This is a genomic window from Streptomyces spinoverrucosus (assembly GCF_006539505.1).
GTDB classification, from domain to species: Bacteria; Actinomycetota; Actinomycetes; order Streptomycetales; family Streptomycetaceae; genus Streptomyces; species Streptomyces spinoverrucosus.
Genome location: NZ_BJND01000004.1, coordinates 1 through 55,622, shown reverse-complemented (window position 1 = coordinate 55,622; position 55,622 = coordinate 1). Strand labels below are relative to the sequence as shown.

Genomic DNA, 55,622 nt, shown 5'->3' with positions numbered 1-55,622 from the left:
GTGAAAACCGCCATCAGGCAGGCCACCGGGAACGGCACGGCGATCAGCGTGAGCGGCATCGCCCGGCAGGCCGGGGTCGACCGCACCTTCCTCTACCGCCACCGCGACCTGCTCGCCCTCATCCACGCCGCCGAACGGCAACCCTCTGCCGCGGAGCCCGGGGCCGGGCCCCCGGTCAGCCTCGCCTCGCTCCAGGCCGACCTCGCCAACGCACACGCCCGCAACACCCGGATCGTCATCCAGACCCAGCGCCTGGAGCGCCGGCTGGCCGAGCTGATGGGCGTGCAGGCGTGGCGGGAGTCGGGCCTCGGTGCCCCCGCCGACCAGGAAGAGCTTCAGCGCCAGGTCTCCCGCCTGGAACAGGAGAACACCGAGCTGTTGGCGCGGCTGGAGGAGAGGGACGCCAAGCTGGAGGCTGCCCGGGCAGCCAACCGCGAGCTGACCCGGGCCCTGAACCAGAAGGGAACCGCGGACCGCTAGGGTTCGGCCGGCCCGGTCGTCCCGCTTCCGGTCGAGGTAGCCCTTGGCCGCGCAGGGCGTGCTTCGGCGGGGCGTCTCCGGCTTCGACGGCCGCCCCGAGGAGACCGACGAGGGCGCTACCGATCTTGCGCAGCCCGAGCGACAGCAAATACTTGGCTAGCCACATGTTCGCTGTTACGGTAATTATGTGTCCAGCCACCTAAATGGGTGGGTGCACGAGGGGAGTCGTCATGAAAGCCATCCTGTTCGACCGTTTCGGAGGCACGGAAGTGCTGCACGAAGCGGACATCAAGGTCCCGCAGCCCGGCCCCGGCCAAGTGCGCGTCCGCGTCAAGGCAGCCGGGCTGAACGCGCTGGACGGCAAGATCCGCTCCGGGGCACTGGAGGCCGTGTTCCCCACGCCGCTCCCCTCTGTCCCCGGTCACGAACTTGCCGGCGTGGTGGACGCCCTGGGTGAGGGCGTGCAGGACGTGCAGGTGGGTGACGAGGTGCTGGGCTGGTCGGACACCGGCTCGTACGCCGAGTACGCACTGGCCACCATCGTGGCCCCCAAGCCCGCCGGCCTCGACTGGCAGCACGCGGTCGCGCTGCCGGTGGCGGGCGAGACGGCCGAGCGGGTCCTGAACCTGCTGGGCGTCGCCGCCGGGGAGACGGTGCTGATGCACGGCGCGGCCGGAGCGGTCGGGACCCTGGCGGTCCAGCTCGCCACTGCCCGCGGAGCGCGTGTCATCGGCACCGCCGGCCCCGCCAACCAGGAATACCTCGCCGCGCTCGGCGCCACCACGACCGTTTACGGCGAGGGCCTGGTCGAGCGGGTCCGGGCGCTCGCCCCCGACGGCGTGGACGCGGTGTTCGACCTGGCCGGGAAGGGAGCCCTTGAGGACTCCATCGCCCTGCGCGGCGGCACCGAGCGCATCGTCACCATCGCCGACTTCCGCGCGCACGAGCTCGGCATCACCTTCGCCAACGGTCCCCAGGAACGCTCGGCCGCCCGCCTGGCCGCCCTGGCGCAGGATGCCGCGACCGGCAAGGTCGTCACCACCGTCACCGCCTACCCGCTCGACCAGGCCGCCACGGCCCAGCAGGTCAGCGACGCCGGGCATGTCCGGGGCAAGCTCGTCCTCACCCTCGACTGATCATGCCCGCCACTCCTTCCGCCACGCCCTCCCGATTTACCGATCATCACCTGTTCATCACCGCACCGAAGGACCATTCATGCTGAACGCCCTGTGGACGCCGACCACCGTCGGTGACATCTCCCTCCCGCACCGCCTGGTCATGGCCCCCATGACCCGTGACCGCTCCACACCCGAAGGCGTACCGACCGAGCTGAACGCCGAGTACTACGTCCAGCGGGCCTCGCACGCGCTCATCATCACCGAGGGCACCCAGCCCTCCGCCGACGGCCAGGGCTACCTCCTCACCCCCGGCATCCACAATGACGAGCAGATCGCCGGGTGGCGCAAGGTCACCGACGCCGTACACGCCGCCGACGGCCGCATCGTCATCCAGCTGATGCACACCGGACGCATCGCCCACCCCGACAACACCCCCCACGGGCGCCGGCCGGTCGCCCCTTCGGCGATCCGGCCGCAGGGCGCGATGTTCACCGCGTCCGGGCCCCAGGAGATGCCGACACCCCGTGCGCTGTCGACGCAGGAGGTCGCGGCGACCGTCGAGGACTTCCGCCGCGCCGCAGCGGCTGCCGTCGCGGCAGGCGCCGACGGCGTGGAGATCCACGGCGCCAACGGCTACCTGGTGCACCAGTTCCTGTCCGGCAACACCAACCAGCGCACCGACCGCTACGGCGGCTCGCTCGAGGGCCGCATCCGCTTCGCCGTCGAGGTCGCCGCTGCCGTGGCCGACGAGATCGGCGCCGACCGCACCGGTATCCGTATCTCTCCCGGCAACCCCTACAACGACATCGCCGAGTCGGACACCGCCGAGTTGTATCCGGCTCTCCTGCGCGCCCTCAGCCCGCTCGGTCTGGCCTACCTCCACGTGATGCACGCGGGCGACGAGGAACTGCTGGACACCCTGCGCGCGCTGTGGCCGACCACGCTGATCCTCAACCGGGCCGGCACCGACCTGCCCACCCGCGCCAAGGACATCGACCACGGCACGGCCGACCTCGTCTCCGTCGGTGCCCTCGCGCTCGCCAACCCGGACCTGGTCGAGCGGCTACGCTCGGACGCGCCGCTGAACACCCCCGACCCGGCGACCTTCTACGGCGGCGGAGTGGCCGGCTATACCGACTACCCCACCTACACCGTCTGAGGAACCGCATGTCCGTCCCCACACCCCGCATCCCCAGCACGGCCAGCGAGGGGCCGATGAGCTACGCGATCTTCCAGCTCGCCCGCGCTCACCGCGCCCGCGCCGCCGCCATGCTCCGCGAGATGGACCTGCATCCCGGACAGGAACTGCTGCTGATGCAACTGCTGGACCGGGACGGCCAGACTCAGTCCGAGCTGCTCGAAAGCGTCGGCCTGGACCACTCAACGGTCTCGAAGTCCCTGCGACGCATGCAGGACGCCGGCCTGCTCGTCCGCGAGCCGGCCGAACACGACCGACGCGTCATGGTCGTCCACCTCACCGACAAGGGCCGTGCCATGCGCGAGCCCCTGGCAGCCATGTGGCGGGCCCTGGAGGAGACTTCCGCGCTGAACCTGTCGGCGCAGCAGGTGGAGTCCTTCGTCCGCACCGCCTACGCCATCGCCGACGCGATCAACACCCGCGCTCTTCCGCGGGAAGAGTCCGAGTAACTCACCTCGGCGTGCACCCCGGTTCCGGCCTGGAGTCGAATCGTTTCCGGCGTTCCTGCGAAGTGGACAGAGCTGCAGCGCACTCGGCTCACGAAGGCCCGTGCTGAACGGAGCCAGGCTCCCCAACTGTCGGAAGCCCGGTGAGCCGAGCCAGCCGATGTGGCGGGACCCCTGCTCACCCCCGTACGTCAGGAATAACGGGCTGAGCGGGGCCTCAGCGTCAGGGGCAAGCGCGAGCCGTCCCGGTGCAGGCAGCAACACCTCTCCCACGGGGATGTCGAGCCCTTCCCCGTCGTCGGCCGGCCGCACATCGAGGACGGCCGCATCACCCGCGTCCGGGTCACCGTCGACCTCCGCAAGCTCCTGCGGTCCGGCGACGACCCGCGCCGCGGATCCACCCATCACAGGCCCGCCCCTTGAGCAACCGGGCCGACGGCGCCCACGTCCGCAGCCACCTAATCCCCCACACCTGACCTGATGGAAAGTGAGACCCCCCGTGACCACCACCCTCCCCGTCCTCGTCGTCGGCGCGACCGGCTCCCTCGGCGGCAAGGTCGTCGACGAACTGCTGGGGCGCGGTAAGAACGTCCGCGCCCTGGTCCGGCCGACCACCGACGCGAGCAGGCTCGAAAGCCGGGGTGTCGAGATCGCCCGCGGCGACATGCTCGACCTCGACTCGCTCGTCGCCGCCATGAACGGCGCCGATGCCGTCATCACTACCGCTGCCGGCTACACCCGCGGCGGCAAGAACGCGTACGACATCGACACCGTCGGCAACGCCAACCTCGCCGAGGCCGCCCACCGCGCCGGCATCCGGAGGTTCGTCCTGACCAGCATCCTCACCAGCGACCAGACCCCCCAAGTCCCGCACTTCTGGCACAAGAAGATCGCCGAGGACAAGCTCGAACAGCTCGGCGTCCCGTTCATCGCACTGCGCCCGGGGGCATTCCTCGACCAGATCGCGACCATGGCGGGCGACCCGCTCGACAAGGGCCGCCTGATGTGGATCGGCAAGACCACCGTCCCGCTGACCTTCGTCCACACCTCCGATCTCGCGGCATACCTGGCGGCCGCCGTCGACGCCGAGGCCGACAACGGTGAGCGCATCGACATCGGCTGGGACCGTCCGGTCAGCATGCGCGAGATGGCCGACCTGATGGGCCACCGGGCCGGAAAGAAGATCAAGGTGTGGTCCGTCCCTTCCACCGTCGCCCGCGCCGCAGGAGCCGTCGCCGGCCGCTTCATGCCTCTGGTCAAGGACATGGCCGCGATGTTTGGCTGGTTCGACAGCGGCCGCTACGTCGCCGACCCCCGCCGCCAGGAGCAGCTGTTCGGCCCCGTCCCCGCGGCCGAGGACGCCCTCGGCCGGTACACCGACGAGCTGGGCACGGCGCAGCACCGGTGACGGGCCCGCATCCCGGTCCCGCCACCCGGGCGGGGGCCAACCGATGGGTGGAGACCGCTGTGACAGATCACCACACGTTCCCACCGCCCCCCGGATTGGGACCTGCCCGGCCCGGCTGCAGCCGGGCTTCACCTGAACTGGCGATACCACGACACCTGTTGCACCTGTTGGCGTCAACGGAACCGGCGCTGAGCTGCATGGAGCCCTCTCGGCTAGCCTCGCGCCACAGTCGCTCCCCTAGAGAAGTCCTGTTGTACGGGCAGGGTCGTACGGATCGAGGACGCACCCTGCTCACCCGCGTCCCGCACCTGGAACTGGCGGTTCCTGCCTACTCCCTCGCCTGGTTCCCGTCCGGCATGGTGCGCGGTGTGCTGTACCTGCCGGTGCGCTACCGCACCGCGGACGCACTCCGTCAAGGCTCTGCTGTCAGGTCGCGGTAGGCGGGGCCGTACACGATGTACAGCGCCGCGAGGAAGCCGTCCTTCTCTTCAGGAGTGGCCAGCCGTACAAGTCACACATGTCAATGCGTCACCGCCTTGACTGGTGACGGAGCTGGGTGCAAGATGAGGGCAGTCCCGTCGACCGACAGGACCCGGCCACGACACGAAGTGGAGGCTGGTCGTGAACCAGGAAGCCACGATGGACACCGCCGCGGCGGCACGGCGTGTGCGCTTCGGCAAGCTGCCCGAGCGCATCAGCTACGAGGACATGACCGAAGTGGTGGAGCCCGGGCTGAATGGCGGGGCGAAAACCTCTCCCCAGGACACGGGCGCGTGGCGCACCTTCTCGTGCCTGGCCCTCGACCTGGGGCTGTAGCACTCAGGTACAGGTCCGTACCGCAGCCGTCGCTACAGGGCTGGATCGACCGCAGCCCCGATCCCGCGGACGGCGCTCGCGCATCCTGCGCCTGACACTCAAGGGCCGGACCCGGCTCGCCGAACTGTGCGAACGCACCATCCAGTTGCTCGACCGGCGGCTGAGCGACTGGAGCGACGCTGCCGAAGATCACCAGCGACCTCGGCGGCGAGTAGCCGGCCCGGCGTCGTGTGCCGCAGTGGATGGCGGTCCGTCAGGACGGACAGCTCCGCAGCGGCTTCGCGGTGCGCATAGGAGGACACACCTCCAGGGCCGCCAGCCGCAGTTCCTACAGTCCCCGGCCCCGACCTTCGACATGTGTGCACACGTATTCAGGTTGGCCGACTCACGCTCTTGTGTGTCTACTGAGACACATGGTTGTTTTGTGTTGGAAGAACTTTCTGCCTGCCTGGTCGGCTTTGATGCCTACCGATCGAAAGGACCTCTGGTGATCGCTCGCCGCTCTCTTCTCCGTACCAGCGGTGCCGCAGCGGCCGGCGCGCTCGGCGTAGCCGCTCTGTCGTCGACCGCCGCAGCTGCGGACTCCGATCCGACTGCAGGCGTCACACGCACCCTGCTTCAGGAACACCCCTCGCCCGCCGAGGGCTGGGAGGCCGTGCAGACGCTCGTGCAGATTCCTCGGCACAAAGAGTCGGGCCGTCACAGCCATCCCGGTGTCGAGGTCGGATACATCGTCCGCGGCGACGTCCTGATGGAGTTCGACGACCGGCCGCCGCTCCGGCTGCGCACGGGTGACCCGTTCTTCATCCCGAACGGTGTCATCCACAACGCTCGCAACGTCGGCACGGTGACCACGATGATGCTCTCCACGTACGTGGTCGACGAGACGAAGCCCCTGGTGACCAACTACTAGGACTCCTCCTTTCCTCCAACGGCGAGCCGGGCCCGACCCACGCGCTGCCTCAGGTCCGCGCGGTCGACCTCACCTGCTCGACCGTGCTGCCGTGGGCGGCGCGCTCTGTCGTCGCGTTGACCAGCAGACAGCCGCGTTCAGGGTCCGACACGTCGGCCAGGGCCAGCGCGAGCAGCACACTGGGCAGCGTCGTGCGAATGTCGGGGGGTGAGTCGACTGTCTGCCGACTGCAGTGGTCGGAGAGAGAAACATGTCCTGGCCCGATCGCACGCTATCCCCCGGCGCGGACGACGGGAATTTGACGACAGGACCTATCCTGCGAGGTTGCCGACCGGGAACTGCGGCACGACCGCGACCGGGCAGGCGACGTGCCGCAGCGCGGCGTGGGTGACCGGGCCGAGTTTCCACACGCCCCGGGGCGGGTGCGGTCGGCGGCCCACGATCAGAAGTCGGCTGTGCGTGCAGGAGGACGGCAGCACCTCGGCGGCCGGTCCGGCCGTGACGTGTTGCACGACGGCGACCTCGGGGAACTTCTCCTGCCAGGGCGTCAGAGTGGCCTCGAGCCGGGCGCGTTGGTCCTTGCCGTTGCACGGCCCGGAGCGCGGGGGTACGGCTGTGATCGCGCGGACGAGAAGACCGTGGGCGTCGGCGGTGGTGAAGGCGAACTCCAGCAGGGGGTCGGCGGCCGGTCCCGGCTCCCGCACCCCTACCACGATCTCGTTGCGCCCCGCCGTCCCCAGGTGGTCCCAGTCGGCCTCGACCGTTGCGTCGTCCGCCCGGACGACGACGGCGGGGCACCGCGTGAGACCCAGGACGTGCAGGGCGGTGGAGCCGAGCAGGAAGCTCGCCACCGAGCCGTGTCCGCGGGACCCGAGCACGAGCAGGTCCGCGTCCGTGCTGCGGTCGAGCAGGGCCTGTGCGGCTGTTGCCGACACGAGTTCCGTGGTCAGCGTGAGATGGCCGTGGTGGTGCCGCAGGTCGGACGCTGTTCGCAGCAGGACCTCCTGGCCGTACCGCCGCTTGCTCCGGGCCTGGTCAGCCACGGGCACATTGGGCGGCTGGGTGGTCCAGGAGTGGAGCAGGTGGACCGGCACGTGCCGGACCTCGGCCTCGTGCGCGGCCCACCGGGCAGCCGTCGTACCGGCGGGGGAGCCGTCGACGCCGACGACGAGTCCGGTCATGGCGCACCTCCGGTGGGGCGGGGGACATACGGCGCCATGCCGCCCCGCATTTTCCTCCGCTTCCAGGCTCGTGCGCCTTCACCTGCCAGGCCAGGGCCGGACGGTGTTCCTCCGGGGACCGTACGGCCCAGCGCGGCACGGCGGCGGTCACGCACCCCGTGCCCCTGCGCGGCGACCGTCGGCCGCCCGCCGGTCAAGCGGCGTCGGTGCTCGACGTCACGGCCGCAGACCCCGGCGGGACCGCGCAGAGTTCGAACGCACCGGACAGGCGGGTGAGCCGGAGGATGCGCCGGAAGCGCGGGTTGTCGGTGACGAGCCGCAGTCGGCCCTGCCGGGCGCGGACGTGGTTGGAGACCCGGCACAGCACGCCCAGCCCGCTGCAGTCGATGAAGGAAACCGAGCGCAGGTCCACCACCAGGTCGGGGAGCGGACGCGCGGACAGCACGTCCAGACGGGCGCCGATGCACGGCGCCGTGAGTATGTCGATCTCGCCGCTCAGCTCCACGATCGTCGTATCGCCGACGACACGTGCCGTGGGGCGGGGCGTGGCCCTGATCTGAGTCTCGGACACAGTGGAAGACAAACCCCATCGCCGCGGTGGGCGATAGGGCCGGTCGGGCCCCTTGTGGCAGAGCCGGTCGGGTCCCTAGTGGCAGAAGTCATGGGGGCCGTTGGGCCCCGCCTCGACGCCGCCCTGCCCGTCCGGCCGCCCACCAGGGCCGACCGGCCCATGCGCATCCGGGCGGACCCTGTGACGCTGGACCTGTGGGGCCTTTACGGCACCGCTCCTCGCCCAGAGGAGGCAATCGTCATGAAGGGCTACGTCTTCCACGGCCCCGGACAGTCCGCCTGGGAAGAGGTCCAGGACCCCGGCATCGAGGACGCCACCGACGCGATCGTGCGGGTGGACGCCGTCACCATCTGCGGGACGGACCTGCACATCCTCAAGGGCGACGTGCCCGAGGTGCGGCCCGGCACGGTGCTGGGGCACGAGGCGGTCGGCGAGATCGTCGAGGTGGGCGGCGATGTACGCACCGTAAGGCCGGGCGACCGGGTACTGGTTTCCTGCATCAGCGCCTGCGGCCGCTGCCGCTACTGCCGGGAGAGCAGGTACGGCCAGTGCCGGGGCGGCGGAGGCTGGATCCTCGGCCATCTGATCGACGGCACCCAGGCCGAGTACGTCCGCGTCCCGCACGCCGATCTGTCCGTGCACGCGCTGCCCGGCCCGTTGGACAGCAAGGACGCCGTGCTGCTCGCGGACATCTTCCCGACCTCGTACGAGGTGGGCGTGCTCAACGGGCGGGTACGGCCCGGAGACACCGTCGCCGTGGTCGGGGCCGGTCCCATCGGGCTGGCGGCGATCGCCACGGCACGGCTGTTCACCCCCGAACGGATCATCGCCGTGGACCTGGCCGCCGCCCGCCTGGACGCCGCCAAGCGGCTCGGCGCGGACGCCGTGGCCGACGCCCGCGAGATGCCCGAGCAACTGGTCGCCGACCTCACCGACGGGCTGGGTGCCGACGTGGTCATCGAGGCCGTCGGTGCACCGGAGAGCTTCGAGCTGTGCACCCGCATGGTGCGCCCCGGCGGGCACGTGGCCAACGTCGGTGTGCACGGCACGCCCGCGACCCTGCACCTCGAAGACCTCTGGATCAAGAACGTGACGATCACGACCGGGCTGGTCGACACGTACTCCACGCCCACCCTGCTGCGGATGGCGGCCGCGGGCCGGCTGCCCACCTCCCAGCTGGTCACCCACACGTTCCCGCTGGACCACATGGAGGAGGCGTACGACGTCTTCGCCCGGGCCGCCGAGACCGGCGCGCTCAAGGTGGTGCTCGGCGAGCCGCAGCACGACGTCGTCGCCGTGCGGCCGACCTGACGGAGAGGAAGTGAGGGACATGACCGAGCAGGCGATGTGGAGGAGGACGGAAGGGTCTCCGCGCGGCGACCTCGGCAGGCGGATCGCCCAGCGGCGCGCCGAACTGGGCCTCACCCGGCGGAAAACGGCCGCGCGTGCGGGGACGTCCGCCGGTTACCTGAGGCACCTTGAGGAGAACCCGGCCGCCGCACCGGACGCCGGTGTCCTGCTCAGGGTGGCCGGAGCCCTGGGAACCACCGTGACCGAGCTGTCCGGCGGCAACGTCGAGCTGCCGCCCGGTCTCGGCCGGGCCGCACGGCACCGCCGGTTCACCGAGCTGAGCGCGGTGGAGTGCCGGGCGCTGCTCGGCACGCACGGCGTGGGGAGGGTGGCGGTGGCCACCGCCTCCGGTCCGGCCGTCGTCCCCGTCAACTACAGCGTCGTCGACGACCGGATCGTCTACCGGACCGCGCCCGGCACGACGCCCTGGCAGGCCCGGGGGAACCTGGTCGCCTTCGAGGTCGACCGCATCGACGAGGCGCTCAGCCAGGGGTGGAGCGTGCTGGTGCGGGGCAACGCCCGGGCCGTGACAGAGCCGGACGAGGTGCGCCGGCTGGAGGAACGGACGTACAGCAGGCCCTGGGTGGGAGGCCGGCGGGTGGCGTGGGTGCGCATCGACCCCGTCGCCGTCACCGGCCGCCGGATCGAGTCCCGCTGAGTACGCCGTACTCGGACAGGACACCCACCGACATCACACAGTCCCCCGCCGTCGTCCGGCTGAACGGGTGCCATCTCGCGCGGATGGACCGGTCGGCCCTGTCGGGTGCCCGGGCATCGGGCGGAAGGTGGGAGGGCACTCGCCTCAACCCGCCACCTCCGTCCGAACCGGGAAGGGAACCCCATGTCCGTCGACACGCGACCGGTGTCCGCCGAGCTCACCGACGAGGAGCTCCAGGCGCTGGACGCCCACTGGCGCGCCGCGAACTACCTGTCCGTCGGCCAGATCTACCTCATGGCCAACCCGCTGCTCACCGAGCCCCTCCGCCCGGAACACATCAAACCCCGCCTGCTGGGCCACTGGGGCACCTCACCGGGCCTGAACCTGGTGCACACCCACCTCAACCGGGTGATCAAGGCCCGCGGGCTCGACGCCCTGTGCGTCTGGGGGCCCGGGCACGGCGGGCCCGCCGTCCTCGCCAACAGCTGGCTGGAGGGCTCGTACACCGAGACCTACCCGGACATCACGCGGGACGCGGCGGGGATGGCGCGGCTGTTCCGCCAGTTCTCGTTCCCCGGCGGCGTGCCCAGCCATGTCGCACCCGAGACCCCGGGCTCCATCCACGAGGGCGGCGAACTGGGCTATGCGCTGTCGCACGCCTACGGGGCCGCCCTGGACAACCCCGGCCTGCTGGTGGCCTGTGTCGTCGGGGACGGCGAGGCGGAGACCGGGCCGCTGGCGACCTCCTGGCATTCCAACAAGTTCCTCGACCCCGTCCACGACGGTGCCGTCCTGCCGATCCTGCACCTCAACGGCTACAAGATCGCCAACCCGGCCGTGCTCGCCCGCCTGCCGCAGCCCGAGCTCGACGACCTGCTCCGGGGATACGGCCACGACCCGATCCACGTCACCGGCGACGACCCGGCCGCCGTACACCGTGCCCTGGCGGGAGCCATGGACACCGCGCTGGACCGCATCGCCGCCATCCAGCGCGCCGCCCGCGAGGAGGGTGCCGCCGAGCGCCCCCACTGGCCGTTGATCGTGCTGCGCACACCGAAGGGCTGGACCGGCCCGGCGGAGGTCGACGGCCTGCCGGTGGAGGGCACCTGGCGCTCCCATCAGGTCCCGCTGGCCGGGGTGCGCGACAACCCCGAGCACCTGCGCGCGCTGGAGACGTGGCTGCGCTCGTACCGGCCGGAGCAACTGTTCGACGAGCAGGGCAGCCCCCGACCGCAGGTCCTCGCCTGCGTCCCGGCCGGGCCACGCAGGCTCGGCGCCACCGCGTACGCCAACGGCGGCCTGCTGCGGCGCGAACTGCCGCTGCCGCCGCTGGAGCGATACGCCGTCCCCGTCGACAAGCCCGGCGTGACCCTGCACGAACCCACCAAGGTGCTGGGCCAGTTGCTCGAACACGTCATGTGGGAGACGGCCCAGCGCCGTGACTTCCGCCTCGTGGGCCCCGACGAGACCGCGTCGAACCGACTGGACGCCGTCTACGCCGCCACCGGCAAGGCCTGGCAGGCCGGGACGCTGGAGGTGGACGAACACCTCGACCGGCACGGCCGGGTGATGGAGATCCTCTCCGAACACACCTGCCAGGGCTGGCTGGAGGGCTACCTCCTGACCGGCCGGCACGGGCTCTTCTCCTGCTACGAGGCCTTCGCCCACATCGTCGACTCGATGGTCAACCAGCACATCAAGTGGCTGCGCGTGACCCGCCGCCTGCCCTGGCGCGCCCCCATCTCCTCCCTCAACTACCTCCTCACGTCCCACGTGTGGCGCCAGGACCACAACGGCTTCTCCCACCAGGACCCCGGCTTCGTCGACCACATCCTCAACAAGAGCCCCGAGGTCGTACGGGTCTACCTCCCGCCGGACGCCAACACGCTGCTCTCCGTGGCCGACCACGTGCTGCGCAGCCGCGACTACGTGAACGTGATCGTCGCGGGTAAACAACCCTGCTTCGACTGGCTGTCCATGGACCAGGCGCGGGTGCACTGCGCCCGAGGCGCGGGCATCTGGGACTGGGCCGGCACCGAGGACCACACCCGGGAGCCGGACGTCGTGCTGGCCTGCGCGGGGGACGTGCCCACCCAGGAGGTGCTGGCCGCGTCCCAGCTCCTGCGCGCCCACCTGCCCCAGCTCGCCGTCCGCGTCGTGAACGTCGTCGACATCGCGCGCCTGCTGCCGAGCGAGGAACACCCGCACGGGATGACCGACTTCGAGTACGACGGCCTGTTCACCCACGACAAGCCGGTCATCTTCGCGTACCACGGCTACCCGTGGCTGATCCACCGCCTGGCCTACCGGCGCACCGGCCACAAGCACCTGCATGTCCGGGGCTACAAGGAGATCGGCACCACGACCACGCCGTTCGACATGGTGGTCCGCAACGACCTCGACCGCTACCGCCTGGTCATGGACGTCATCGACCGCGTCCCCGGTCTCGCGGTGCGGGCCGCCGCCGTACGCCAGCGCATGGAGGACGTCCGCCTGCGCCACCACGACTGGATCCGCGACCACGGCACCGACCTGCCCGAGGTCGCGGACTGGTCCTGGGACGGCTGACAGAACTCCGTGGGATACACAGACGTTCACACGGTCGTCCCGTCCGGGACGGTGAGCTGGATGCCGGTGATCAGGTCCGGGCGGATACGGACCGCGTAGTCCATGGTCTGCTGCACCCACGGGTGCAGCAGCGACCGGTACCGGGCCAGCTCCCGGGCGTCGGTCACCAGGCTGGCATAACCGGTGACCACGACGCTCCAGCCGACGTGGGTGTCCGGGTCGATGGCGTCCGCCTCATAGGCGACGACCACCCCTTGGGCGCCGGCATCCCGGGCGTGCAGGGTCAGCGCCGCGCCCTCATGGGTGCGGATGACGATGTCGCCGTGGTCCAGGACGTGGTTGACCGGGCGTACCGTCGGCAGCGCACGCCGGGTGAAGACGACCCTGCCCACGGAGACGCTGCCCAGCAGCCGCAGGGCCTCGGCCGTGTCCAGCGCGACGCTCTGGCGCGGGCCGGCGGGGCCGACCCGGCCGTTCGGGATCGCCGTGATGGTGTCCGGTGCGGAGCCCATGTCACCCTCTTTCCTGTGCTCGTCTCCAGCGTCGAACGCGCACGGGCGCGAGGGCAGGTGCCGGCCGTCCCGAGTGGGCGGGAAAACAGGGCCGACCGGCCCTGGCCCATCGGCCCACGGGGGAGCAAGATCCTGAGTAGGGAAGCCTCCGCGTCCGGACGGGGACGAGGGTGTACGACAGGAGCGGACCATGTCGGACAGTGAGCGCAGCGGCGCCGAGACCCCGATCCGCGTCTTCCTCCTCGACGACCACGAGGTGGTACGCCGCGGGGTCCACGACCTGCTCGACGACGAGCCGGACATCACCGTGGTCGGGGAGGCCGCCACCGCCGAACAGGCCCTCGTCCGGGTCCCCGCGCTGCGCCCGCAGGTCGCGGTGCTGGACGTACGGCTGCCGGACGGCGACGGCGTGACCGTGTGCCGGGAGCTGCGCTCGCGCATGCCGGACCTGGCGTGCCTGATGCTGACCTCGTTCGACGACGAGGAGGCCCTGCTGGACTCGATCATGGCCGGCGCGTCCGGGTATGTGCTGAAGCAGATCCAGGGCTCGGACCTGGTCTCGGCCGTCCGGACGGTGGCCGGCGGCCAGTCGCTGCTGGACCCGAGCGCCACCACTCGCCTGATGGCACGGCTGCGCGGCGGACAGCAGCCGGAGCCCGAGCCGGACGTCCTGCCGGGGCTGACCGACCGCGAACGCGAGATCCTCGCCCTGATCGGCGAGGGCCTGACCAACCGCCAGATCGGGCAGCGGCTCTACCTTGCCGAGAAGACGGTCAAGAACCACATCTCCCGCATGCTGGCCAAGTTGGGCGTCGAGCGGCGCGTCCAGGCCGCCGTCATCGCGACGCAGGCCCAGGACAGGCTGCGGCAGGAAGGGCACTGAGCCCACCTCCGGCCCCAGCCCGTCGCCGTGATCCAGTACCGACCCCTCCCGTGTCCCGATACCGTGGCTTTGGACCGGAACGTTCGGCCCGGGTACGTCGAGGGGACCTGGAGGACCAGCGGTGGGAAGCCCCAAGGAACCCGGGGGCGCCCGTGTGCGGCTGCCGCAGTTGAGGCTGGACGAGCTCCTGGAGGAGCTCCAGGCCCGCCTTGACGCGGCCCGGGGCACCCGCGACCGGGTGCACAGCCTGCTGGAGGCGGTGCTTTCGGTCGGCCGTGAGCTGGACCTGGAACAGGCGCTGCGCGGCATCGTGCAGGCCGCGGCCGTGCTGGTGGACGCCGAGTACGCCGCCCTCGGCGTGATCGGACCGGACGGCAAACGGCTGTCGGAGTTCCTCACCGTGGGCATCAGCAAGGAACAGATCGCCCGGATCGGCCACTACCCCGAGGGACACGGCATCCTCGGAGAGCTCATCCGCAACCCCGAGCCGCTGCGGCTGGAGAAGATCTCCGCGCACGCCGCCTCGTACGGCTTCCCGGCGCACCACCCGCCGATGAGCACCTTCCTCGGCGTCCCCATCCGCGTCCGCGACCAGGTCTTCGGCAACCTGTACCTGACCGAGAAGCGCGGCGGGGCGCAGTTCGACGAGGAGGACGAGGCGGTGCTGGCGACCCTGGCCGTGGCGGCCGGGGTGGCGATCGACAACGCCCGGCTCTACGAGGAGTCCCGGCTGCGCGAGCGGTGGCTGCGGGCGAGCGCCGAGATCACCCATCGCCTGCTGTCCGGCAGCGAACGCGGTGAGGTGCTCGCCCTGATCGCCGAGCGGGCCAGGGAGAACACCGGCGCTGCCCTGGCCGTCGTCGCGGTGCCGGTGGAGAACACCGACTCGCTCACCGTGGAACTGGCCATCGGGCAGGAGGCGGAGGCACATCGGGGGCGGGTGCTGCCCGTGGACGACAGCCTGATCGGCCGGGCCTTCTCCGCCGGCGTCCCGGTCACCCGGCCCGACGTCTCCATCGACGAGCCGCTGTCGGTCGATCCCGGGCCGGTGACCGGGCTCGGCCCGGCGGTGGCCGTTCCCATCGGCAGCAAGGACGGCGTACGAGGTGTCGTGCTGCTGGTCCGCCCGGCGGGCCGGACGGTGTTCTCCGAGAAGGAGACCGAGCCGCTGCAGGGCTTCGCCGCCCAGGCCGCGGTGGCGATGGAGCTCGCCGAACGCCGCCGGGACGCCGAGCAGATCGCGCTGCTCCAGGACCGCGACCGCATCGCCCGTGACCTGCACGACCTGGCGATCCAGCGGCTGTTCGCCACCGGCATGACGCTGCAGAGCGCCGGCCGGTTCATCGAGCATCCGGAGGCGTCGGAACGTGTGGTGCGGGCCGTGGACGACCTGGACGAGACCATCAAGATCATCAGGTCGACGATCTTCGGGCTCCGCGCCCGTGAGACCGCCGTGGGCCAGGGACTGCGGGCCAAGGTGGTGCGGGCGGTCGGGGAGGTGGCGCCGGTGCTGGGGTTCGCGCCCAGCCTGCGCATGGAGGGCCTGCTGGAGACCCAGGTCCCCAAGCAGACCGCCGAGCACGTGCTCGCCGTCCTCTCCGAGGCCCTCACCAACATCGCCCGGCACGCCCATGCGAACCGGGCCGATGTCGTCCTGTCGACCGACGGCGAGCACCTGACCCTCACGGTCGCCGACAACGGCGTCGGCATCCCGCCGGACGGCCGCCGCAGCGGCCTGCGGAACATGGCCGACCGGGCGGAGCAGCTGGGCGGCGCGCTGGAGGTGACGAGTCCTTCCGAGGGCGGGGCGCGGGTGGTGTGGCGGGTGCCGCTGCGGGAGGCGTAGCGCGGGTTGGTGGCCGGTGCCAGTGCGGGAGGCATAGCGCGCGCCTGCGGACACACGCCGTGATTCGGGCCGCTCGGCCCACCACGCTGCCCGGTCGGCCCCTGTGGTGCGGGCCGCCCGAAGCCGGACGCTGATCCCGGCAGTCCGGCGACGAGGAGGCACCCGCGATGACCGAGACCCGGCCGCAGGCGTATGCCCTGCTCACCGACGGCAGCACGGTACGGATCCGGCGGGCGGGACCGCAGGACCGGAACGGGATTCTGGGGTTGTACGACGAGATGTCCCCGGAGAACCTGCGCCTGCGCTTCTTCGGCGTGAGCCGCCGCTCGGCCGAACTGGCCGCCGACCGGGCAACCACCGGCCACCGGGCCCTGGTCGTCGAGGACGGCGACCGCATCCTCGGCCTCGCCGAGTACGAGACGGAACCCGGCACCACCCACGCCGAGATCGCCCTCGCGGTCGCCGACGGACACCACCACCAGGGCATCGGCACCCTGCACCGCCCTCGCCGAGGCGACCGGCGACGACCCGGTGCGCGCCCTCATCCACGCCGACCCGGACACCCGGCCCGGCGCGGTCGTCGCGGTCCTGCTCGATCAGACCGAGTCCGTACGGCTGCTGCACACCAGGGACGGCGGCACGGTCCCCGCGTACGCCGACCCGCAGTCCACCGCCCGTGCCCTGGCCCACGCGGCCACCCGCACCCGCCTGCTCGCCCGCCGCCCCGGCACCGTCCCCGAACGGCCCGAGGTGAACACGGCCGCGGCCGAGGCCGTCGTCGCCCGCTACCTCGCCGAGCACCCCGAAGGCGGCGGGCCGGACCCGCAGACCACCGCCGAGTTGCTCGCCCACTACGCCATCCCCCAGTCGCCGTGGGCCTGGGCGCGCGACGAGGACGAGGCCGTACGCGCCGCCGAACGGCTCGCCGGACCCGGCGGACGGGTCGTCATGAAGGCCTACTGGCCCGGTCTGGTGCACAAGAGCGACCAGGGTGCCGTCCGGCTCGATCTCCAGGGCGCCGACCAGGTCCGCGCCGCCCACCGCGACCTGGCCGACCGCTTCGGGGACCGGATGACCGGCGTGGTCGTCCAGCCGATGGCCGCCCGCGGCACCGAACTGGTCGCCGGGGTGGTGCAGGACGAGGTGTTCGGCCCACTGGTGCTGTTCGGCCTCGGCGGTACGGCCACCGAACTCCTCGCCGACCACGCCGCCCGCCTCGCGCCGCTCACCGATACCGACGTACGGGACCTGCTCACCGCACCGCGCTGCGCGCCCCTGCTCTTCGGCTACCGGGGCGGCGGACCCGTGGACATGGAGGGCCTGGAGCGGCTTCTGCTGGGCCTGTACCGCATGGCCGGCGACCTGACGCAGCTCGAGAAGGCCGACCTCAACCCCGTCGTCGCCCGGCCCGACGGCGTCACCGCCCTGGACGCACGGCTCCGGCTGCTGCCGCGCCCCGCGCGGGACCCGTACCTGCGGCGGCTGCGCTGAGCGCGGGCGGGCCGTACGGCGTGGGTGCGAGGGACCTTCGAAGCGGGGTGTGGCCTGTTCGGCCCCAGACGCCGCTGGTGCGGCAGCAGTCGACTGGTAGGTGGCCTGCCCGCCCCGATGGGGCGCGTCGTACTGGACACCTCGTGCGCCCCATGACGAGGGCGAGTTGTGGGCGTCCCTCACGGCCGAGGAGGTCCGGCGCCTCGCGGGACTGCTGATCTTCCAAGCCGCGGCCGTGGACCCCCGGTCCGATCCGCCGGCCCGGAGACGTCGAGGTGGTGCCCGTGGCGGGCGACGCCTTCGAGATACGGGTCCGTGGCCACGTACTGATGGCCGATCAACCGCAGTCCGCCGGTGGAAAGGACACCGCACCCACGCCCGTGGAGCTCTTCGTGGCGGCGATGGCCTCCTGCACGGCGCACTACGCGGGACGCTTGCTCGACCGGGACGGCCTCAGCCGGGACGGCTTGTCCGTGCGGGCGGGGTTCCGGATGGCCGACGACCGACCCGCCCGGGTCGCCGCCCTCGCCCTGACCGTCCGGGCGCCGTCGCTGCCGCCGGAACGGCCGGCCGCGCTGCGTGCGGTGGTCGCGCACTGCACGGTGGCCAACACGCTCGCGCGGGCTACCGAGGTGGAGCTGGACGTGAGCTGCGGCGACGGCGAAGCGATCAGTGCGCCGGGGCCTGGTCCTGCCGGACGATGACCACGGGGCACGCCGCGTGCTGGGCGCAGCGCTGACTGACCGATCCCAGCATCGCCCGCGCGAAGCCGCCCCGGCCGCGACCGCCCACGACGAGCAGCTCCGCTCCTTCCGAGGCCCGGATCAGCACCTCCGAGGGGTCGCCCTCCACGAGCTCCTCGCGCAGCCCGGCGGGGTGCTCGCCCGGGAAGACGGCGCGCAGCTCCTCCGCGAAACGCTCCCGGGCCTGCACCAGGTCGAACTCCGGGTCGATCGCCGGTCCGGTCCAGCCGATGACCGACGGTGTGTCCCAGGCGTGTACCGCCTCCAGGACACCGCCGACGGACTGCGCGTACCGGGCCGCCCAGCGCAGCGCCGCGTACGACGACGGGGAACCGTCCACCCCCACCACCACCCGTCGTACCAGCTCAGAGGAACGCGGCTCAGAGGGTTGCGGCTCAGAGGAATGCGGCTCTGAGGAATGCATGGCCACCTCACTCAGCAGTCGATGTCTCCAGCTCCACGCTGCCCGTACCCGCGGCGCCCCGCCAGCCGGGGAATCCCGTCGGCGGCGGAACGCCGGGCTTCATCGGGCGGTCATATCTGGCTCCCGCTGCCGTACGGGGCGTACAGATCCAGCAGCCGGATCCGGGACGCGTGCAGCCGGTCGGCGACCACGTTGCCGACCCAGTCGGCGATCGCCCGGCCGAAGTCCGCGTCCTGGGCGCACAGAGCCCGCACGGCATCCGCGTCGAACTCCCAGGCCCGGACGGGGCTCAGGGCCTCGGCGCCCAGATGCCAGAGGTACGGCTGGAAGTGCCAGGACCAGCCGACCAGTTGGCCGGGGCCCAGCGACTCGATGACGGGGGCGCGGCGGCCGGGGACGTACAGGTCGAGCGTGACCATGCCGGTCCGGATGATCCAGAACCGGTCGGCACGTCGGCCCTCCTCCAACAGGCGGGTGCCCGCGTCGAAGGAGACCTCGCGGGCGATCCGCATCAGTCGTTCGCGGTGCTTGGCCGGGAGGCTTCCGGCCGAGGTGGTGGTGGGGATCATCGGTCCGTCCCTTCGTTCCGGCCGCCGCGACCAGCCCAGGGTTCGTGGGGCCTGCTGATCCCAGGCTCTGCCCCGCGGGGGCGGCAGCACCACGGGCCGCACGGGCCTGATGGTGGGTCATTCGGCCCAGTCGAGCGCGAGACGGGGGCCATGGGGCGCGGCCCGGCACAAGGGACGGCGCATGAGGGACGGGAAGGACATCCACTTCTCGCGGATCCTGATTGCGCGGTGCGCGGTGAGGGCCGCTTCCCCGCGTCTTTCTCGGGTCCTTCCCGTCACTTACAGCACACCACGCGGACCGCCCGGACGCCAGGGCCGTACGGCTCCGATCCAGCCGTCAGCACGGCATCGGGCGCGTGCCCTACCTGTCGCGAGCGAGGGATGCGACCGTGACAGTAGGACCAGGTTGCTGCCCGGTGAAAGGCGGTGGGAACGATGGAGCTGCCCCTGGTCGTGGGCGTCGACGGATCGAACGGCAGTCTCCACGCGGTCGACTGGGCGGTGGACGAGGCCGTCCGGCACGGTCTGCCGCTGCGGCTCGTCTACGCCTCCTTGTGGGAGCGCTACGAGGGCGTCGCTCCGGAGACAAGCCCCGAACGCCCCTCGGAGCAGTTGCTGGCGGAGCACATCGTCGGCGCTGCCGTCGAGCGCGCCCGGCAGCGCAACCGCGACGTGAAGATCGCCACCGACACGATCCCCGCGGACGCGGTCTCCGCCCTGCTGGAGGAGGGCCGTCACGCCGCCGCCCTGGTGACCGGCTCGCGCGGTCGCGGCGAACTGAGAGGACTGCTGCTCGGCTCGGTCGGCCTGGCCGTCTCGGCCCGCGCGCAGTGCCCGGTGATCGTGGTCCGGGGTGACCCGGCCGGTCTGGCCGGCACCCACGGGCGGATCCTGCTCGGCGCCGGGGAGCCCGAGGCGTGCGGCGAGGCCGTGCGGTTCGCCTTCCGGGAGGCCGAGGCACGCGGCTGCACTCTGGACGTCGTACGCGCCTGGCGACGCCCCGCGTACGAGCCCCCTGTCCATCGGGCGGCGGCCCAGGAGCCGGCGCGGCAGCACGAGGAGCAGGCCTCGGCCGTGCTCGACGCGCTGCTCGCCGGGGTGACGGCCGACCACCCGGGGGTGCGGACCAGCCGTACGACGGTCGAGGGCTCGGCCCGCAGGGTGCTCGTGCACCGCTCGGCCGCCGCCGACCTCGTCATCCTCGGGTCCCGGCACAGGTCCGGCCCCTTCGGCCTGCAACTCGGGCGGGTGAGCCACACCCTGCTGCACCACGCGGCGTGCCCGGTGGCGGTGGTGCCGCAGCCGGGGTGACCGGCGTCCGCTCGTGCCCGTCTCCGCCGTCAGGTCCGAACCGGACCCGCCAGCTCGATGATGTCGTCGGCGGCCACGTCGTGCAGCCGGATGGCGAGGTCCTCCAGCGCGCGGCTGGCGGCGAGTTCGTCGCCGATCTCCGGAACGGGCCGGTCGATCGGGTTACGCCGGGCGACGCCCTTGCCGATGACGGTCGACGTCTCGTTGGTGCTGAGCACGGCACGCGCGCGCGTGTCGTCACCGTCCTCGGTGATGTAGATCTGCACGGTCCACTGCTTGGCTTCCATCATGATCACTTCCGTACGACGGTTCTAACCCGCCACTCCCCACCGTGCGCCCGAAACGCCCACCGCGCCAGCGGTTTGCCACCGCAGGCCGGGCGGCAGAGACTGGTCATATGCCGGTGGAAACTCAGTTGCAGATCCTCCTCTCCGAGGAGGGGGCGGAAGCCGAGCACATCGCCAAACTCACCGGGTATCTGCGCGAGGAACTGCTCCAGCTCGATGTGGACGATGTGACGGCCGTCCCCGGTCCACCGGTCCCGCCCGGCGCACGGGCGGGCGAGACCGCCCTGATCGGTGCCCTGCAGGTGAACCTCGGCACGGCCGCCGCCGGGCTGAGCGAGGTGCTGAACGTCGTCCGGGACTGGTGGGGCCGTTGTCATGGCAGGCGTCCGTCGCTGCGCCTGACGCTGGGCGACGACGTAGTGGAGATCTCCCAGGCGACGGACCAGCAGGTGGCGGAGGCGTTCGACCTGTTCCTCCACCGGCACTCCGCGGTGGGGACGTAGCGACCTGCTTTTTGAATTACCTAGACCATTTGTTCATCTTTTCCGGGTGGTAGTGATCAAGTAGCCGGGCAACGCTGGCGATCCATACCAGCACCTGGAGTACCACCCCATGAATGTTTCCCTGACCGTCTGGCTGCTGACCGTCGCGGTCCTTTGTGTTCTCGTCGCCGTCGACTTCTTCATCGGCCGAAAACCCCACGAAGTGTCGATCAGGGAAGCAGGCACCTGGACGATCGTGTGGATCGTGCTGGCCTGCGTGTTCGGGGTGGGGCTGGTCTTCTACGGCGGTGGCGGGCCGGCCGGGGAGTTCTTCGCCGGATACATCACCGAGAAGTCGCTGAGCGTCGACAACCTCTTCGTCTTCGTGCTGATCATGGCGAAGTTCTCGGTGCCGACGCAGTACCAGCAGCGGGTGCTGATGATCGGTGTGCTGATGGCGCTCGTGCTGCGCGCGGTGTTCATCGCGGCCGGTGCGGCGATCATCTCGACGTTCTCGTGGGTGTTCTACCTCTTCGGCGCATTCCTGATCTGGACCGCCTGGAAGCTGATCCAGGACGCGCGCAAGCAGGACCACGAGGAGGAGTACCAGGAGAACAAGCTCCTCAAGGCCGTCGAGCGGCGCTTCGGCGTGGCCGACCGCTACCACGGCACCAAGCTGTGGATCGAACAGAACGGCAAGCGCGTCATGACCCCGATGCTGGTCGTGATGCTCGCCATCGGTTCCACCGACGTGCTGTTCGCGCTGGACTCCATCCCGGCCATCTACGGGCTGACCCAGGACCCGTACATCGTCTTCACCGCCAACGCCTTCGCGCTGATGGGCCTCAGGCAGCTGTACTTCCTCATCGGCGGCCTGCTGAAGAAGCTGGTCCACCTGTCGTACGGCCTGTCGATCATCCTCGGCTTCATCGGCGTCAAGCTGGTGCTGCACGCGCTGCACGAGTCCGGGGTCCACGTCCCGGAGATCAGCATCCCGTTCTCCCTGGGCTTCATCGTGCTCGTGCTCGCGATCACGACGTTCACGAGCCTCAGGGCCACGAGGAACCAGGAGGCCGTCGACGCAAGCCGCGCCGCTTAGCGGAACGGGCGTCGGGTGCGGGACGGCGTCGGCCGGCTCCGACCCCCGCTCAGTGTGGGTCGGAGCCGGCCGGGTACGGGGCCTGCGATCAGGCTGCCTGCTCGGCCGCCCGACCGTGCACGCGCGCCACGACCTCGGTGAGCTGCGCGGCGACCTCAGCGTCGTCGGCCGGGTGGGTCTCGGCGAAACGCGTCACGGAGCCCGGGATGGAGAGCTTGATGTCCTCCAGCACCTTGGCGCCGGCGATGCCCAGCGACTTGCGGGTCTCGTCCTGCGCCCAGACGCCGCCGTACTGGCCGAAGGCGGTACCGACCACGGCGACCGGCTTGCCGGTGAGCGCGCCGGCGCCGTACGGGCGGGACAGCCAGTCGATGGCGTTCTTCAGCACGGCCGGAATGGTGCCGTTGTACTCCGGCGTGAAGAGCAGCAGGGCGTCGGCGGAACCGGCGGCCTCGCGCAGGCGGGCGGCGGCGGCCGGGACGGAGCCCTCGACGTCGATGTCCTCGTTGTAGAAGGGGACCTCGGCCAGGCCCTCGTACAGCTGGACGTCGACGCCCTCGGGGGCGAACTTCACAGCGGCCTCGGCGAGCTGGCGGTTGTGCGAACCGGCGCGGAGGCTGCCGACGAGGGCGAGGATGCGTACGGACATGGGAACTCCTGGGGGATGTAACACGAGTGAGAATCCGGACCGAGGTCCGTTTAATGTTGTAGCACTCTAACCGGACCGCGGTCCAGTTTCTTCCCGGTGCTTTACTCTGTCTTCATGTCCGCCTCCCTGCCGCCCATCCCGGAGCCCCACGAGTCCCTGGAATCACCCGAGTTGCTCGAACTCGGCCCGTCGGTCGAGGAGCAGTGCCTGCGCGCGGACGCCGCGCGCAACCGCGCCCGGCTGCTGGAGGCCGCCGCGCGGCTGGTCGCGGAGCACGGCGCGGCGACGCTCACGATGGAGGCGGTGGCCGCGGCCGCGTCGGTGGGCAAGGGAACGGTCTTCCGCCGCTTCGGGGACCGGGTCGGGCTGCTGACGGCACTGCTCGACCACTCCGAGAAGAAGTTCCAGGCCGCGTTCCTCGGTGGGCCGCCGCCGCTCGGGCCCGGTGCACCGCCGGTGGAGCGGCTGCGCGCGTTCGGCTGTGCGTCGCTGCGGTGGTCGGTCGAGCAACTGGAGCTCCAGCTCGCCGCGGAGCGGGGCCCCGACCGCCGGTACACCCCGCCGCCCCGGCTGCTGCGCAACGGCCATCTGATCATGCTGCTGCGGCAGGTGGTCCCCGACGCGGACTGCGAACTGCTCGCCCAGACACTGATGGGCTACCTCGACCCCGCCCTCGTCCACCACCTGACCAAGAACTGCGGCATGCCGCTGGACCGGCTGGAGGCCGGCTGGATCGACCTGGTAGCACGGCTGACCCGCACCGACCCCCCACCCACCGGGCTCCGAATCGAGCTGGCCCCCGCCGTCGAGCCGCCCTGCTGAGGTGGGCCCGGGGCGCCCGCCGGCGTGTCGGCGTCCCGGGCCTCAGGCGTGCGTGGCGAACAGGTCTCGCTCCGTGCCCCGTCCTCGCGGAACAGCAGGCGGGCGCTGCGTGCCGACTCGGTCACGGCGGCCGCGCTGCGGGGGACCGCTGCTCCTGGGCCGGGCCGATCGAGCCGAGCAGTGCATACCGTTCGCGCCGAACACATCCGTTCGTTGAATGGAAGACCACGTTCCCCCGCCCGAGCCACGCCCCACCGCCTCTGCCAAGATGCGGTGCGTGATGGTGCAGATACCGAACACGCCCGCCTCCGCGCCGCCCGCCCAGCGCTCCGTGCCCACGAGCGCGGACGTGGCCCGGCTGGCCGGCGTCTCGCGCGCGACCGTCTCCTACGTCCTGAACAACACCAGTGCCGTACGGATCAGCGAGCCCACGCGCCGCCGGGTCCACGAGGCCGCGAAGGAACTCGGTTACGTCCCGCACGCGGCCGCCCGCAGCCTGCGCGCCGGGCACAGCCGGATGGTCCTGATGCCCGCCCCGGCCATCCCGGCCGGCCCGCTCTACAGCCAGTTCATCAACGAGCTCCAGTGGGCCCTGAGCCGCCTCGACTACACGGTCGTCCAGTACGGCACCCTCGGCCTGCACGGCGACGAGGCCGCCCGGGCCTGGGCCGAACTGCGGCCGGTGGCCGTGCTGGTGCCCGGCCAGGGCCTCGGCCCGCAGGGCGTGGCGGTGCTCAAGCGCTCCGGCGCCCGGGCCGTGGTCACCCTCGGCCCGGCGAGCGTCGAGGGCGCGCACGCCCTGCTCATGGACCACGCGGCCGTCGGCCAGGTGGCAGGCCGTCACCTGTACGAACGTGGCCGCCGCCGGATCGGCGTCGTCGTCCCCGAGGAGCCCGGCCTGGAGGTCTACTCCACGCCCCGCCTGGACGGCGTACGGCAGGCCGTGCACGGCACGGACGCGGTCGTCACCGAACTGCCCCTCGCCTACGAGGAGGAGGCCGCCGCCCGTCTCGCCGCGCGCTGGCGTGCGCTCGGCCTCGACGCGGTCTTCGCGTACAACGACGAGTACGCGATGCTGCTGATGCGGGCCCTGCAGGACGAGGGCGTGCGGATCCCCGAGGACACGGCGATGATCGGCGCCGACGACCTGATGCTGGGGCGGCTGCTGCGGCCCCGGCTCAGCACCGTCCACATCGAGCTGCCGTCCGGCCGGGAACTCGCGGAACTGGTCGACCGCGCGGTGCGCGACCCGGGCGCCGCGCCCGAGCGGCACGAGGTGCTGGGCGCCGAGGTGGTGCACCGCGACTCCAGCTGACGTCCTGCTCCGCCGGGACGGCCGACGCATACTCGAAGGTGTGCCTGACACCCGTGTGTCCGGCGAGGCGCTTCTCCTCCGCGCATGACCGCCGGTGACCCGAACGGAGAGCCGCGATGCCGTTGCTCGATCCCAGGACCTGGCAGCCCCGCCCCTTGGCGGGCGACGAGTACGCCGTCATCGAGCCCGCCACGGGGGACACGCTCGGCCACGCCCGCCTCGCGACCGCCGACGACATCGCCTCCGCCGCCGAGGCCGCCCTCGTCGCCCAGCATGAGTGGGCCCGCGTTCCGCACTTCGTGCGGGCCGGAGTGCTGCGGCGGGCCGGGGACCTGTTCACCGTGCACGCCGACGAGCTGCGCGAATGGCTCGTCCGCGAGTCCGGCTCGATCCCCGGCAAGGCGGACTTCGAGCTGCATGTCGCCGCCCAGGAGTGCTACGAGGCCGCTGGGCTCGCCTCCCGCCCGACCGGGCACGTGCTGCCCAGCGAGGTGCCCCGGCTGTCGTACACACGGCGCGTCCCGGTCGGCGTCGTGGGGGTGATCGCCCCGTTCAACGCGCCGCTGATCCTGGCCATCCGGTCCGTCGCCCCGGCCCTCGCGCTCGGCAACGCCGTCGTGCTGAAACCGGACCCGCGCACCGCCGTCTGCGGCGGGTTCTCCCTCGCCGCCGTCCTCGCGGAGGCGGGTCTGCCCGAGGACCTGCTGCACGTGCTCCCGGGCGGCCCGGCAGCGGGCCAGGCGCTCGTCGCCGACCCGCGCGTGCCGGTCATCTCCTTCACCGGCTCCACCGCGGCCGGGCGCGCGGTCGGCGAGACCGCCGGACGCCATCTCAAGCGTGCCCACCTGGAACTCGGCGGGAACTCCGCCCTGATCGTGCTCGACGACGCCGACCTCGACGCGGTGATCGGCACAGCCGCGTGGGGCTCGTTCTTCCACCAGGGCCAGATCTGCATGACGACCGGCCGCCACCTGGTGCACGAGTCGCTGTACGAGGAGTACGTCGAGCGGCTCGCCGCCCGGGCCGACTCGCTGGCCGTCGGCGACCCGCACCGCGACCGGGTCCACCTCGGCCCGGTCATCGACCGCGAGCAACTGGCCAAGGTGCACGGGCTCGTGGAGTCGAGCAGGGCCGAGGGTGCCCGGCTGGCCGCGGGCGGCAGCTACGAGCACCTGTTCTACCGGCCGACCGTCCTGGCCGGCGTCGACGACCACACCCCCGCCTACGCGGAGGAGGTGTTCGGCCCGGTCGCACCCGTACGGTCCTTCAAGAGCGTCGAGGAGGCGGCCGACCTCGCCGCGCGCACCCCGTACGGGCTCGCCCTCGGCATCGTCACCCGCGACGCCGCCCGCGCACTCGAACTGGCCGAGCGGATCCCGACCGGCATCGTCCACATCAACGACCAGACCGTCAACGACGAGGCCGTGGCGCCCTTCGGCGGGGTCGCCGCGTCCGGCACCGGCGCCCGCTTCGGCGGCGAGGCCAACCTGGAGGCCTTCACCGACCTGCGCTGGACGACGGTACGCGCGGACGTGGCGACGTACCCCTTCTGAGCGCTTACTCGCGTTCTGAGCGCTTGCTCGCGGCTCAAGGCCCTGACTAGGGCCTTACTGGCCGCCGCCCTCCTGCCCCTGCTGCTCGGCGACCGCCTTGCGGACCTCGTCCATGTCGAGCTTGCGGGCCTGGCCGATGACGTCGGCCAGCGCGGCCTCGGGCAGGGCGCCGGGCTGCGCGAACACGGCGACCCGGTCGCGCACGATCATCAGCGTGGGGATCGACTGGATGCCGAACGCGGCGGCCAGCTCCGGCTGCGCCTCGGTGTCCACCTTGCCGAACACCAGGTCCGGGTTCTCCTCCGCCGCCTTCTCGTAGACCGGGGCGAACTGGCGGCACGGCCCGCACCAGGCCGCCCAGAAGTCGATCAGGACGAAGTCGTTGTCCGTGACCGTCTGGTCGAAGTTCTCCTTGGTGAGCTCCACGGTCTGGCTCATGGCGTGATCCCTGCTTCCTGGTGAGGGGGCGAGGCCGTCGGCGGAAACACGGTCGGACGGTCGGGTATTCCGCGTATGGCCGATCATGTAACGGCGCGCGTACCCATGTGGCCTCGGGCCACACCACCCACCAGACTGACCCCATGACGGAAACGGAATCCAACGCTTACGACGTCGTGGTGCTCGGTGCCGGGCCCGTGGGGGAGAACGTCGCCGACCGCACCCGCGCGGCCGGCCTGTCCACCGCGGTCGTGGAGAGCGAACTGGTCGGCGGCGAGTGCTCGTACTGGGCCTGCATGCCCAGCAAGGCCCTGCTGCGCCCGGTCATCGCCCGCGCGGACGCCCGCCGGGTGCCGGGCCTGAGCCAGTCGGTGCAGGGCGACCTCGACGCGCCCGCGGTCCTCGCCCACCGGGACTACTACACCTCCCACTGGAAGGACGACGGCCAGGTCCAGTGGCTGGAGGGTATCGGCGCCGACCTCCACCGCGGCCACGGCCGCCTCGCCGGACCGCGCACGGTCGTCGTGACCGGCCCCGACGGCGAGCAGCGCACCCTCACCGCCCGGCACGCCGTCGCCGTCTGCACCGGCAGCCGCGCGCAACTGCCCCACCTGCCCGGACTCGCCGACGTGCGGCCCTGGACCAGCCGGGAGGCCACCAGCGCAAAGGAGGTGCCCGGTCGGCTGATCGTCGTGGGCGGTGGTGTGGTCGCCACCGAGATGGCCACCGTCTGGCAGGCCCTCGGCTCGCAGGTCACCGTCCTGGTCCGGGGCAAGGGCCTGCTGAACCGCATGGAGCCCTTCGCCGGCGAACTGGTCGCCGAGGCACTCGTCGAGGCCGGCGCGGACGTCCGTACGGGCACCTCGGTCGAGTCGGTGACCCGCCAGAACGGCACGGTCGTCGCCGTCACCGACCACGGCGACCGTATAGAGGCCGACGAGATCCTCTTCGCCACCGGCCGCGCCCCGCGCACCGACGACATCGGCCTGGACACCGTGGGCCTGGAACCGGGTTCCTGGCTGCCGGTCGACGACAGCCTGCGCGTCACCGGCACCGACTGGCTGTACGCGGTCGGCGACGTCAACCACCGCGCCCTGCTCACCCACCAGGGCAAGTACCAGGCCCGCATCGCGGGCGCCGCCATCGCCGCCCGCGCCTCCGGCGAACCCGCCCTGGAGTCCCATGCCTGGGGCGCCCACACCGCCACCGCCGACCACGCGGCCGTACCCCAGGTCGTCTTCACCGACCCGGAGGCGGCAGCCGTCGGGCTGTCCCTGGCGGAGGCCGAGCAGGCCGGCCACCGCGTCCGCGCGGTCGACGTCGACCTCTCCTCCGTCGCCGGAGCGGGCCTGTACGCCGACGGCTACCGGGGGCGCGCCCGCATGGTCGTCGACGTGGAACGCGAGATCCTGCGCGGCGTGACCTTCGTGGGCCCGGGCGTCGGGGAACTGATCCACTCGGCGAGCATCGCCGTCGCCGGGGAGGTGCCGGTGAGCCGGCTGTGGCATGCGGTGCCGTCGTACCCGACGATCAGCGAAGTGTGGCTGCGGCTGCTGGAGAGCTACCGGGACAACTGAACCCCAAGGCTCAGTCCGGCAGTTCGAAGCCCAGCTCGCGCGCGGCCGCCTCCGGCGTCGGCTGCGCCCAGCGTCCCGCCACCGTCCCGTTCGCGGACAGGGAGCGCAGCTCGGCCCGGTCGACGTAGAGCACGCCGTCCAGGTGGTCCGTCTCATGCTGCACGATCCGGGCGGGCCACCCGGTGAACACCTCGTCCAGGGCACGGCCGTGCTCGTCCGAGCCGGTCAGCCGCACCCGCGTGGGCCGGGCCACCACCGCCTGCCAGCCCGGCACGCTCAGACAGCCCTCGAAGAACCCGGCACGCGCCGCGCCCACGGGCTCGTACGACGGATTCACCAGCACCCGGAACGGCTGCGGCACCCGCCCGCGCGCCAGCCTCACCTCCTCCGGCACCGGCGCCGGGTCCTCGATCACCGCGATCCGCAGCGGCACGCCGACCTGTGGCGCCGCCAGACCGACCCCCGGGGCCGCGTGCATGGTGACGCGCAGGGCCTCGACGAACCGGGCCAGCAGCGCGGGCTGAAGCTGCCCGTCGAACGGCTCGGCAGGTTGCCGCAGCACCGGGTCTCCGGCCTCGACGATGGACAACGGGCCTTCCATGGCCAGGAGTTGCTCGATGCGCTCGGCGAGCGGCATACGGTCACGCGGAGTTGACATTGCGCCAGCATGCCATGACCCGCCGTCGTGTGACGCGGGTCACTCGCATCTCCGGGAACTCACCGCACTCCCACCCCGACTACTGCACCACTACGGCCGAAAACCGTCCCCCTCCCCGGAGAACCGCCGATGACCACCGCTCCCTCGACCAGCACGGACGAGGCCCCGCAGCAGACCGCCGCGCCACCGAAGTCCCGCACCTGGGCACCCCTGCGCCCGCTCGTCCTGCGGCTGCACTTCTACGCCGGACTGCTCGTCGCCCCCTTCCTGCTCGTCGCGGCCACCACCGGCTTCCTGTACGCCGGGTCGTTCCAGGCCGAAAAGATCGTGTACGCCGACGAGAGGACCGTCCCCGAGGTCGGCGACACCAAGCTGCCCATCTCCGAGCAGGTGGCCGCCGCCCGCGAGGCCCACCCGCAGGGCACGCTCTCGGCCGTACGGCCCTCCCCGGCGGACGACGCCACCACGCGCGTGCTGCTGTCCGGTGTCCCCGGCGTCGACGAGGACCACACGCTCGCCGTGTTCGTCGACCCCTACACCGGGAAGGTGCGCGGCGCCCTGGAGCAGTACGGCTCCACCGGGGCGCTGCCGCTGCGCACCTGGATCGACGAGTTCCACCGCGATCTGCATCTCGGCGACCCCGGCCGCCTCTACAGCGAACTGGCCGCGAGCTGGCTGTGGGTGATCGCGGCCGGTGGCCTGGTGCTGTGGTTCTCCCGCCGCCGCGCCCTGCGCAAGGTGCGCGGCACCAGCGGGCGGCGCCGCACCCTCGGCCTGCACGGCACGATCGGCGTCTGGGCCGCGATCGGGTTCTTCTTCCTGTCGGCGACCGGCCTGACCTGGTCGACGTACGCCGGTGCGAACATCGACGAACTGCGCACCTCCCTCGGCCAGTCCACGCCGTCGGCGTCGGCGTCGGTGGGCGGCGACCACGGGGACCACGGCGCCGCCGCGGGCACCGGAGGGAGCGGCGAGCACGGCGTCGGCCTCGACAAGGTGCTGGCCGCCGCCCGGGCCGAGGGGGTGGGCGACCCCGTGGAGATCGTTCCGCCGGCCGACGCGAGCTCGGCGTACGTGGTGAAGCAGGTGCAGCGCAGCTGGCCCGAGAAGCAGGACTCGGTCGCCATTGACCCGGCGACCGGTGAGGTCACCGACGTGCTGCGGTTCGCCGACTATCCGCTGCTCGCGAAGCTGACCCGCTGGGGCATCGATCTGCACACCGGCATCCTGTTCGGGCTGGTGAACCAGATCGCCCTGATGCTGCTCGCGCTGTCCCTGATCGTGCTGATCGTGCTCGGCTACCGTATGTGGTGGCATCGGGGCCGCGGCTCGGCCTTCGGCCGGCCGATCCCGCGCGGCGGCTGGGCGCAGGTGCCGCCGCAGATCCTGGTCCCGCTGATGGCCGTGGTCGCCGTCATCGGCTACTTCGTGCCGCTGCTCGGTATTCCGCTGGCCGCGTTCATCGTCGTGGACGTGATCCTGGGGGAGATCGCGCACCGGCGGGGGCGGCGGTCGGACGGCAACGGGGGAGTGGCTGCCGACGGAGCGGCAGCCACATAAGGACCGGCCCGGCCTTCTCGGGGGGAGGCCGGGCCCATACCTTCGGTGGGTCGAGTCGCGCGCGTCAGCTCTGCTCGTCGAAGTCACCCGCGAGCGCCGAGGCGATCCGCAGATGCGGCTCCGCCTCCTCCTGCCGACCCTGCCGCTGGAGCGTGCGGCCGAGCATCAGCCGGGCGTAGTGCTCCACCGGGTCGCGCTCGACGATGACGCGCAACTCGGACTCGGCGCGGCCCAGTTGGGCCGAGTGGTAGTAGGCGCGCGCCAGCAGCAGCCGCGGTCCGGTCTGCTCGGGCACCTCCTCGACCAGCCCACCCAGGATGCGCGCCGCGGCGGCGTACTCCTTGGCCTCGAAGAACATCCGCGCGCGGTCCCAGCGCTCGGCCGGTGTTCCGTGGTCGTAGTACGTCGTGTCCACTGGTGACCTCCTTCGACGCACTCCAACCAAGGTGAGTGGTTAAACATTCCACTACTTCTGGGTGGGGCCATGGGCGGGCTGCCTGGCGGGCTGGTTTGCTCCTCACTTTGCCGGAGGACCGCAACGTGCTGCGGGTCGAGACGGCCGTCGTCGGAGGGTCGCCCAGATCCTCCTGGTGACGTTGGGCTGCTGCTGCCGCCCCGGTGGCGGAGCACGGACTTGGCCCGGGACATGGTCCGCGACGGTAAGTCGGTCTCCGACCAGGAAGCCCGGCGGATCAACGTCATCGATGTCGTGGCGCCGCCCCGCGACGCCCTGCTCACCGAACTGGACGGCCGCCGTGTCGTGGTCGGCCGGAGGACGCGGAGCGGGCTGCTGGCGAGCCCGGAACTGGCGTACCTCTTCCTGTCGATCGGCACGCTCGCGGTGATCTACGAGCTGGCCAACCCGGGCATGTGCTTCGCCGGTGTCATCGGAGTCATCCTGCTTGCCCTGGGATTCGTCGCGCTCAGTGTGCTGCCCTTCGACGTCGGCGGGCTGCTGCTCCTCGCCCTGGCCGCCGCCCTGTTCGTGGCGCCCTGGTGGTGGGCGGCGGATCGGTGCTCGCCGGCCGTCTGGCCTGGCGCGCGAGGAAGGCGCCGGCGACAACCGGCCACGAGGCTCTGCCGGGCCGCGAAGCAGACGTACGACGTGCCCGGGGCGGGACCGGTCAGGTGCTGCTCGAAGGGGCGCACCGGGCGGCGCGCGCACCGCGTAGCCCACGTTTCAAGTGCTCGAACAGGCGTGTGTCTCGGCGCAAGGCGTCTGCCACCGGTGGACCCCTTGGACGGGCGGTTCGGTGGGAGCCGACCGCACACTGAACTGATCGCAGCCTCGCACCGCCGCTCTGCCCGAAGCAGGCACAGCGGTGCCGAGAGGCCTGGTCCCTTGCCACGCAGGGCACTCGACGCTGTCCGGACGCCCAGTGCTCCTGAAGGAGTTGGTGCTGTGCTGTTCCTGCTGGGCGCCCACGCGGTGGTCGCGGCGGCGATCCCCTGGTGGGAGCGGCGGCTCGGCCGCGCCGTGTGGGTGGTCGCGGCCCTGGTGCCGTTGGCGGCGGTGTCCTGGGCGGGTACGCGGGCGGCGCGGATCCTGGACGGTGGCGACTACCGGGAGTCCCTGTCGTGGGCGCCGTCGCTCGGGCTGACCGTCGATCTGCGACTGGACGCGCTGTCCCTGCTGATGCTGTGGATCGTCGCCGGTGTCGGAGCCGTGGTGCTGCTGTACTGCCGGTACTACGTCGAGCGGGACGCCGGCCGTGAGGCAGCCCTGCTGCTGGCCTTCGCGGGGGCGATGGCGGGACTCGTCCTGGCCGACAACCTCTTCGTGCTCTACGTCTTCTGGGAACTGACCACGGTCGCCTCCTTCCTGCTCATCGCGGGGCGAGGGGAGTCGGCGGAGCACCGGCGTGCCGCTCGGCAGGCGCTGCTGGTGACCGCGGCCGGCGGGCTGGTCATGCTCCTCGGTTTCGTCGTGCTGGGACAGGCGGCCGGGACCTACCGCGTCTCGGCGATCCTGGCCGACCCGCCGGACGGCGGGGCCGTATCGGCCGCGGTGGTGCTGGTCCTGGTCGGCGCTTTCGCCAAGTCGGCGCAGATGCCGCTGCACGGCTGGCTGCCGGCGGCGATGGTGGCGCCCACACCGGTGAGCGCGTATCTGCACGCGGCCGCGATGGTCAAGGCGGGGGTCTACCTGGTGGCCCGCTTGGCACCCGCGCTGGCGGAGGCGGGCCCGTGGAGGCCGATGGTGCTCGGCGTGGGGCTGACCACGATGGTGCTGGCCGCCTGGCGGGTGCTGCGCGCGACGGACCTGAAACTGCTCCTGGCCTACGGCACGATCAGCGAACTGGGTCTGCTGACCGCACTGCTGGGAGCCGGAACGCGGACCGCGGCGCTGGCCGGCGTCGTGATGCTGCTGGCGCACGCGGCATTCAAGGCGGCGCTGTTCCTGTCCGTCGGGATCCTGGACCACCAGACGGGTACGCGGGACATTCGCGAGCTTTCCGGGCTGGGACGCCGCCTGCCCGTGCTGTTCGGCGTGACCGCGGTGGCCGCGGCCTCGATGGCCGGACTGCCGCCGCTCGTCGGCTACCTGGGCAAGGAAGCCTCCTTCGAGGCGTTCCTGCACGGCACGCAGCTCCCGAGCCACGCCCTGCTGACCGCCGTGCTCCTGCTCGGCTCCGCCCTGACCGTGGCGTATGCCGCACGCTTCCTTCGGGGCGCCTTCGGCGGGAGTCCGGGTCGGGTGGCCGACGGAGCGGAGCGGCCCGAGCCGGGGTTCGTCGCGCCGGTCGCCGTCCTGTCCGGGGCGGGGCTGGTGCTCGGCGTGTGGTACACGGGCATCGCGGCCGTCGCCGCGGCCTACGCCGACGGCTATCCGCCGGTGGCGCGGAGTCCGTACGAACTCTCCCTCTGGCATGGCTTCACGCCCGTGCTCGGACTGTCGGCGCTGAGTCTGCTCCTCGGCGGACTGCTCCATGCCGGGCGGCGCCGTGCACCGTCCGTGCCGGGACTGCCGGATGTGCAGGGCGCGTTCGACCGTACGGTTGCGGCCGTGGACCGGCTGGCCGTGGCGGTGACGCGGCGTACGCAGGTCGGCTCGCTGCCGGTCTACCTGACGGTGGCGCTGGTGACGGTGACCGTGGTGCCCGGCGCGGTGCTGGCCGGGGCGACGCCCTCGCTGGGGTCGCCGTCGCTGTGGCGGTCCCCGATCGAGTTGCCCTTGGCGGTGGTGGTGCTGTCGGCGGCCGCGGCGGTGGTGGCAGCCCGGCACCGGCTGACCGGCATTCTGCTGGCGGGGGCGGTCGGTTACGGCGTGGCGGGGGTGTTCATGGTGCGGGGGGCGCCGGATCTGGCGCTCACGCAGTTCCTGGTGGAGACCATGACGCTCGTCGTGGTGGTGCTGGTGCTGCGCCGGATGCCGGTCCGGTTCGGCCCCGGCCGGACGACCGCCCGCGCGCGTCTGCTGCGGGCGGGTGCCGCCGGTGCGATCGGTTTGCTCGTCACGTGCTTCGCCCTGGCCGCATCCTCCGCGAGGACTGCCCCGGCCGTCTCCGCAGGGTACGTGCGCCGGACGGCGGAGGCGGGCGCCACCAACGTCGTCAACGCGATCCTCGTCGACTTCCGCGCCCTGGACACGCTGGGCGAGATCTCGGTGCTGGTGGTCGCGGCGGTCGGGGTCGTCAGCCTGGTCCGGGTCAACGGGCGGGACGACGCGGTGGCCCGCGGTGGCGTCCGGCGGCGCGGGACATTCCCTGCGGCGCACTGGGACGAGCCGCGGGAGACCTGGCTGCCGGGCGCGGGCGAGCGTCCGGGCGGCGAGCGCTCCGTCCTGCTTGAGGTGGTCACCCGGCTGCTGTTCCCGTCGGTGCTGGTGCTGTCGCTGTTCCTGGTGTTCTCCGGGCACTACCGGCCCGGCGGGGGATTCGCCGGGGGACTCGTGGCGGGTCAGGCGTTCGTCCTGAGGTATCTGGTGGGCGGACGGGCCGATCTCGGGTTGGCCGCTCCGGTGCCCCCGGGCGTGGTCGCGGGTGGAGGTCTGATGCTGACGGCTGTCGTGGGCATGCTTCCGCCGGCTCTGGGAGGCGCGCCGCTGGAGAGTGCGCTGGTGACGTTCCACCTGCCAGGGGTGGGCACGGTGAAGTTCGCGACGAGCCTGTTCTTCGACATCGGCGTCTATCTGCTCGTCGTCGGTATCACCTTGAAGCTGCTGTCAGCGGTGGGCGTCTCGCTCAGCGAGGAAACCCCCAAGTCCGCCGAGACCGCCGAGTCCGGCGAAGACGGGGAAGGGGCCCGGCGGTGAAGACGCTCGATGTGACGATGGCCGTCGTGGTCGGCGGCCTGTTCGCGTTCGGCTTCTACCTGATGCTGCAACGGTCCTTGATGCGGATCGTCCTCGGCTTCGTCCTCCTGGGCCATGGCACCAACCTGTTGCTGCTGGTCGCCGGGGGCGTGGCCGGGCGGCCGCCGGTCCTGGAGGGCAGGACGGCGGACCCCGAGACCGTCGCCGACCCGTTGCCCCAGGCCATGGCATTGACGGCGATCGTGATCACCTTCGGCCTCACCGCCTTCCTGGTGGCCCTGGCCCACCGCTCCTGGCGCCTGTCCGGGCACGACGAGGTACGCGACGACGTGGAGGACCGCCGTATCGGCACCGCCCGGGAACGCGCCGAGTCCGAAGCCGGCCCGAACCGCGATCAGCCGGACGCCGATCCGGGCCGGGAGGGTCGCCGATGACGGCGGCGTTGCTTGCCCTGCCCGTGCTGCTGCCGGTCCTTGGCCTCGGCGTGTCCCTGCTCGGCCTGCCCCGCGCGCTCGTGCGCGGGCTGAGCAGCATCGTGCTGGCCGTTGTCCTGGCCGACGGTGTGGCGCTGCTCGCGCTCGCCGATACGCGGGGACCGCTGGCACTTCACATCGGTGGCTGGCCGGCGCCGCTGGGAATCACGCTCGTCGCCGACCGGCTGTCGGCCCTGCTGCTGACCGTGTCGGTGCTGGTGGCGCTGGCCGTGCTGGTCTTCGCCATCGGCCAGGGCACGGCGGAGGAGCGCCGGCGTTCGGCGGAGGTCTTCCACCCCGCCTACCTGGTGCTCGTCACAGGCGTGAGTCTGGCGTTCCTCTCGGGAGACCTCTTCAACCTCTTCGTCGCCTTCGAGATGATGCTCGCCGCCTCGTACGTCCTGATCACTCTGGACGCCGACGGCGACCGCACCCGCGCGGGCATGACGTACATGATCACCAGCCTGACATCCTCGCTGCTCTTCCTCACCCTGGTCGCACTGGTCTACGCGGCCGCCGGCACGGTCACCCTGGCGCAACTCGGCCCACGGCTCGCGGAACTGCCGGACGGCATCCGATCCGCGCTCGCCTTGCTGCTCCTGGCGGTCCTGGGCATCAAGGCGGCGATCGTTCCGCTGCACTTCTGGCTTCCCGACAGCTATCCGACCGCCCCCGCGCCGATCACCGCCGTCTTCGCCGCGCTGCTGACCAAGGTCGGTGTGTACGCCCTGCTGCGCACCCAGACGCTGCTCTTCCCGCGGACCGGTGTCTGGACCGTGCTGGCGTGCGCCGCGATCGCCGCGATGATCGTGGGCATCCTCGGAGCCATCGCCCAGGACGACCTCAACCGGCTGCTGTCCTTCACTCTGGTCAGCCACATCGGTTTCATGCTGTTCGGGCTCGCGCTGTTCGACACCCTCGGACTGACCGGCACCATCCTCTACGTCATCCACCACATCGTCGTCCAGGCGGCCCTGTTCCTTGTCGCGGGCCTCGCCGTGCGCCGCACGGGGACGGCGGCGCTGCACCGTATGGCGCACGGGCCGCCGCCGGGCACGCTGGTCGCCGTACTCTTCGGGCTCCCGGCCCTCAGCTTGTCCGGGATGCCGCCGTTCTCCGGCTTCGTGGCCAAGCTGACGCTGCTGCGGGCCGGAGTCGCCCACGGCGGACCCACCGCGTACGCCCTCGCCGCAGCCGCCCTGCTCACCAGTCTGCTGACGCTCTACACCATGACCCGAGTGTGGACGTCGGCCTTCGCGGACCGGCCGTCGCGCCCGGCCGGTGGCGCGGCCGCGCTGCCGCAACGCCGGGCCGCCGAGACCACCGGTGGGGTCCGCGGGACCGGACTGATGCTGGCCGCCACGGCCGGCCTGACCGTGACCGGGCTTGCCATCGCCATGTGCGCGGGTCTGCTCGCCGGTGTCGGCGAACGAGCCGCGCAGGACCTGCTGGATCCGGGGCCGTACCGGTCCGTCGTCCTGGACGGGGAGGAACGTTGAATGGTCTGGAACGGGCCCGCCGTGGCGTGCGCCATCTGCCGATGATCGCCTGGCTATGGCTGCTGTGGATCCTGCTGTGGGGGTCCGTCGACCTGGAGGTCCTCCTTGGCGGTCTGGCCGTCGCTCTCGCCCTGGTCGCCGCCTTTCCTCTGCCCCCGGCGCTGCCGCGGGCCGTTCCACGGCCGCTCCGAATCGGGGCCCTGCTGGTGCATCTTCTGACCGACCTGGTCCGGTCCGGGGCCACCGCCGCCTGGCAGGCCCTGCGCCACGGCCCCCGGACGTCCGCCGCGATCGTCGAAGTCGAACTTCGGGTCGACAGCGACTTGCTGATCACGGCCGTGGCCGAACTCACGACCATGACCCCCGGCACGCTGGTGGCAGAGATCGACCGCCGTCGGCGGCTCCTCTACGTCCACACGCTTCCGGTCCACGACGAGCGCGACATCCACCACCGCAAGAGCGAGGTGCAGATGGTGGAACGCCGCGTCGCGCGGGCCATCGGTCACGGGGAGAGTTTCGAGGGATTCGACGGAATCGACGGACCATCAAGTCGTCGCAAAGGCGGTTGAGGACACGACTGCTTGAGGTCCCGACTGCTTGTGGTCCCGACTGAGAGGGAGGCATCCATGACAGTCCTGTACGACTCCGTACTGGCCGTGGTGGCGGCGGCCGGCCTGCTGACGCTGCTGCGTCTGGTGCGTGGTCCGGGCGCGCTCGACCGCATCATGGCGCTGGACGTTCTGGCGACGATGATCATTGCCGGGACCGCGGTGGGGATGGCGGCACGTGGGGACCCCACGCCTCTTCCCGTGCTCGTCGTTCTCGCACTGCTGGCCTTCATCGGGTCGGTGACCGCGGCGCACCTGGTCGAGAAACGAGAAGGCATGCGATGAACGCGCTGAACACGGCGCGCGACGCGGTCACCGCCGTTCTGCTCCCCGCCGGCGCGGCCTTCTGTCTGCTCGGGGCCTTGGGCCTGCTCCGTTTCCCCGACACCGGGAGCCGACTGCACGCGGCGGCCAAGGCCCAGACGCTCGGCCTGCTGCTCGTCCTGGTGGGAACGGCGGTGCAGATGCCCCTCCGTCATGCCCCCGTGCTGCTGCTCGTCGCCCTGTTCCAACTGCTCACCGCCCCCGTCACCAGCCAGATCATCGGCCGCGCCGCCTATCGTGCCCAGGCCCTCGACCACCGCCTCCTGCTCCGGGACGAACTCGCGGAGCGCCTGGAACGCGAGGGGACTCCGGCATACGGCCAGGAACGGGAGGCGGACGAAGAGGACGAGGGTCGCTGACGGTTTGCGGCCGCGCGTGAGGCGCACATGAACGGCAGGAACGAGATGATCACCGTCAAGCGGTACCTGGACGAGCACCTGCCCGGGCGGCATTCATGATCGGTCGTACGACCGCTGGGGGAGCGGGACTGGACGAGTGCCGTGTCGACGCGGTCGACGTCCTCGCTGGACCGGCTCACCGAGCAGCTCGCCGGACGGGTGGCCCACGACATCTCCCGTGTGAAGCTCAAGACCTCCCGTGAGCCCGAGCGGGATCCGCAGCGGCTGACCGCCGTACGCAAGGCGGTGGGCGACAAGCCGGAGATCTTCACCGACGCCAACGGCGCACTCACCCGCAAGGATGCCCTGTACTGGGCGCGCAGGTTCCGTGCGGAGTGGGACGTGCGGTGGCTGGAGGAGCCCGGACTGTGACCCGCTGCGGCGGCATCACCGGCCTCCTGGAGGTGGCCGGTCTGTCGGCGACCCGTGACCTCGACCTGTCCGCCCACTGCGCGCCGGCGATCTCCGCCCACGCCTTCTGCGCCGTGCGCCGCCTGCGGCCGATGCCGAACCCTTCCGCGTGTACGGAGCGCGACCCGCCTGACATCCCGGCCAAGCGCGCGGCGCGCCGGTGGCGCGTGTCGGGGCCCCGGCCTCGGGTAGTCGGTCGGAAAGTCCGGCCGAAGAGGTGAGAGCAGTGATCGCGTTGGGACTCTTGCTGGCGCTGGCCACTGGCGGATTCGCGGCCATAGCGGTCGCGGAGAACTTCCGGGGTGGCTCCGAGTACGCGGTGGAGGTCTTCGGCAATCAGATCGCGACGCTGAGTCCGCCCGGGCTGTTCCTTTCCGGCGCGGCGCTGGCGCTGATCTTCTGCCTGGGTCTGGCGATGATCGCCGCCGGGCTGAAACACCGACGGCGCGTGCGCAAGGCCCTCGCTTCCGCGCCGGTGACGGGGGAGCCGGGGGCGGAGCGTCCGCTGCCGCCGCAGCCGGTCCACCGGCGTCGCCGGCACATCTTCGGTCACTGACGGATCCCTCAGGGGTCGGCGGGGGAGGTGGGTGCCGTGCGGGCGACGTTCTCACTGGGGCGTGTGGGCGTGCACTGGAGCGTCATGGTCTGAAGAGCGCCGACGCGGTCCCGGAGAAGGAAGGCGGCCGACTGGTCGGCATTGTCACCTCCTCGGACATCAGCATCTATCGACGGCAGACGCGCCGCCTGAGTGCCAGCACCCCGAGTGCCGCAGCCGCACCGCTCGCCGCCGCCAGCGGCAGCAGGGCCCGGAAGCCAGGGGGTGAGGGGCGTTCGGCTTCGGCGGCCGATCCCCTGAGGGCGGCGGCCAGGACCTCGGCCAGATGCAGGGGACGCCTCCCGATACCGGCCTGCTCGACCTGGGTACGGCAGCTGAATCCGTCCGCCACGACCAGCGTCGCGTCCCCGGCGTTCCGTACGGCGGGAAGCAGGCCGGCTTCGGCACAGGCCATCGACACCTCGTAGTGCCCCTTCTCGAAACCGAAGTTGCCGGCCAGCCCGCAGCAGCCCTCGTCCAGGACGTCGGCGTCGACTCCTGCCCGATCCAGCAGCTTCCGGTCGGCGTCGAAGCCCATGACGGCGTACTGGTGACAGTGACGCTGCACCAGCGCAGGCGCGTCGACAGCCGGCGGATCCCAGTCCTCGGCGCGGTCCACCAGCAGTTCGGCCAGCGTGCGGGTCTGTGCGCGCAGCCGTTCGACGTCCGGGTCCTTCGGCAGGAGTTCAGGTGCGTCCGAGCGGAAGACGGCGGTGCAGCTGGGCTCCAGACCCACCACGGGAGTGCCCCGGCGCAGGTCCTCGCGCAGGACATCGATCGTGTGCTGAAGAACGCGCTTCGCGACGCCGAGTTGCCCGGTGGAGATCCAGGTCACTCCGCAGCACACCGCCGCCTGAGGCACCTTGACCCGGAAGCCCGCCGCTTCCAGCACCTCGACAGCGGCCCTGCCGATCGCGGGGTGGAAATGGTCGGTGAAGGTGTCCGGCCACACCACGACCTCGCCCCGCTGCCCGTCACCCCGCGGTCCACCCCGCTCGCGCCACCAGTCGGTGAAGCGCTGCTCGGCGAAGACCGGAATGTCCCGTTCGGGGGCGATGCCGCCGAGTGGCTTGGCCACCCTGGCCATCCAGGGCAGGGCGGCCAGCCCGTTGACCGTACGAGGAGCGAGGGCGACGACGCGGGCCACGGCGGGCAGCCAGCCCATCGAGTAGTGCGCGAGCGGACGCAGCCGGCGCGCGTAGTGATGGTGCAGGAACTCCGCCTTGTAGGTGGCCATGTCGACGTTGACCGGGCAGTCCGTCTTGCAGCCCTTGCAGGCCAGGCAGAGATCGAGGGCGTCACTCACCTCACGGGAGTGCCAGTCGGACGGGACGGGGGAGTCGTTGCGGACCATCTCGAACAGCAGACGTGCGCGGCCGCGCGTGGAGTGCTCCTCCTCCCGGGTGGCGCGGTAACTGGGGCACATCACCCCGCCCTGGAGCGACCGGCACTTGCCGACACCGACGCACCGGGCCGCGACACGACTGAACTTGCCGTCGTCGTGGGGATAGGAGAAGGCGGTGTCCGGCTCCCAGGGAAGGTAGTCGGGGCCCAGACGCAGGTTCTGGTCGAGACGGTACGGCCTCACGACCTTGCCCGGGTTCATCCGGTCGTCCGGGTCGAAGAGCCCTTTCAGCCGCTCGAAACCCTCGATCAGCTCGGGCCCGAACATCTTCACCAACAGCTCGCCCCTGGACTGCCCGTCCCCGTGCTCACCCGACAGCGACCCGCCGTACGCCACGACGAGGTGACCGAAGTGGCCGTATACCGAGGGGTGGCCGTAGTCGAACTCCTCGTACAGGCGCTTCAGGTCGCGCAGATAGTCACCGAGGCGGTCGACTGGGACGGCTGCGTCCTCCCAGCCCTCCCAGGTGTCCGGTTGCCCCGGGATGTGGGCGGTGGCGCCGAGACCCGACTCGCGCACCAGCCACAGCTGGTGCATGTGCTGCTCGTCCCCGTACCAGGTGTGATCGACATCGTCCGGTTTCGCGTCGATGAGCATTCGGGCCCGTTCCTCCACCTCCGCTTCGGTGTCCCCGGCGAACCGGACCAACAGGTAAGCCCGGCCGCCGGGCAGCATGGCCAGGGCCTCGGAATTGAGGTGCTTCTCCTGCTGGAAGTGCACCAACTGGTGGTCGACACCCTCCAGGGCAGCCGGCCGGTGCTCCAGCACGGCCGGCACGTGGTCGGCGGCAGCACAGATGTCCTGGTAGCCCAACACGACCAGCGAGGTGTGTGCGGGGACCGGTACCAGCTCCAGTTCCGCGCGCAGCACGGTGACGAGGGTGGACTCCGAGCCGGTCAGCAGGCCGGCCACGTCGAAGCCGTGCTCGGGCAGGAGCGAGTCCAGGTTGTAGCCGGACACCCGGCGGGGGATGTCGGGGAAGCGTTCGCGCACGAGATCGGCGTACCGGTCCCGCAGGGCCACCATCCCCGGTACAGCTGCGCCTGCCGCCCCTCGCCCGACATCAGACGCTCCAGTTCGCCGGTGTCGGTCCGGCCGACCCACATGCGGGTCCCGTCGTAGGTGAGCACCTGAAGGCGGTGGAGGTTGTCGACGACCTTGCCGTACGCCTGGGCCGTCGACCCGCACGAGTTGTTGCCGATCATCCCGCCGATCGTGCAGTTCGGATGGGTGGCGGGCCTCGGCCCGTACTGCAGGCCGTACTCGGCGAGCTGCCGGTTCAGATCGTCCAGCACGATGCCGGGCTCGACCACGCACCGGCGGTTCTCGGCGTCCACGGACAGCAGCCGGTTGCAGTACTTGCTCCAGTCGAGAACCACCGCGGTGTTGCAGCACTCCCCGGCCAGGCTGGTGCCACCCCCGCGGGACAGCAGGGGCACGTCGTGCTTCCGGCACACGGCCACGGCCTCCTCGGCGGCCTCCACGGTCCGTGGAATCACCACCCCGATGGGGACCTGCCGGTAATTCGAACCGTCCGTCGAATACGCCGCCCGGGTGCCCGCATCGAACCGGACCTCACCGTCGACCCGGGCCCGCAAGTCTTGCTCCAGAGACTCGGTATCGACCTCCGCCGCGGATGGGCGGACCACGGGCAGAGGCAGATCGACCGGGTTCATGCAAAGCCTTCCCACTCACAGATGCCGGACTGGGAACCCACCAGGACAAAGCGGCGCTTGCCCCACACGTGTATCCCCGGCGCGCCCGCGACAAACGATGACCGGGCATCGGAAGGTGTCCCCACGCCGGGCTCCCCAACGGTGAACAGACCGTTTCACACCTCCTGACGCTCCGTCAGGAAGGTCGGCATTGCACAGGTCAACGCACCCTTCCTCGCGGCTTCAACGGCAGCTCCGGCAGTTCCGGTGCGCGGAGCGGCTCCCCGTCGTAGCCCTGCACCTGGCCGAAACGGTCCCCCTTCATCCAGTCCTCGCGCGCCCGCACGATCTCTTCCTGGGACCGGCCGACGAAGTTCCACCACATGATCAGCTCCTCCGCGAACGGCTCGCCGCCGAGCAGCATCACACCGGCGTCCGACTCGGCCCGCAGCGGCAGTTCGCCGCGACCGCAGCCGAGGTAGAGCATCGAACCCGGCAGTACGGGCACGCCGTCGACGTGCACCTCGCCGGACATCGACAGCACCCCGTACTCGAAGTCGGGCACCAGCGGCAGCCGGACGTCCGCGCCGCGCGCGAGGGCGAGATCGGCGCCCACGATGGGGGTGTACGTCGTCCCCGGCGACGTCGCGCCGTCGAGGTCACCGAGCAGCACGGTCGCGGTCAGACCGGGCGCCGTGACCGTCGGCAGCTCGGCGTGGTGCTCGAACCTCGGCTCGGTGTGGCGGTGGGCGTCCGGCAGCGCGACCCACAGCTGCGCGCCGTGCAGGAACCGGGCGTGCGACTTGGGACTTTCCTCCGAGTGGCTGATCGCGCGGCCCGACGTCATCAGCCCGAGCTCCTTCGGCCTGATGGTCTGCAGGCTGCCGGTCGAGTCGCGGTGCAGCACCTCGCCCTCGTGCAGCCAGCTGACCGTCTGCAGCCCCATGTGCGGATGCGGCGGCACCTGCATGCCGGGCTCGTCGGCGATGTCGTCGGGGCCGTAGTGATCGACGAAGGCCCATGCGCCGATCATGCGCCGGCCGAGGTTCGGCAGCAGCCTGCGCACTTCGGTCGACTCGCCGAGCTTGACGTGTCGGGGACTCAGCAGCTCGCGGACAGGTTCGGCGACGACGAATCCGCGGCCGCCGCACACGCTCGGTACGGGCGCGCGGTCAAGGTTGCTCATGCGGCACAACCTAGCCGGGCGCGGACGGCGACGCAGCTGTCTCCTGCGTCGTCAACGCCGTTGACTTCGGGCATCTCGCCAGAGCCCTCGATCGACGACAAGCTCTAGGGTGGGGACATGGGCGGCGGTGTCGTGACGCTGTTCCTGTGCGGGGACGTGATGCTCGGGCGCGGCGTCGATCAGATCCTCGCGCATCCCGGCGATCCGGGGCTGCGCGAAGGGTACGTCACGGACGCGCGCGACTACGTGGCGCTGGCGGAGGCGGTCAGCGGGCCGATACCCGCTCCGGTCGAACCGGCGTGGCCGTGGGGCGAGGCGCTGCGGGTGCTCGACGAGGCCGCGCCGGATGCCCGGATCGTGAACCTGGAGACGGCGGTCACGAGCTGCGGCGCCTTCGCGCCCGGCAAGGAAGTGCACTACCGCATGCACCCGGCCAACCTGCCCGCCCTGACCGTCGCCCGCCCCGACGTCTGTGTCCTGGCCAACAACCACGTCCTGGACTTCGGCCGCCCCGGCCTGACGGAGACCCTGGCCGCGCTCGGCGGCGCGGGCCTGCGGACGGCCGGCGCGGGACACGACGCCGCCGAGGCGTACGCGCCCGCCGTGGTCACCCTGCCGGCGGGCGGCCGCGTACTGGTGTTCGCCCTCGGTACGCGGTCCAGCGGCATCCCCTCCGACTGGGCGGCGACCGAGGACGGGCAGTCCGGCATCGCGTACGTCCCCGGGCTCTCGCCCGGCACCGCCGAAGCCGCCGTCCAGCGCGTACGACGGGTCAAGCGGGCCGGTGACCTCGCGGTCGTCTCCGTGCACTGGGGCTCGAACTGGGGCTACCTCGTCTCCCGCGACCAGGTCCGCTTCGCCCACGCCCTGGTGGACGGCGGCGTCGACCTCGTCCACGGCCACTCCTCGCACCACCCTCGCCCGCTGGAGGTCTACCGGGACCGGCTGATCCTCTACGGCTGCGGCGACTTCGTCGACGACTACGAGGGCATCCCCGGCTACGAGGAGTACCGTGACGACCTCCGCCTCGCCTACCTCACGACACTGCAGGCGGACACCGGGCAGCTGACCGGCCTGCGCATGGTGCCGTTGCAGGCTCGGCGGATGCGGCTGGAGCCCGCGCAGGAACGGGACCGTATGTGGCTGTGCACCACACTCGACCGGATCAGTGCAGGCGTACACCTGGATCTGGAACCCGACGGGACGTTCGCGCTGCGCCATGCCGCAGAGAGCGGCCGATGAACCGCCGACTGCGGCTGACCCTGCTCGGGGTCGGCGCGATGAACTCGCCACGGTTCGCCCCCGCGGGCCTGCTGCTGAGCTGCGCCGGGCACCGCGTCGCCTTCGACGGCGGCCCCGGCGCCGAACCGCCGCCCGGCCGCCTCGACGGCTGGCTGGTCACCGACGAGCACGCGGAACTCCGTTCGGCACTGCGCCGCAGCGCGACGGCGCGGGGCGTGCGGCCGCGCGCCGGTGACCTGGAGCTGGACGTCGCGGAGGCGGCCGTATGCGTGCGGTGCCGCCCCGTGGCACACACCTCGCACCCCGCCTACGGCTACCGCATCGAGGCGGGCGGAGTGGTGGCGGTGTGGGCGCCGGAGTTCTGGGAGTTCCCGGGCTGGGCGGCGGGGGCGGATCTGATGTTCGCCGAGGCCGCCGCCTGGGACCGGCCGATACGGTTCCGCGGGGGCGTCGGCGGCCATCTGCCGGTGCTCGCCGTGGCCGACCAGGCCGAGCGGCAGGGAGTACGGCGGCTGGTGTACGCCCATATCGGCCGGCCGACCCTGCGGGCGATCGACGCCGGGGCGCGGCCGCCGGCCGGCGAGTGGGGCGTGGAGGGCCGCACGTACACGCTCCCGTTCACGTGAGTTCTGGCCCCACTGCGGTTACTCGGGTGACATGGCTGGCATCGACATCAGAAGTAGCGCATTCAACGACCACTCCTTCATCGCGCGCCACTACGCATACGAAGGGGACAACGAGTCGCCCCCGCTGGCGTGGAGCGGCGTACCGGACGACACCACCGAGCTGGTGCTGCTGTGCGAGGACCCCGACGCGCCGTCGGGCACGTTCGTGCACTGGATCGTGGTCGGTATCGATCCCCGGAGCGAGGGTGTCGCGGCGGGGCAGGTCCCGTCCGGCGGCACCGAACTCGTCAACGGTTACCGCGAGCGGGGCTGGGGCGGCCCGCATCCCCCGCCGGGAGACGAGGCCCACCGCTATTTCTTCCGGCTCTACGCCCTGTCGGAACCGTGCGCGCTCCCCGACGCGCCGAACGCCGCGCAGGTGCACGAGGCGGTCGAGAAGCGGGAACTCGCCGACGGCACGCTGGTGGGCCTGTACCAGCGGTGACACCGGGGCCCGCCCGATCCCCGGGCGGGCTCTTGCGGGCCGGTGGTCACAGGCGGCTGTGCTCGGTGGAGGTGCCTACGGCGTTCAGTGTGGCGTCCTCGCCCCGGTCGCCCAACAGGCGCTGGGGAACGGCCGGTTCCGGCAGCGTGCGGAACAGCAGCCAGCTCAGGGCGGGCATCACGATGAGGGGCATCAGGGCCGTGCGCAGCGAAGTGGCGTCCGCGATGGTGCCGATGACGGGGCTCGTGAGGCCACCGACGCTGACCGTCAGGCCCAGCGTGATCCCGCCGGCGGTGCCGACGCGCGTGGGCAGATAGTCCTGGGCGAGCGTGACCTGGAGCGAGAAGGGGACGTACAGGCCGATCGAGGTCAGCGCCACGAACAGGTAGATCGCCGGGCCGGGCACGAACACCACACCGGCGACGGCGGCGACCGTCACGAGGTACGACATGCTCACCACCGTGACCCGGTCCCAGCGGTGGGCGAGATTGCTGCCGACGACCGTGCCGACGGCGCCGCCGAGGTAGAGCACGAAGAGCGCGGCCGTCCCGGCCGCCGTAGTGCCGTCCGTCTGCTCCCGGGCGTGGAAGGCGATGAAGGTGCTCAGCCCGACGAAGGCGATCGACCGGCACACCACCGCCAGCGACAGTCGCACGAACGAGACCCAGTCGTCCCGCCCCTCCGCGGCCCCCTGGCCGCCCTCGGCGCGCGGCGCCTTCTCCAGCGCCCGCAGCACCGGCAGGGTGAGCACGCTGCCGACCAGCGCGGGCAGGATCAGCAGCGGGGACCACCGCAGCCCGCCGCTGGCGATCACGACGGTGACCAGGAGCGGAGCCAGCGCAAAGCCGACGTTGCCGCCCAGCGAGAACCACCCCATGGAACGGTGACTGCCCTTGCTCGCGACCCGTGCGACCCGTGCCGATTCCGGGTGGTACGCGGCGACCCCGATGCCGGACAGTGCCACGAACAGCAGCGTGAGCGCGTACGAGCCGCCGATGCCGCTCAGCGCCACGCCGAGCCCGCCGAACACCGTGCTCACCGGCAGCAGCCAGGGGATGGGGTGCCGGTCGGTGAGCGCGCCGAAGAAGGGCTGCGCCACGGATGACAGCAGGCTCGCGGCGAGCACGATTCCCGAGGCCGCGGCGTAGGTGTACGCAAGCTCGGCGACGAAAAACGGGACCAGGGCCGCCACGGCGCCCTGGTAGACGTCCACACAGGCATGTCCGACCGACAGCAGGACGATCGACTTGTTCCTTGGCATGGCGCCATGGTCGTCCGTGGCCGCACTGTCGCACTTCCGATAATCTGCCAATCGATGAGGGAAATCCGCCACCAGCCGGTGGCGCCGACCAGCACCCGATGGCTGGCCCCCGGCGCCGGCATCGACGCCCACCGGCACGACGACCACCAGATCGTCTACGCGGGCCGGGGCGTGCTCGCCGTCACCACCGACGCCGGATCGTGGATCGCCCCGGCCACCCGGGCCATCTGGGTGCCGGCCGGTACCGTGCACTCCCACCAGGCGTACGGCGAACTCGAACTGCACCTGGTCGGCCTCCCCGTGGACACCAACCCCCGCGGCCTCGACAAGCCCACCGTGCTGACCGTCAGCCCGCTGCTGCGCGAGCTGATCCTCGCCTGCACCCGCGACCCGGCGGACGACAGCCCCGAACACCGGCGCCTGCGTGCCGTCCTGTGCGACCAGCTGCGGGCCTCACCCCAGCAGTCGCTGCACGTGCCCACGCCGACCGCGCCGCAACTCAAGGCGCTGTGCGACATCCTGCTCGCCGACCCCGCCGACAACCGCACGCTCGCGGCCCTGGGCAGACAGGTCGGCGCCAGCGACCGCACACTGTCCCGCCTGTTCAAGGCCGACCTCGGCATGACGTTCCCGCAGTGGCGCACCCAACTGCGCCTCGCCCACGCCCTGGTGCTGCTCGCCGAGGACACGCCGGTGACCGTGGTGGCCCACCGCTGCGGCTGGTCCTCGGCGAGCGCGTTCATCGACGTCTTCCGCCGCGCCTTCGGCCACACGCCTGGACGCGCCGCAGGCCGTTCCATCGGCTTCGGGCGCTGACTTAGACTGTGAGTCCAGTACGTGGATAGTGAGTCCAGGAGGCGTGGGATGGCCGAGCAGGACGTGGAGGCGCAACGGGACGCGATCATCGCGGCGCTCAGGCCGGTCGTCGACGGCATCGCGGCGACCTTCGGGCCGGTGTGCGAGGTGGTGCTGCACGACTACCGGCGGCCGGAGAAGTCGGTGGTCGCCGTCGCCGGTTCGGTGACCGGGCGGGCGGTGGGCGGCGCGATGAGCGAGATCGGCATGCGCGTGCTCGCCCGCGGTGACGAGGCCGACGACGAGCTGAACTACCTCACCCGGACCCGGAACGGGCAGCTGGTCAAGTCGTCCACGATGGTGCTGCGCGACTCCACGGGCGCCGTGTTCGGTGCCCTGTGCGTCAACGTGGACGCCGGTGCCGTCCAGCAGGCCCACGCCCTGCTCGGCGCGCTCGCCGGGGCCGGCGACGCGGGCCAGGCGCCCGTCACCACGTTCGGCAACGACATCGACTCGGTCGTCGACGCCATCCTCGACGCCCACCAGGTGCGGCAGCACCAGAGCTGGGCCGGCCTCGACCGCGCCGAGCGCCTCGAACTCTTCCGCAGCCTCGACGGCCACGGCGTCTTCGCGGTGCGCCGCGCCGTCGAGCAGGTCGCCGCCCGCCTCGGCATCTCCCGCGCGTCGGCCTACAGCTACCTCGCCCAGGCCCGCGCCACGACCGACCCCGCTTCCGAAGGAGCCCGCCCGTGACGACCACCACCCCGCCCGTCACCCTCGACGATGTCCGGGACGCCGCCGCGCGGATCAAGGGCGTCGCCCATCGCACGCCCGTCCTGCGCTCACGCACCCTCGACGCCCTGGTCGGGGCCGAGGTCCTCCTCAAGTGCGAGAACTTCCAGCGCGCCGGCGCCTTCAAGTTCCGTGGCGCCTACAACACCGCCTCCCGGCTCACGCCCGAGCAGCTGGCCCGGGGCGTCGCCGCCTACTCCTCCGGCAACCACGCCCAGGCCGTCGCCCTCGCCGCCCGCGAACTGGGCACCACCGCGGTGATCGTCATGCCCGAGGACGCCCCGGCCTCGAAGCGGGACGCCACCGCGGGATACGGCGCCGAGATCGTCACGTACGACCGCTACACCGGCGACCGGGCCGCCATCGCCGAGGCCCTGGCCGCGGAGCGCGGACTCACCGTCATCCCGCCGTACGAGCACCCGCATGTGATCGCCGGGCAGGGCACCGCGGCACTCGAACTCCTCGAAGAGGTGGGGGAGTTGGGCGCCCTGATCACGCCGGTGGGCGGCGGCGGACTGGTGGCCGGAAGCGCGACGGTCGCCAAGGGGCTGTACCCCGGCATCCGGGTCATCGGCGTCGAGCCGGAGGCCGGCGACGACACCAAGCGGTCGCTGGAGGCGGGCCGGCGCATCAGCATCCCGGTGCCGCACACCATCGCCGACGGACAGGCGCTGCCCACACCCGGCGAACTGACCTTCTCCATGAACCGTCGACTCCTCGACGGCATCGCGCTGGTCGGTGACGACGAGATCCGGGCCGCGATGCGTTTCGCCTTCGAACGGCTGAAGATCGTCATCGAACCCAGCGGCGCCACCCCGCTGGCCGCGCTGCTCTCCGGCCGCGTGGAGCGCCTCCCACGCCGCGTCGGCGTGATCATCTCCGGCGGCAACATCGACGCCGACCGCTTCGCCCGGCTGTGCGCGGGCGGCGACTGAGGGAGGGGCTGGCGGGCCGGGGCCGGAAGGGCGGACGATGAAAAGGAGGGCTCGGCCTTCGCCGGTGCCGCTCACGAACTTCCGGAGCGGGCGACGGAGACCGACACCCCGGCCGGAAAGGAGGAGCGGTCATGCTCGAGGTGAAGACGCTCGACAAGCCGGACGAGCGGCGTGACTTCCCGCGCGGCCACCTGGAAGCCGTCCACCTCTCGGGGCTCGACTTCGCCGTGGCCACCTTCGAGCCGGGCTGGCGCTGGTCGGAGTCCGTCGCCCCGATCGCGGGCACCGACTCCTGCCAGATCCACCACAACGGCTATGTCGTCCAGGGCCGGATGCGCATCCGGATGGACGACGGCGCCGAGCAGGAGGTCGGCCCCGGCGACGTCTTCGTCTGCCCGCCCGGACACGACGCCTGGGTGGTGGGTGACGAGCAGGTCGTCGCATACGACTTCGCGGGCGCCATGGCCAGGGAGTACGCGAAGGAGGAGTAGGCGCAGGGCGAGGGGCGCACGGACGACTCCGTGCGCCCGCCGCGCGGACCCGAGCAGACGCCGGCGGACGAAGGGGGCCGGCATGCGGCGCTTGAAGAAGAGCCCCATCGGGCCGACGAGGCTGCCGCCCTCGTAGAAGCCTCCGCCGGACAGGACGAGCGTTCCGTCCGGGGTGAGGGCGCGCCGGAACTCGCCCAGGGAACGGTTGCCCACCAGGTCAAGCACGCCCCTTGACCGCACTGCCGACCGCTTCCACGACCCCGGCGAAGTCCCGGGTATGGCCGCCCTCGGCCTGCCGCCCGCAGCTCGCCGTCTGAGCCGTATCGCGGCTCGGCCCCGAGTCGCAGCCTGATCAGACCGGCAGCAGGCGGGCGATCAGCGCGCCGAGCTGACGCGCGGTGCGGCACTCGTGCATCTCGACCAGCTCGGCGTAGGCGGGCGCGGCGGAGTCGCCGGTGCCCCACTGGGGGCGCGGCTCGGGGTTCAGCCAGTAGACGCGGCGGGCCCGTCCGGCGATCTGCCGTACGGCCGCCAGGTTCGGGTCGCTCAGGTTCGTCCGGGCGTCACCGAGGACGAACACCGTGGTGCGCGGGCCGACCGCGTCGCCGTACCGCTCGGCGAACTCGCCCAGCGCGACGCCGTAGTCGCTGCTGCCGTGCCAGCCGGTGAGCGTCGCCTCGGAGCGGATGCGCGCGCCCAGTCCCTCCGAGTCGGCGACGCCGTGCTCCAGTAGGCCGGTGACCTCGTCGATCCGGTTGACGAACGCGAACACGCGCAGCTTGCTGAACTGGTCGTGCAGCGCCTGCACCAGCAGCATCGTGAAGTCCGAGAAGCCGGACACCGAGCCCGACACATCGCACAGCAGCACCAGTTCTGGCCGGACAGGCCGCCGTCGGCGCAGCACGGGCCGCATCGGCACGCCGCCCGTCGACAGCGACCCGCGCAGGGTGCGCCGCAGGTCGATGCTGCCCCGGGCGGCCCGGCGCCGCCGGGCGGCCAGTCGGGTCGCCAGTTTGCGAGCGATCGGCTGAACCGTCCTGCGCAGCTCGGCGAGCCGGTCCTTTCCGGCGTACAGGAAGTCGACCCGGTCGGCGGTCGGCGCCACCGCGCGCCGCGCTATCTCGTCCCGACCCCGCCGCTCGGCCACCCGGCGCCGTGCCTCCGCCGCCACCAACGCGCGGAAGACCTCGATACGCCGCCGGATCTCGTCGTCCAGCAGCCGGTCCGCGAACCCCGATTCCCCCGACTGCGCCCGCACCTCGGCGCGGACCCGGGCGAGCAGCGTCTGCGGGCGGATCCGATCCAGCGTCTGGTACGACGACCAGCCGTCCGACGCGGGTGAACTCCCGTATCCGCCGAAGCCGTCGACGGCCTCGATCGCCAACCGGCCCATCCAGGCGCTGTCGTTGGCGGTGAGCGCCGCCGCGAGCCGGTCGCGCAGGTCGTCCCGGTCCGCCGCCTCGCCCTCCGGCCCGCCCACACCGTGCGGGAAATACAGGTCGAAGACCGGGTCGAACACCTGCCGTTGGCCGGTGGTGTGCAGCAGCGTCGCGGCGAGTCCCTCGCGCAGCAGCTCGCGGTCGGCGAGTCCCAGCGCCTCCACCGCCCGCGCCGCGTCCACGGTCTCACCGGTGCCGACACGGACGCCGTGCGCGCGCAGCGCGGCCACGAAGTCCGTCAGCCGGGAGGCCACATCGGCGGTCACACCTGCATCGGCGGTCATACGGCGTCCAGGTCCAGCTTGGCCGCGGCCTTCAGGACGTCGTCCTGGTGCTTGAGCAGCACGCCCAGCGTGTCGCGGACGATGTCCTCGTCCAGGGTGTCGGCACCGAGCGCGAGCAGGGTGCGGGCCCAGTCGATGGTCTCCGCGACCGACGGCACCTTCCGCAGATCCATCGCGCGCAGCGCGCCGACCACCCGCACCACCGACTCGGCCAGCGCCGCGTCGATGCCGGGCACTTTCATCCGGACGATCCGCCGCTCCAACTCCTCCTCCGGGAAGCCGATGTGCAGGAACAGGCAGCGGCGGCGCAACGCCTCGGACAGTTCGCGGGTCGCGTTCGAGGTGAGCACCACGAAGGGGCGGCGTGTCGCGGTGACCGTGCCCAGCTCCGGGACGGTGACCTGGAAGTCGCTGAGCACCTCCAGCAGCAGGCCCTCCACCTCGACGTCGGCCTTGTCGGTCTCGTCGATCAGCAGCACCTTGGGGTCGTCACCGCGGATGGCCGTCAGGAGCGGGCGGGCGAGCAGGAACTCCTCGCTGAAGATGTCGGTGCGCGTGGCGTCCCACGTCTCGTCGCGGCCCGCGCTGATGCGAAGGAGCTGCTTGGCGTGGTTCCACTCGTACAGCGCCCGGGACTCGTCGACGCCCTCGTAGCACTGGAGCCGTACCAGCCGGGCCTGTGCGACCTGGGCGACGGCCTTGGCGAGTTCCGTCTTGCCGACGCCCGCGGGGCCCTCCACGAGGAGCGGCTTGCCTAGGCGGTCGGCGAGGAAGACGGTCGTGGCGACCGCGGGCGACGCCAGGTAGCCGGTCTCGGCGAGGCGTGCGGAGACATCGTCGACGGAAGTGAACAACCGGGCCTCCGGCGGTGGCGGCGTAACGGGATCAGCTCCTATCTAAGCGCTTGTTCAGCGCTTGTGTCACCATGTTCGAGGCGCAGCTCGCGGCCGGACCTGAGCTCAAGGACCCCGATCACCCGGCGAGCGTGGTCGCCCGCGTGTGGAGGCGCTGGACGACGGGCTGGCGACGGCGACCGTGAGCGCGCTGCTCGACGCGGCGGATGTGAAGTAGCCACCGGCGGACCGCAGGGGGCGCAGAACCCCGGACGGGTCACCAGAACAAGCCGACCCGGTGGACCGCCCGATGCAATGGACGCGTGACCGCGCCCCCGGACGACTGCCTCGCGCGCAACGAATGGATCTGCGGCGACTATCTGAGCACCCGCCGCGAGATCCTCCTCGACGCCGTGGTCCAGCACCTCCAGCTGACGTCCGTCTCGGTACTGATCGGCCTCGCCCTCGCCCTGCCGCTCGCGGTGCTGGCCCGCCGCTGGGGCTGGGCGGCCGGTCCCGTCCTCGCCGTGACGACGATCCTCTACACGATCCCGTCCCTGGCGATGTTCTCGCTGCTGCTGCCGCTGTACGGGCTGTCGGCGACGCTCGTGATCGCCGGGCTCGTGCTGTACTCACTGACCCTGCTGGTGCGCAACATCCTCGCGGGTCTGCGCGCCGTCCCCGAGGAGACCCGGCAGGCCGCCCGCGGCATGGGCTACGGCCCCATCCGCATCCTCCTCGCCGTCGAACTGCCGCTCGCCCTGCCGGCCGCGATGGCCGGGCTGCGCATCGCCATGGTCTCCGCGGTGTCGCTGGTGACGGTCGGCGCGATCGTCGGCTTCGGCGGACTGGGCAATCTGATCTACTCGGGCATGAACACGTACTTCAAGGCCCAGGTGCTGACGGCGTCGGTGCTGTGCGTGGTCATCGCGGTCGCGGCCGATCTGCTTCTGCTGGGCGTCCAGCGGCTGATCACGCCCTGGACGAGGGCCCGCACATGAACACGCTCACCGAAACCTGGGACTGGCTCACTGACCCCGCGCACTGGTCGGGCGCCGACGGCATCTGGCAGCGGCTGCTGCAACACCTCGTCCTCACGGTTGTCTGCCTGATCGTCAGCTGCCTGATCGCCCTGCCCGTCGCGGTGATCCTCGGCCACCTCGGCAAGGGCGGGGTGCTGGCGGTCAACATCTCGAACGTCGGCCGCGCGGTCCCCACCTTCGCGGTGCTGGTCCTCCTGCTGCTCACCCCCATCGGGGGCTGGGGCGAGGGCCCCACGGTCGTCGCCCTGGTCCTGTTCGCCGTGCCGCCCCTCCTCACGAATGCGTACGTCGGCATGCGCGAGGTCGACCGCAGCACCGTGCAGGCGGCGCGGGGGATGGGGATGACGGGACGCCAGGTCATGTTTCACGTGGAACTGCCCCTTTCCTCCCCGATGATCCTGAACGGTATGCGGATCGCCGCCGTCCAGCTCGTCGCGACCGCCACCATCGCCGCCCTGGCGGGCGGGGGAGGCCTGGGCCGGATCATCACAGCGGGTTTCAACCTCGCCAGTACGCCGCAGGTGGTGGCCGGGGCGGTGCTCGTCGCCGTGTTCGCGCTGATCGTCGAGGGCCTCTTTGAGGTGGCCGAAGGCCTGGCACCGGCGTGGGTCAGGGGCACGCCATGAGAGGCCGTACGCCGTTGGCGGCCGCCTTCCTGCTCCTGGCGACCGCCTGCGCCACCGGCCCCTCCCTGGAGAACCAGGGCAAGGTCACCGCGCCGCCCGGCGACAGCCGCCAACTGACCGTCGGCTCGGCGGGGTTCACCGAGAGCGACTTGCTCGCCCAGATGTATGCCCTGCTCCTGAACCAGGCGGGCTACGAGACGTCCCTCATCACCGTCGCCAACCGCGAACTCTACGAACCGGCCCTGGAGTCCGGCCAGATCGACGTCGTCCCGGAGTACGCGGCCACCTTCGCCGACTGGCTCAACGCCAAGACCAACGGCCCCGACGCCCCGCCGGTCGGCTCCCCGAACCTCGACGCCACCATGAAGGCACTGCGCCGACTGGCCACGCCTCGCGGCCTCACCGTCCTGAACCCCGGCCGGGCGGTGGACCAGAACGCCTTCGCGGTGAGCGCGTCGTACGCACGTCGGCACCACCTCAAGACCCTCAGCGACCTCGGCAGGTCCGGCCTGAAAGTACGGCTGGCGGCGGGCGACGAATGCGTGCAACGCCCGTACTGCGCCCCGGGCCTGCGCAAGACCTACGGCATCGACATCACCGCCGTCGACCCGAAGGGCGTCGGCACCACCCAGGCCAAACGGGCGGTGCAGAGCGGCCAGGACCAGATGGTCCTCACCACCACGACCGACGCCACCCTCGACGAGTTCGGCCTGGTCCTGCTCGCCGACGACAAACACCTCCAGAACGCCGACTACGTCGTCCCGGTCGTCAACCGCGCCCGCGCAGGCGCCCCCGGCGTCACCAAGGCCCTGAACAAGCTCAACGCCGTCCTCACCACGACCGACCTCGCCACCATGAACCAGCAGGTGGACAGCTGGCGCCGCCTGACGACGGACGTGGCCCGGACGTACCTGGAGGACAAAGGCCTGCTGAAGTGATGCTCCGCGCCCGCAACTCGGCACAGGGCATCCGCCGCCGGGCCGCTCCGCGCCCGCCACGAGGCTCGGGGGCGCCCGGTGCTGGGGTCGGGCGTTCG

Annotated in this window: 53 protein-coding genes and 5 pseudogenes (1 of these 58 running past the window's edge); 42 read left to right on the top strand and 16 right to left on the bottom strand. The window is 71.7% G+C overall.

Going from position 1 to position 55,622, the window contains the following annotated elements:
* The 8 genes and pseudogenes from SSP24_RS01830 to SSP24_RS01795 form a co-directional block, all read left to right on the top strand.
* Positions 1-480 carry the 3' portion of a DUF6262 family protein gene (locus SSP24_RS01830; RefSeq protein WP_229864799.1) on the top strand. Its footprint begins 57 nt before the window's first position, so the window shows 480 of its 537 coding nt (coding positions 58-537); the start codon falls outside the window, past its left edge; the stop codon is at positions 478-480.
* 230 nt (positions 481-710) lie between these two features.
* Entirely contained in the window at positions 711-1,616 is a 906-nt protein-coding gene (locus SSP24_RS01825) for an NADP-dependent oxidoreductase (RefSeq protein WP_141306852.1), read from the top strand.
* Between the two features lie 79 nt (positions 1,617-1,695).
* Positions 1,696-2,757, top strand: coding sequence for an alkene reductase (locus tag SSP24_RS01820; RefSeq protein ID WP_141306850.1), 1,062 nt, complete (start codon positions 1,696-1,698; stop codon positions 2,755-2,757).
* Positions 2,758-2,765: 8 nt separating this feature from the next.
* Positions 2,766-3,245 carry a MarR family winged helix-turn-helix transcriptional regulator gene (locus SSP24_RS01815; RefSeq protein ID WP_141306848.1) on the top strand — a complete coding sequence of 160 codons (480 nt, stop codon included), beginning with the start codon at positions 2,766-2,768 and terminating at the stop codon, positions 3,243-3,245.
* Between the two features lie 496 nt (positions 3,246-3,741).
* Complete coding sequence (locus SSP24_RS01810; RefSeq protein ID WP_141306846.1) at positions 3,742-4,650, top strand: SDR family oxidoreductase; 909 nt, start codon at positions 3,742-3,744, stop codon at positions 4,648-4,650.
* Between the two features lie 621 nt (positions 4,651-5,271).
* Positions 5,272-5,466, top strand: coding sequence for a hypothetical protein (locus tag SSP24_RS01800; RefSeq protein WP_141306842.1), 195 nt, complete (start codon positions 5,272-5,274; stop codon positions 5,464-5,466).
* 35 nt (positions 5,467-5,501) lie between these two features.
* Positions 5,502-5,644, top strand: a pseudogene (locus SSP24_RS43740) (MarR family transcriptional regulator); the annotation flags it as partial.
* Positions 5,645-5,953: 309 nt separating this feature from the next.
* Complete coding sequence (locus SSP24_RS01795) at positions 5,954-6,379, top strand: cupin domain-containing protein (protein ID WP_141306840.1); 426 nt, start codon at positions 5,954-5,956, stop codon at positions 6,377-6,379.
* Between the two features lie 49 nt (positions 6,380-6,428).
* Here the strand turns inward: SSP24_RS01795 and SSP24_RS44850 are convergent, their stop codons facing one another.
* The 3 genes from SSP24_RS44850 to SSP24_RS01780 all read right to left on the bottom strand — a co-directional run bounded on the left by SSP24_RS44850 (position 6,429) and on the right by SSP24_RS01780 (position 8,131).
* Positions 6,429-6,557, bottom strand: a complete 129-nt coding sequence (locus tag SSP24_RS44850; RefSeq protein WP_268255065.1) for a hypothetical protein — start codon at positions 6,555-6,557, stop codon at positions 6,429-6,431.
* Between the two features lie 133 nt (positions 6,558-6,690).
* Entirely contained in the window at positions 6,691-7,560 is an 870-nt protein-coding gene (locus SSP24_RS01785) for a universal stress protein (protein WP_141306838.1), read from the bottom strand.
* A 193-nt stretch (positions 7,561-7,753) separates the two neighbouring features.
* Positions 7,754-8,131: an STAS domain-containing protein gene (locus SSP24_RS01780; RefSeq protein ID WP_229864800.1), complete on the bottom strand. Its 378-nt coding sequence runs from the start codon at positions 8,129-8,131 to the stop codon at positions 7,754-7,756.
* Positions 8,132-8,371: 240 nt separating this feature from the next.
* Between SSP24_RS01780 and SSP24_RS01775 the strand changes: the two genes are divergently transcribed.
* From SSP24_RS01775 to SSP24_RS01765, 3 genes are all read left to right on the top strand, one after another.
* Positions 8,372-9,442 carry a zinc-dependent alcohol dehydrogenase family protein gene (locus tag SSP24_RS01775; protein ID WP_141307110.1) on the top strand — a complete coding sequence of 357 codons (1,071 nt, stop codon included), beginning with the start codon at positions 8,372-8,374 and terminating at the stop codon, positions 9,440-9,442.
* Positions 9,443-9,461: 19 nt separating this feature from the next.
* Positions 9,462-10,139: a helix-turn-helix domain-containing protein gene (locus tag SSP24_RS01770; RefSeq protein ID WP_174864565.1), complete on the top strand. Its 678-nt coding sequence runs from the start codon at positions 9,462-9,464 to the stop codon at positions 10,137-10,139.
* A 183-nt stretch (positions 10,140-10,322) separates the two neighbouring features.
* Complete coding sequence (locus tag SSP24_RS01765) at positions 10,323-12,707, top strand: phosphoketolase family protein (protein WP_141306832.1); 2,385 nt, start codon at positions 10,323-10,325, stop codon at positions 12,705-12,707.
* 26 nt (positions 12,708-12,733) lie between these two features.
* Here the strand turns inward: SSP24_RS01765 and SSP24_RS01760 are convergent, their stop codons facing one another.
* The gene (locus SSP24_RS01760; RefSeq protein ID WP_141306831.1) at positions 12,734-13,219 is read right to left on the bottom strand and encodes a pyridoxamine 5'-phosphate oxidase family protein; all 486 of its coding nucleotides are present in this window, start codon (positions 13,217-13,219) and stop codon (positions 12,734-12,736) included.
* A gap of 190 nt (positions 13,220-13,409) precedes the next feature.
* On the opposite strand from SSP24_RS01760, the gene SSP24_RS01755 reads away from it, so the two are divergent.
* The 5 genes and pseudogenes from SSP24_RS01755 (at position 13,410) to SSP24_RS01740 (ending at position 18,143) form a co-directional block, all read left to right on the top strand.
* Positions 13,410-14,102: a response regulator gene (locus SSP24_RS01755; protein WP_141306829.1), complete on the top strand. Its 693-nt coding sequence runs from the start codon at positions 13,410-13,412 to the stop codon at positions 14,100-14,102.
* Between the two features lie 121 nt (positions 14,103-14,223).
* Positions 14,224-15,948 carry a sensor histidine kinase gene (locus tag SSP24_RS01750; RefSeq protein WP_141306827.1) on the top strand — a complete coding sequence of 575 codons (1,725 nt, stop codon included), beginning with the start codon at positions 14,224-14,226 and terminating at the stop codon, positions 15,946-15,948.
* 167 nt (positions 15,949-16,115) lie between these two features.
* Positions 16,116-16,382, top strand: a pseudogene (locus tag SSP24_RS45230) (GNAT family N-acetyltransferase); the annotation flags it as partial.
* A gap of 64 nt (positions 16,383-16,446) precedes the next feature.
* Positions 16,447-17,439 (top strand): annotated as a pseudogene (locus SSP24_RS01745) (acetate--CoA ligase family protein); the annotation flags it as partial.
* Between the two features lie 284 nt (positions 17,440-17,723).
* Complete coding sequence (locus tag SSP24_RS01740) at positions 17,724-18,143, top strand: OsmC family protein (protein ID WP_229864801.1); 420 nt, start codon at positions 17,724-17,726, stop codon at positions 18,141-18,143.
* Here the strand turns inward: SSP24_RS01740 and SSP24_RS01735 are convergent.
* Positions 18,109-18,534: a universal stress protein gene (locus tag SSP24_RS01735; RefSeq protein WP_229864802.1), complete on the bottom strand. Its 426-nt coding sequence runs from the start codon at positions 18,532-18,534 to the stop codon at positions 18,109-18,111. The genes SSP24_RS01740 and SSP24_RS01735 overlap by 35 nt on opposite strands.
* Positions 18,535-18,716: 182 nt before the next feature.
* A complete protein-coding gene (locus SSP24_RS01730; protein WP_141306821.1) occupies positions 18,717-19,175 on the bottom strand; it encodes a Crp/Fnr family transcriptional regulator in 459 nt (152 codons plus the stop codon).
* A 435-nt stretch (positions 19,176-19,610) separates the two neighbouring features.
* Between SSP24_RS01730 and SSP24_RS01725 the strand changes: the two genes are divergently transcribed.
* Positions 19,611-20,486: a universal stress protein gene (locus SSP24_RS01725; RefSeq protein WP_141306819.1), complete on the top strand. Its 876-nt coding sequence runs from the start codon at positions 19,611-19,613 to the stop codon at positions 20,484-20,486.
* Positions 20,487-20,515: 29 nt separating this feature from the next.
* Here the strand turns inward: SSP24_RS01725 and SSP24_RS01720 are convergent, their stop codons facing one another.
* Positions 20,516-20,776: a DUF1876 domain-containing protein gene (locus tag SSP24_RS01720; protein WP_373306642.1), complete on the bottom strand. Its 261-nt coding sequence runs from the start codon at positions 20,774-20,776 to the stop codon at positions 20,516-20,518.
* 107 nt (positions 20,777-20,883) lie between these two features.
* Here SSP24_RS01720 and SSP24_RS01715 point away from each other — a divergent pair, with 107 nt between their 5' ends.
* Entirely contained in the window at positions 20,884-21,276 is a 393-nt protein-coding gene (locus SSP24_RS01715; protein ID WP_141306817.1) for a hypothetical protein, read from the top strand.
* Between the two features lie 109 nt (positions 21,277-21,385).
* The gene (locus SSP24_RS01710) at positions 21,386-22,354 is read left to right on the top strand and encodes a TerC family protein (protein WP_141306815.1); all 969 of its coding nucleotides are present in this window, start codon (positions 21,386-21,388) and stop codon (positions 22,352-22,354) included.
* Positions 22,355-22,442: 88 nt separating this feature from the next.
* On the opposite strand, the gene SSP24_RS01705 is transcribed toward SSP24_RS01710, so the two are convergent.
* Positions 22,443-23,003 (bottom strand): NAD(P)H-dependent oxidoreductase, encoded by a 561-nt coding sequence (locus tag SSP24_RS01705; protein ID WP_141306813.1) that lies wholly within the window; start codon positions 23,001-23,003, stop codon positions 22,443-22,445.
* 114 nt (positions 23,004-23,117) lie between these two features.
* On the opposite strand from SSP24_RS01705, the gene SSP24_RS01700 reads away from it, so the two are divergent.
* The 3 genes from SSP24_RS01700 to SSP24_RS01690 all read left to right on the top strand — a co-directional run bounded on the left by SSP24_RS01700 (position 23,118) and on the right by SSP24_RS01690 (position 26,693).
* On the top strand, positions 23,118-23,825 hold the full coding sequence (locus SSP24_RS01700) for a TetR/AcrR family transcriptional regulator (protein WP_141306811.1): 708 nt from the start codon (positions 23,118-23,120) through the stop codon (positions 23,823-23,825).
* Positions 23,826-24,105: 280 nt separating this feature from the next.
* The gene (locus SSP24_RS01695) at positions 24,106-25,140 is read left to right on the top strand and encodes a LacI family DNA-binding transcriptional regulator (protein ID WP_229864803.1); all 1,035 of its coding nucleotides are present in this window, start codon (positions 24,106-24,108) and stop codon (positions 25,138-25,140) included.
* Between the two features lie 116 nt (positions 25,141-25,256).
* Positions 25,257-26,693 carry a benzaldehyde dehydrogenase gene (locus SSP24_RS01690; protein ID WP_141306809.1) on the top strand — a complete coding sequence of 479 codons (1,437 nt, stop codon included), beginning with the start codon at positions 25,257-25,259 and terminating at the stop codon, positions 26,691-26,693.
* A gap of 54 nt (positions 26,694-26,747) precedes the next feature.
* On the opposite strand, the gene trxA is transcribed toward SSP24_RS01690, so the two are convergent.
* The gene (trxA, locus tag SSP24_RS01685) at positions 26,748-27,131 is read right to left on the bottom strand and encodes a thioredoxin (protein ID WP_141306808.1); all 384 of its coding nucleotides are present in this window, start codon (positions 27,129-27,131) and stop codon (positions 26,748-26,750) included.
* A 143-nt stretch (positions 27,132-27,274) separates the two neighbouring features.
* Here trxA and SSP24_RS01680 point away from each other — a divergent pair, with 143 nt between their 5' ends.
* Positions 27,275-28,708, top strand: coding sequence for a dihydrolipoyl dehydrogenase family protein (locus SSP24_RS01680; protein ID WP_141306806.1), 1,434 nt, complete (start codon positions 27,275-27,277; stop codon positions 28,706-28,708).
* A gap of 10 nt (positions 28,709-28,718) precedes the next feature.
* On the opposite strand, the gene SSP24_RS01675 is transcribed toward SSP24_RS01680, so the two are convergent.
* The gene (locus SSP24_RS01675; RefSeq protein ID WP_141306805.1) at positions 28,719-29,366 is read right to left on the bottom strand and encodes a peptide deformylase; all 648 of its coding nucleotides are present in this window, start codon (positions 29,364-29,366) and stop codon (positions 28,719-28,721) included.
* Positions 29,367-29,495: 129 nt separating this feature from the next.
* Here SSP24_RS01675 and SSP24_RS01670 point away from each other — a divergent pair, with 129 nt between their 5' ends.
* The gene (locus SSP24_RS01670; protein ID WP_141306804.1) at positions 29,496-30,926 is read left to right on the top strand and encodes a PepSY-associated TM helix domain-containing protein; all 1,431 of its coding nucleotides are present in this window, start codon (positions 29,496-29,498) and stop codon (positions 30,924-30,926) included.
* 64 nt (positions 30,927-30,990) lie between these two features.
* On the opposite strand, the gene SSP24_RS01665 is transcribed toward SSP24_RS01670, so the two are convergent.
* Positions 30,991-31,341 (bottom strand): tetratricopeptide repeat protein, encoded by a 351-nt coding sequence (locus tag SSP24_RS01665; RefSeq protein WP_141306802.1) that lies wholly within the window; start codon positions 31,339-31,341, stop codon positions 30,991-30,993.
* Positions 31,342-31,572: 231 nt separating this feature from the next.
* On the opposite strand from SSP24_RS01665, the gene SSP24_RS01660 reads away from it, so the two are divergent.
* The 8 genes and pseudogenes from SSP24_RS01660 (at position 31,573) to SSP24_RS43330 (ending at position 39,450) form a co-directional block, all read left to right on the top strand.
* Positions 31,573-35,181, top strand: a complete 3,609-nt coding sequence (locus SSP24_RS01660; RefSeq protein ID WP_244951786.1) for a Na+/H+ antiporter subunit A — start codon at positions 31,573-31,575, stop codon at positions 35,179-35,181.
* Positions 35,178-35,615, top strand: a complete 438-nt coding sequence (locus tag SSP24_RS01655; protein WP_174864564.1) for a Na(+)/H(+) antiporter subunit C — start codon at positions 35,178-35,180, stop codon at positions 35,613-35,615. Before SSP24_RS01660 ends, SSP24_RS01655 begins: the two co-directional genes overlap by 4 nt.
* Positions 35,612-37,153, top strand: coding sequence for a Na+/H+ antiporter subunit D (locus tag SSP24_RS01650; protein WP_141306800.1), 1,542 nt, complete (start codon positions 35,612-35,614; stop codon positions 37,151-37,153). The genes SSP24_RS01655 and SSP24_RS01650 overlap by 4 nt, the downstream gene beginning before the upstream one ends.
* On the top strand, positions 37,150-37,722 hold the full coding sequence (locus SSP24_RS01645) for a Na+/H+ antiporter subunit E (protein WP_141306798.1): 573 nt from the start codon (positions 37,150-37,152) through the stop codon (positions 37,720-37,722). The genes SSP24_RS01650 and SSP24_RS01645 overlap by 4 nt, the downstream gene beginning before the upstream one ends.
* 57 nt (positions 37,723-37,779) lie before the next feature.
* Complete coding sequence (locus SSP24_RS01640) at positions 37,780-38,046, top strand: MrpF/PhaF family protein (RefSeq protein ID WP_141306796.1); 267 nt, start codon at positions 37,780-37,782, stop codon at positions 38,044-38,046.
* On the top strand, positions 38,043-38,444 hold the full coding sequence (mnhG, locus tag SSP24_RS01635) for a monovalent cation/H(+) antiporter subunit G (RefSeq protein WP_141306794.1): 402 nt from the start codon (positions 38,043-38,045) through the stop codon (positions 38,442-38,444). The genes SSP24_RS01640 and mnhG overlap by 4 nt, the downstream gene beginning before the upstream one ends.
* A gap of 165 nt (positions 38,445-38,609) precedes the next feature.
* Positions 38,610-39,115, top strand: a pseudogene (locus tag SSP24_RS01630) (enolase C-terminal domain-like protein); the annotation flags it as partial.
* Between the two features lie 5 nt (positions 39,116-39,120).
* Positions 39,121-39,450: a hypothetical protein gene (locus tag SSP24_RS43330; RefSeq protein WP_174864563.1), complete on the top strand. Its 330-nt coding sequence runs from the start codon at positions 39,121-39,123 to the stop codon at positions 39,448-39,450.
* Between the two features lie 166 nt (positions 39,451-39,616).
* Here SSP24_RS43330 and SSP24_RS01620 read toward each other — a convergent pair.
* Both SSP24_RS01620 and SSP24_RS01615 read right to left on the bottom strand, forming a co-directional pair.
* Positions 39,617-42,570, bottom strand: a pseudogene (locus SSP24_RS01620) (FAD-binding and (Fe-S)-binding domain-containing protein).
* 199 nt (positions 42,571-42,769) lie between these two features.
* A complete protein-coding gene (locus SSP24_RS01615) occupies positions 42,770-43,735 on the bottom strand; it encodes a pirin family protein (RefSeq protein WP_141306792.1) in 966 nt (321 codons plus the stop codon).
* Between the two features lie 117 nt (positions 43,736-43,852).
* Between SSP24_RS01615 and SSP24_RS01610 the strand changes: the two genes are divergently transcribed.
* Genes SSP24_RS01610 through SSP24_RS01600 form a run of 3 tightly spaced genes read left to right on the top strand, consistent with a single transcriptional unit; the run spans position 43,853 to position 46,087 of the window.
* Positions 43,853-44,977 carry a CapA family protein gene (locus SSP24_RS01610; RefSeq protein ID WP_141306789.1) on the top strand — a complete coding sequence of 375 codons (1,125 nt, stop codon included), beginning with the start codon at positions 43,853-43,855 and terminating at the stop codon, positions 44,975-44,977.
* Positions 44,974-45,603, top strand: a complete 630-nt coding sequence (locus SSP24_RS01605; RefSeq protein WP_141306787.1) for an MBL fold metallo-hydrolase — start codon at positions 44,974-44,976, stop codon at positions 45,601-45,603. The genes SSP24_RS01610 and SSP24_RS01605 overlap by 4 nt, the downstream gene beginning before the upstream one ends.
* Positions 45,604-45,634: 31 nt before the next feature.
* On the top strand, positions 45,635-46,087 hold the full coding sequence (locus tag SSP24_RS01600; protein ID WP_141306785.1) for a YbhB/YbcL family Raf kinase inhibitor-like protein: 453 nt from the start codon (positions 45,635-45,637) through the stop codon (positions 46,085-46,087).
* A gap of 46 nt (positions 46,088-46,133) precedes the next feature.
* On the opposite strand, the gene SSP24_RS01595 is transcribed toward SSP24_RS01600, so the two are convergent.
* Positions 46,134-47,348, bottom strand: a complete 1,215-nt coding sequence (locus tag SSP24_RS01595) for an MFS transporter (protein ID WP_141306783.1) — start codon at positions 47,346-47,348, stop codon at positions 46,134-46,136.
* Between the two features lie 54 nt (positions 47,349-47,402).
* Between SSP24_RS01595 and SSP24_RS01590 the strand changes: the two genes are divergently transcribed.
* The 4 genes from SSP24_RS01590 to SSP24_RS01575 all read left to right on the top strand — a co-directional run bounded on the left by SSP24_RS01590 (position 47,403) and on the right by SSP24_RS01575 (position 50,361).
* Positions 47,403-48,164: an AraC family transcriptional regulator gene (locus tag SSP24_RS01590; RefSeq protein WP_141306781.1), complete on the top strand. Its 762-nt coding sequence runs from the start codon at positions 47,403-47,405 to the stop codon at positions 48,162-48,164.
* A 48-nt stretch (positions 48,165-48,212) separates the two neighbouring features.
* Positions 48,213-48,896: a helix-turn-helix transcriptional regulator gene (locus tag SSP24_RS01585; RefSeq protein ID WP_141306779.1), complete on the top strand. Its 684-nt coding sequence runs from the start codon at positions 48,213-48,215 to the stop codon at positions 48,894-48,896.
* Positions 48,893-49,870, top strand: coding sequence for a pyridoxal-phosphate dependent enzyme (locus SSP24_RS01580; RefSeq protein WP_141306777.1), 978 nt, complete (start codon positions 48,893-48,895; stop codon positions 49,868-49,870). Before SSP24_RS01585 ends, SSP24_RS01580 begins: the two co-directional genes overlap by 4 nt.
* 131 nt (positions 49,871-50,001) lie before the next feature.
* A complete protein-coding gene (locus tag SSP24_RS01575) occupies positions 50,002-50,361 on the top strand; it encodes a cupin domain-containing protein (RefSeq protein WP_141306775.1) in 360 nt (119 codons plus the stop codon).
* A 352-nt stretch (positions 50,362-50,713) separates the two neighbouring features.
* Here SSP24_RS01575 and SSP24_RS01565 read toward each other — a convergent pair whose 3' ends face one another.
* Together SSP24_RS01565 and SSP24_RS01560 are read right to left on the bottom strand one after the other, a co-directional pair.
* The gene (locus SSP24_RS01565; RefSeq protein WP_141306773.1) at positions 50,714-52,084 is read right to left on the bottom strand and encodes a VWA domain-containing protein; all 1,371 of its coding nucleotides are present in this window, start codon (positions 52,082-52,084) and stop codon (positions 50,714-50,716) included.
* Positions 52,081-52,938 (bottom strand): AAA family ATPase, encoded by an 858-nt coding sequence (locus tag SSP24_RS01560; RefSeq protein WP_141306771.1) that lies wholly within the window; start codon positions 52,936-52,938, stop codon positions 52,081-52,083. The genes SSP24_RS01565 and SSP24_RS01560 overlap by 4 nt, the downstream gene beginning before the upstream one ends.
* 302 nt (positions 52,939-53,240) lie before the next feature.
* Between SSP24_RS01560 and SSP24_RS01555 the strand changes: the two genes are divergently transcribed.
* The 3 genes from SSP24_RS01555 to SSP24_RS01545 are packed head-to-tail and all read left to right on the top strand — an operon-like array spanning position 53,241 to position 55,524.
* Complete coding sequence (locus tag SSP24_RS01555) at positions 53,241-53,918, top strand: ABC transporter permease (protein WP_141306769.1); 678 nt, start codon at positions 53,241-53,243, stop codon at positions 53,916-53,918.
* Positions 53,915-54,586 (top strand): ABC transporter permease, encoded by a 672-nt coding sequence (locus tag SSP24_RS01550; protein ID WP_141306767.1) that lies wholly within the window; start codon positions 53,915-53,917, stop codon positions 54,584-54,586. The genes SSP24_RS01555 and SSP24_RS01550 overlap by 4 nt, the downstream gene beginning before the upstream one ends.
* Positions 54,583-55,524 (top strand): ABC transporter substrate-binding protein, encoded by a 942-nt coding sequence (locus SSP24_RS01545; protein WP_141306764.1) that lies wholly within the window; start codon positions 54,583-54,585, stop codon positions 55,522-55,524. Before SSP24_RS01550 ends, SSP24_RS01545 begins: the two co-directional genes overlap by 4 nt.
* Positions 55,525-55,622 lie beyond the last annotated feature (98 nt).

Coding starts and splice junctions, on each gene's coding strand:
- SSP24_RS01825 (WP_141306852.1), top strand. CDS start 711: ATGAAAGCCATCCTGTTCGACCGTTTCGGAGGCACGGAAGTGCTGCAC.
- SSP24_RS01820 (WP_141306850.1), top strand. CDS start 1,696: ATGCTGAACGCCCTGTGGACGCCGACCACCGTCGGTGACATCTCCCTC.
- SSP24_RS01815 (WP_141306848.1), top strand. CDS start 2,766: ATGTCCGTCCCCACACCCCGCATCCCCAGCACGGCCAGCGAGGGGCCG.
- SSP24_RS01785 (WP_141306838.1), bottom strand. CDS start 7,560: ATGACCGGACTCGTCGTCGGCGTCGACGGCTCCCCCGCCGGTACGACG.
- SSP24_RS01775 (WP_141307110.1), top strand. CDS start 8,372: ATGAAGGGCTACGTCTTCCACGGCCCCGGACAGTCCGCCTGGGAAGAG.
- SSP24_RS01770 (WP_174864565.1), top strand. CDS start 9,462: ATGACCGAGCAGGCGATGTGGAGGAGGACGGAAGGGTCTCCGCGCGGC.
- SSP24_RS01765 (WP_141306832.1), top strand. CDS start 10,323: ATGTCCGTCGACACGCGACCGGTGTCCGCCGAGCTCACCGACGAGGAG.
- SSP24_RS01760 (WP_141306831.1), bottom strand. CDS start 13,219: ATGGGCTCCGCACCGGACACCATCACGGCGATCCCGAACGGCCGGGTC.
- SSP24_RS01755 (WP_141306829.1), top strand. CDS start 13,410: ATGTCGGACAGTGAGCGCAGCGGCGCCGAGACCCCGATCCGCGTCTTC.
- SSP24_RS01730 (WP_141306821.1), bottom strand. CDS start 19,175: ATGATCCCCACCACCACCTCGGCCGGAAGCCTCCCGGCCAAGCACCGC.
- SSP24_RS01725 (WP_141306819.1), top strand. CDS start 19,611: ATGGAGCTGCCCCTGGTCGTGGGCGTCGACGGATCGAACGGCAGTCTC.
- SSP24_RS01720 (WP_373306642.1), bottom strand. CDS start 20,776: ATGATGGAAGCCAAGCAGTGGACCGTGCAGATCTACATCACCGAGGAC.
- SSP24_RS01715 (WP_141306817.1), top strand. CDS start 20,884: ATGCCGGTGGAAACTCAGTTGCAGATCCTCCTCTCCGAGGAGGGGGCG.
- SSP24_RS01710 (WP_141306815.1), top strand. CDS start 21,386: ATGAATGTTTCCCTGACCGTCTGGCTGCTGACCGTCGCGGTCCTTTGT.
- SSP24_RS01705 (WP_141306813.1), bottom strand. CDS start 23,003: ATGTCCGTACGCATCCTCGCCCTCGTCGGCAGCCTCCGCGCCGGTTCG.
- SSP24_RS01700 (WP_141306811.1), top strand. CDS start 23,118: ATGTCCGCCTCCCTGCCGCCCATCCCGGAGCCCCACGAGTCCCTGGAA.
- SSP24_RS01695 (WP_229864803.1), top strand. CDS start 24,106: ATGGTGCAGATACCGAACACGCCCGCCTCCGCGCCGCCCGCCCAGCGC.
- SSP24_RS01690 (WP_141306809.1), top strand. CDS start 25,257: ATGCCGTTGCTCGATCCCAGGACCTGGCAGCCCCGCCCCTTGGCGGGC.
- trxA (WP_141306808.1), bottom strand. CDS start 27,131: ATGAGCCAGACCGTGGAGCTCACCAAGGAGAACTTCGACCAGACGGTC.
- SSP24_RS01680 (WP_141306806.1), top strand. CDS start 27,275: ATGACGGAAACGGAATCCAACGCTTACGACGTCGTGGTGCTCGGTGCC.
- SSP24_RS01675 (WP_141306805.1), bottom strand. CDS start 29,366: ATGTCAACTCCGCGTGACCGTATGCCGCTCGCCGAGCGCATCGAGCAA.
- SSP24_RS01670 (WP_141306804.1), top strand. CDS start 29,496: ATGACCACCGCTCCCTCGACCAGCACGGACGAGGCCCCGCAGCAGACC.
- SSP24_RS01660 (WP_244951786.1), top strand. CDS start 31,573: ATGGTCCGCGACGGTAAGTCGGTCTCCGACCAGGAAGCCCGGCGGATC.
- SSP24_RS01650 (WP_141306800.1), top strand. CDS start 35,612: ATGACGGCGGCGTTGCTTGCCCTGCCCGTGCTGCTGCCGGTCCTTGGC.
- SSP24_RS01640 (WP_141306796.1), top strand. CDS start 37,780: ATGACAGTCCTGTACGACTCCGTACTGGCCGTGGTGGCGGCGGCCGGC.
- mnhG (WP_141306794.1), top strand. CDS start 38,043: ATGAACGCGCTGAACACGGCGCGCGACGCGGTCACCGCCGTTCTGCTC.
- SSP24_RS01615 (WP_141306792.1), bottom strand. CDS start 43,735: ATGAGCAACCTTGACCGCGCGCCCGTACCGAGCGTGTGCGGCGGCCGC.
- SSP24_RS01610 (WP_141306789.1), top strand. CDS start 43,853: ATGGGCGGCGGTGTCGTGACGCTGTTCCTGTGCGGGGACGTGATGCTC.
- SSP24_RS01605 (WP_141306787.1), top strand. CDS start 44,974: ATGAACCGCCGACTGCGGCTGACCCTGCTCGGGGTCGGCGCGATGAAC.
- SSP24_RS01600 (WP_141306785.1), top strand. CDS start 45,635: ATGGCTGGCATCGACATCAGAAGTAGCGCATTCAACGACCACTCCTTC.
- SSP24_RS01595 (WP_141306783.1), bottom strand. CDS start 47,348: ATGCCAAGGAACAAGTCGATCGTCCTGCTGTCGGTCGGACATGCCTGT.
- SSP24_RS01590 (WP_141306781.1), top strand. CDS start 47,403: ATGAGGGAAATCCGCCACCAGCCGGTGGCGCCGACCAGCACCCGATGG.
- SSP24_RS01585 (WP_141306779.1), top strand. CDS start 48,213: ATGGCCGAGCAGGACGTGGAGGCGCAACGGGACGCGATCATCGCGGCG.
- SSP24_RS01575 (WP_141306775.1), top strand. CDS start 50,002: ATGCTCGAGGTGAAGACGCTCGACAAGCCGGACGAGCGGCGTGACTTC.
- SSP24_RS01565 (WP_141306773.1), bottom strand. CDS start 52,084: ATGACCGCCGATGCAGGTGTGACCGCCGATGTGGCCTCCCGGCTGACG.
- SSP24_RS01550 (WP_141306767.1), top strand. CDS start 53,915: ATGAACACGCTCACCGAAACCTGGGACTGGCTCACTGACCCCGCGCAC.
- SSP24_RS01545 (WP_141306764.1), top strand. CDS start 54,583: ATGAGAGGCCGTACGCCGTTGGCGGCCGCCTTCCTGCTCCTGGCGACC.